We start from the raw sequence: 57,671 nt of genomic DNA, 5'->3' as shown, positions 1-57,671 counted from the left end.
TTGGCTGGGAGCAGATTCCCGAACAACTCACCGGCCGGATCATGCAGATTCATCATCCTGATGTTTACCAGCCTGCCAGCAAACGGGATACTGAATAATCCGCCGATCTTTCACCATTCTTGCCTGCTAAGCGTTAATTTTGCTGCTCTTTAAGTAATCGTAGTATTTATATGAGTCAAGCACATTTATCGGAGCAGGAACTGATTCGCCGTGAGAAACTGGCCAAATTACAGGAAGCAGGTATTGATCCCTTCCCGGCAGCTTTGTATCCTGTTAGTCACTATTCAACAGATATTAAAGAAAACTATTCAGAAGAAACCAAAGATTCGTTTGCAGGAATCTGTGTGGCAGGTAGGGTCATGAGTATTAACGACAAGGGAAAAGTGTTCTTTATTAAAATACAGGATAGCAAAGGCATTATTCAATTATATGTGAAGCGCGATGATATTTGTCCGGAAGAAGACAAATCGTTCTGGGATCATGTAATTAAACATGGTCTCGACCTGGGTGATATTATCGGTGTAACCGGTTTTGCTTTTATTACCAAGACTGGTGAAACATCTGTTCATGCGCAAACATTTACCATGCTGGCCAAATCGCTCAAGCCACTACCGGTAGTAAAACGCGATGAGGAAGGAAATGTATTTGATGCGGTTACCGATCCTGAATTCAGGTACCGCCAGCGTTATGCTGACCTGATCATTAACCCCGATGTAAAAGATACATTTGTAAAGCGCACCAAACTGATTAATACCATCCGTACTTTTCTGAATGAGCAGGGAGCACTGGAAGTAGATACGCCTGTATTACAGGCAATTCCAGGAGGTGCAGCAGCCAGACCATTCATTACACACCATAATGCCTTAGACGTTCCCTTCTATCTCCGTATTGCGAATGAACTATACCTGAAGCGTTTGATTGTTGGCGGGTTCGACTGGGTATATGAGTTCAGCCGCAATTTCAGGAATGAAGGGATGGACAGAACGCACAATCCCGAGTTTACCGTACTTGAATGGTATACAGCGTATAAGGACTATTTCTGGATGATGGAAATCACCGAACAACTGTTTGAAAAAATTGCCATCGCATTACACGGTACCACAGATGTGCCTTTAGGTGATAAGGTGATCAGTTTCAAAGCACCTTTCAAAAGAATCAGCATTCATGATGCCATTAAAGAAAATACAGGTATTGATGTAAGTGATATGGATGAAGCAGGATTGCGTAATGTTTGCAAACAATTAAAAATTGATGTGCCTGGTAATATTGGCAAGGGAAAGCTGATTGATGAAATTTTTGGTGCTACCAGCGAACATACTTTTATTCAACCCACATTTATCATCGATTACCCGGTGGAAATGAGCCCGCTTACCAAAAAACACAGAACCAAGCCGGGTTTGGTGGAAAGATTTGAGTTGATGGTAAATGGTAAAGAAATTGCCAATGCTTATTCTGAACTGAATGATCCCGTTGATCAGCGTGAACGATTTGAGGAGCAGTTAAAACTGATGGAACGTGGTGATGATGAAGCCATGTTTATTGATCATGATTTCCTTCGTGCGCTGGAATATGGTATGCCACCAACATCTGGTATTGGTATTGGTATTGATCGTTTATGTATGATGATGACCAATCAGCCCTCTATCCAGGATGTATTATTGTTTCCGCAAATGCGCCCGGAGAAACAGATGGAATAACATATTATTTGTAACGGGGAAGATGCTGTTTTACTTCAGCTGCAAAAGCACTGGCTTCCTGGTTATCCTTAAAACGTATGGCTAATTTATTACGGACCTCATATTGGGGTCCCTTTTTTTGTGTAGTATAAACCGTGGTAAAAAAAAATTGTTGACTACTTTTCAGTTGAACCAGTATCTCGGAAGGGTTGTTTGGATTACTGCTGAAACCATCATCACTCAATTCAGACAAGCGACTCCAAAGACTGGTATATTGGCCTATTCTGCTTTTTCCGGATTCTGTTTCCTCAATCCAGAACCAGATATAGCCATTTTTCTCGTCGATCTTATAGTAGGTTTTTATATTGATGTCGTTATCGCTACCAGGTGAACTGATATCAACAGAGCTAATAAGTTTACCATCAATAGTATATCTGTAATCGCCGCAACGGCCATGAAATTGGGCATGTGCAGAAATGACCGTAAAGGTCATTAAAACCAGTATAAAAGCAATAGTTCGCATCAGGGGGTACACGATATTACTACTATTTTCAAAAAAAGGATAGCCTCAATGCTTAAAAATTGATTAACTATCCTAGTAAAGTAAACCAATCATTATACAAAGAGGTCATTATACAGTTGACCACCGGGTACAACTGCATATTTATCCAAATCTGTAATACCCTCTTTTGCAAGTACTTCTTCGTCAATAAAAGTATTACCGGTACAATTTAATCCCGTTTTCTGAAGGATATAAAAAACAGAGTCGGCAATAATATCAGGAGTACGACTCATTTTAGCAAGCGCCTCACCACCAAGCAGGTTACGTACTGCGGCAGTATCAATCGTTGTTCTGGGCCATAAAGCATTGGATGCAATACCCGCACCTTTAAATTCTGCTGCCCAACCCAACGCCAGCATACTCATATTGTATTTGGTAAGGGTGTATGCAATATGTCCGCCCAGCCATTTGGGTTGAAGGCTAATGGGTGGAGATAGTGTAATGATATGTGGGTTATTTCCTTTTTTCAGCCAGGGAATACAATGTTTCACAACAAGAAAAGTTCCTCTTACATTGATGCTGTGCATCAGGTCGAAACGTTTGGCTTCTGTTTGTTCTGTGGGTGTAAGCTGAATGGCAGAAGCATTATTGATTACCACATCGATACCACCGAATTTAGCGACGGCCTGTTCAACCATCGACACTATCTGTTCTTCATGTCTTATATCAACCTGAACAGCCAGCGCTTTACCACCCGCAGCCTCAATTTCTTCAGCCGCTGTATAAATAGTGCCACCTAACCTGGGGTCTTCGGTAATGCTCTTGGCAGCTACAACAATATTGGCACCTTCTTTGGCAAGGCGCAAAGCAATGGCTTTACCAATACCCCGACTGGCACCGGTAATAAGAATGGTTCTGTTCTGGAAAGACATGTTGAAATATATTGATGTCCCTAAATTTAGGGAAACATCGTTACCAGCCTAAGAAATCTTTGATTAATGTTTCTGTTGCAACACAGGCTTTCTGCAGATCATCGTTTACAACAGTATGATGAAAATGATGGCTGAAAGAAATTTCATAGCTGGCTTTATTAACCCTGGTAGCAAGACTTTCGGCTGTTTCGGTACCCCGGCTTTCTAAACGACGCTTTAACTCTTCCACTGATGGGGGTTGTATAAAAATGGACAAACAATTGCCTGCAAACTGTTGTTGTACATGAATAGCGCCCTTAACATCTATATCCAGTACAGGAACACGTCCTTCATTCCAGATACGTTCCAGTTCACTTTTAAGGGTACCATAATATTTTCCTTCATATACCATCTCCCATTCTACAAAAGCTTCTTCTTGTATTTTTTGCTGGAAGTTTTCCGGGCTGATAAAATAATAATCTACCCCATCTTTTTCCTGCCCTCTGGGAGAGCGGGTGGCAGCGGAAATGGAAAAACAAAGCAAAGGATATTGATGAAGCAGGTAATGTGTAATAGAAGTTTTACCTGACCCAGAAGGTGCTGTAATGATAATGAGTTTACCCTTGTTTGCTTGCATGCGCAAAGAAACAGAATTTTCAGAAGCCTGAAAAGGGGTTTGATTTTTTCTTGCTGCTTTATGAATTCTTTGTGAAAGAGAAATCAATTCACCAGTGAGCCGTACAGAACGGAAAGATTTTGCAGAGAAAGCGGTTTAGGTATTCCAACTGATTTTTTCTGCCAGGGGGATATTTCTTTTTCCTTCTGCGGGCGCTTCATCTGAATAACCCAGGTATAATAAGCCCATTACAAGATCATCTGCCGCAAGCCCGAGCATATTTTTCATGCTTTCGTGATGTGTCATACCACCTGTACTCCATAAAGTAACAATACCCAGAGCCTGTGCGCCAAGTAAAATATGCTCAACAGCAGCGGAAACGGCTGCAATTTCTTCTATCAAAGGAATTTTTTGTGTGGGCTGTCGTTTCATATACACCAAAACAAGGTGCGAAATTTTTTCGCCATTCTCAATGATGCTTTTGTATTTCGCGGTGGTAAATTTATCTGCATCGGTATGAGCCTGGTAAAGATCGGCATGTTGCTGACAAAAAGCTTTCAGGCTTTCCCCTGTGTATACTATAAAACGCCAGGGTTCGGTTCTTCCGTGTGTAGGTGCCCAGTCTGCGAGTTCTAATAATTGCTGAACAGAAGCTTGTTCAATCTTTTTTCCATTCATTAAAGAAGGCTTGATACTTCTTCTGTTCATTATTATTTGCTGTAAGCTATTCCATTCATTCATGCCACAAAAGTAAATGGATCTCGTTTTACCAGTGGCACAGTAACGAATAAACTTTTTCGAATAAGGATAAAATGTTTTATATTGATCAGTATTTCGATACAGGTGATTACCTGTATCTTATTCCTATGGCTAATCGTTTGCTATGACCAGTAAGGAATTTCAATTGGTTTTTGACAATCTTCCCGGCATGTATTTGCTATTGGCCCCGGACGATCCCGTATACACCATTCTTGCCACCAATAAATCATACAGGGAAACTACCAGGACTTTGGATATTGAACTTACCGGAAATCCTATTTTCACCATTTTTCCCGATACAGCGAATCAGTTTAATAAGGATGGTAAAAAGAAGTTGATTCGGTTATTCGGAGACGCCATCCGCACCAAAAAGGCAAATCAGATCAATCACTTTCGATACGACATCCCCGCAAATGATGGCTCAGGAACTTTCGTAGAAAGTTATTGGAAGATTGTTAATACACCTGTTTTTGATGAGGAGGGAAATGTAGTACAACTCATTAATTCCATTGATCATATTACTGAACAGGTTTTGTCGGAAATACAAGCTGAACAAGCATTGGCTCAATCAGAAGAAAGGTATAAAAAACTGTTTTATACCAATCCAATGCCCATGTGGATTTATGATGAGAAAACTTATCAGTTTACAGAAGTAAATGATGCCGCTATTTTTAAATACGGGTACAGCCGGGAAGAATTTCTTTCTATGACGATTCTGCAAATCAGGCCAGAAGATGATATTGAAAGGGTTAAAACAGCCGTAAAACAGCGACATGGCGATTATTTTACACATCATGCGAGATGGCGTCATTTAAAGAAAAACGGTGAATTATTATATGTAGAAATAACTGCCCATCATATTATACATAATGATAAGCCCTCTGTCTTAGTTCTTGTTAACGATATCACCGAAAAAGTAAATGCGGAAGAACAAAGCAATTTTGAGCGTAACAACAGGGAGGCGCTTATCAATAATACCCATGATCTGATCTGGAGTGTTGACAAAAACCTGCGACTTATTACTGCCAACCAACCTTTTATTCATTCTCTTGAAATGCAAACCGGAAAAAAGTTTCAAAGTGGTGATCATGTGCTGATTGAAGATCATTTTCCTGCATCATTTATTTTATCCTGGAAAAAATTATATGAACAGGCATTAGAAGGCCGGTATTTTATACATGAAATTTATACACCTGAATTAAAAGGTAAGGCAGGTGAGTGGTCGGAAGTGAGTTTTAACCCCATCATTAATAAACAGGAAATTGTTGGTGTTGCCTGTTATGGAAGAGATATTTCTGAGAATAAACGTTACCAGCAAACACTTGAGCGGGTTAACACAGAACTTACTGCGAAAATAAAAGAAATTTCTGACTATAAATTTGCTTTAGACCAGTCGAGTATTGTTGCGGTTACCAATCAAAAAGGTATCATCCAGTACGTGAATGACAACTTTTGTACTATTTCAGGATATAGCAGAGAAGAGTTAATAGGACAAGACCATCGTATCATTAATTCCGGCCATCATCCCAAATCTTTTTTGAAAGATTTATGGGTAACAATTGCCAAAGGAAAAGTATGGAGAGGAGAAATTAAAAATAAAAACAAAGCAGGTAATTATTACTGGGTTGATACAACCATTATTCCCTTTTTAAACGAAAAAGGGAAGCCCTATCAATTTGTTGCTATTCGCAACGATATTACTCAGAAAAAAGCAGAAGAGGAGAAATTACATTTGATGAATATGGTCATCATTAATACCAATGATGCCATACTCATTACCGAAGCAGAACCCATCGAAGGGTCAGGTCCTAAAATACTCTATGTAAATGAAGCTTTTACCCGGATGACGGGTTATACTGCAGAAGAAGTAATCGGACAAACCCCTCGTATGCTGCAAGGGCCGGGTACCGATCAACAGGAACTACAGCGTTTGAAGAAAGCACTCAAAAACTGGGAACCCTGTGATATAGAAGTATTGAATTACAAGAAAAACGGGGAACCTTTCTGGAATAATTTTACGGTAGCACCTGTTGCCAACGAAGCAGGCTGGTATACCCACTGGGTAGCTGTTGAAAGAGATGTAACAGAAAGAAGAAAAACCGATGTGCTGATTCGTGACAGTGAAGAGAAAAGAAGACTGATCATGAATGCGGCATTGGATGCCATTATTTGTATTGATACAGAAGGCATGATTACTTTCTGGAACCCACAGGCAGAGAAAATTTTTGGATGGGAACAGGAAGAGGTAATGGGCAAACGATTATCAAGTATTATTATACCCGAAGCTTACAGAACCATGCACGATCACGGCATGGAACAATACAAAATAACAGGGAAGGGCCCTGCATTAAATGCTTTACTGGAGCTAAGTGCCGTTAACCGCAATGGTATAACCTTCCCGGTCGAATTAACTGTATTACCGATTCATCAGGATAATGACTCATTTTTCTGTGCGTTTATTCGTGATATAACGGAAAGAAAAAAAGCAGAAACCGCAACACGCAGGTCCAATGAAAGGTATGAACTGGTGGCAAAAGCAACCAGTGATGCGATCTGGGACTGGGATATGCGTTCAGGTACTGTTACTCGTTCGGGCGATGGGTTACAGAAATTATTCGGCTACGATACAGCCATGGCCAGTGCTGATAATGATTTCTGGCGTAAACATGTTCATCCCGATGATATCAGTCGTGTAACAGAAGAAAGAGAAAAAATGTTACAGACAACGACAGATCAATATTGGGAGGATGAATACAGGTTTGAAAGAAAAGATGGCAGTTATGCACATGTATACGACCGTGGTTATGTAATCAGGAACAAAGAAGGTAAAGCCATTCGAATGATTGGTTCAACGCAGGATATATCTGCATTAAAACGATCAGAACAACAACTCTATGAACTCAATTCCGTACTGGAAAAACGCGCTTCGGAACTGGCCAGGTCAAATGCAGAGCTCGAACGCTTTGCGTATGTAGCCTCTCACGATCTTCAGGAACCCTTGAGAATGGTTAGTAGTTTTTTACAACTGCTTGATAAACAGTACACAGCAAAACTCGATGATAAAGCCAGAGAATATATTAACTATGCCGTAGGTGGCGCAGAAAGAATGAAGAGGTTGATACTGGACCTGCTTTCTTATTCAAGGGTAGCTACAGTAACCGAACAATTCCAGTCTGTTGATATGAATGCAGTAGCAAAGCATGTTACCCAGATTTTTGAATCGAGATTTGAAAAAGAAAGAATAACTTTAACTGTTGATCGTTTACCGGTAGTACAGGGTAATACCTCGCAGCTACAACAACTGTTACAGAATCTTATAGGTAATGCGATCAAATATAAAAGTGAGCATCCCCCACTCATTGAAATTGGCTGTCAGGAAGAAGAACGCCGGTTTGTCTTTTTTGTAAAAGACAATGGTATTGGTATCAACCCAAAGTATTTTGAAAAAATATTTGTTGTGTTTCAGCGATTACATCCCGTGAATAATTATTCGGGAACAGGAATCGGGTTGGCTATCTGTAAAAAAATTATTGAACGGCACCACGGTGAAATCTGGGTTGAATCAGAAGAAGGAAAAGGAAGTACTTTTTTCTTTAGCATACCTAAATAAGTAATCACCAAAAATGATGATATGTCTGTTATTCAAGACCTCGAAATATTGCTTGTAGAAGACAATGAAGGCGATATCAGGCTTACCATAGAAGCATTTAAAGAAGCCAAAATTACGAATCAGGTAAAAGTGGTAAGAGATGGTGAGGAGGCGCTTGATTACCTGAGAAAACAAGGAAACTATGCTGATGTAACATCACCTGATATTGTTCTGTTAGATATCAATCTGCCAAAAATAGATGGCAAAGAAGTACTGAGTACGATGAAAAACGATCCTTTATTAAAAAGTATTCCGGTTATCATGCTAACTACTTCATCGGCAGATTCAGACGTGCAGGAATCGTATGACAATTATGCCAACTGCTATGTCATTAAACCGGTTGATCTCAATAAATTTATGGAGGTGATACGCAGTATTGAAGACTACTGGGTATCGATCGTAAAACTTCCCAAAAAAATCTGAGTCTTAGTATCAAATACGTCTGATATCGGCGCCAATATTTCTCAATCGTTCATCGATCTGCTGATAACCACGATCGATCTGTTCAATATTCTGAATAACACTTTTTCCTTCCGCACTCAAAGCGGCAATTAACAGCGCCTGTCCGGCACGAATATCCGGACTGCTCATCGTAATACCACGAAGATTGTTTTTCCTCCCCAAACCAATTACAGTTGCTCTGTGCGGATCGCAAAGAATGATCTGCGCACCCATATCAATCAGTTTGTCTACAAAGAACAAACGACTCTCAAACATTTTCTGGTGTACCAATACACTTCCCCTGGCTTGTGTAGCAACAACTAATACGATACTGAGTAAGTCGGGTGTAAAACCTGGCCATGGATGATCTGATATGGAAAGTATGCCTCCATCCATAAAAGTCTGTATCTCATACACATCCTGTGCAGGTATATAAATATCATCTCCCTGTATGGAAAATTGTATACCCAACTGACTGAATTTTTCGGGAATGATACCTAAATGTTGTACACCGGCATTTTTAATGGTAAGCTCACTTTGTGTCATGGCAGCAAGCCCTATAAAACTACCAATCTCAATCATGTCGGGTAACATACGGTGCTCTGTTCCACTAAGCCTGCTAACACCTTCAATGGTTAAGAGGTTGCTGCCAATACCACTTATATTGGCTCCCATACGATTGAGCATGCTGCAAAGCTGTTGAAGATAAGGTTCACATGCAGCATTGTAAATCTGTGTTACGCCTTCTGCAAGCACAGCCGCCATCACAATATTGGCTGTTCCTGTTACCGAGGGCTCATCCAGTAACATATAAGCACCTTTGAGTTGCTGTGCCGATAGTTTGAAACAACTCTGCACATCATCGTATTCAAATTTGGCGCCTAATTTTTCAAAACCTATGATATGCGTATCAAGTCTTCTTCTTCCAATTTTATCGCCACCGGGTTTGGGTATGTAGGCTTTTTTGAACCGTGCCAGCATGGGCCCGGCGAGCATTACACTACCACGTAAACGGCCTCCTTTTTTTCTGAAACTGTCAGACGACAGGTAGTCGATATCAATATTATCGGCTTTGAAGCGATACGTATCTGCATTCAGTTTTTCGGTTTTCACACCCATGTCCTGCAGTAATTCAATCAGCAGGTTTACATCGAGAATGTCAGGAATATTGGAGATGGTCATTTCAGCGTCGGTGAGTACAACGGCTGATAATATCTGTAATGCTTCGTTTTTGGCTCCCTGGGGAATAATTTCTCCTTTCAGGCGATTGCCGCCACGTACTTCAAATGAACCCATAATACTTGCTTAAGTGGTTGTGTACACGAATGTAATAAATGGTCGCCTGTAAATAAGGGCATGAAATGAAAAAGCCCCGGCAAATTTGTCGGGGCTTTTCAAAAAAGTATAAAAAAACTTAATAGCGTTTCTTGAATTGACCACCACCGCTGTTGTTGCGGTTATTGTTGTTGTTGTTACGTCCGCCACCATTGTTACTGCGGTTGTTATTATTGCGTCCGCCACCACCGCTGTTATTACGGTTATTACTTCCGCTGTTGCGGTTACGTCCGCCAAAATTCTGCTGCCAACGACCACCACGACCGCCACTGCTATACTCGTCGCGTTCAAAATTCTGGTTGCGGTGCTTGATATATGGCGTATTGCTGAATTCGAGTTCACCACCGGTAATATTGTTCAACTCACTCCTGATAGCATCGTCGTGCACCAGTTCTTTGTGCCAGTTGCTGTAAGCCAGCTTCATATAGTAGGCGATAGCATGCGCAAAGCCAGCTTTTTTCTCCGGATCTTCTTCTTTCAGGGCTTTATCGATCACCACTTCCAGGTTTTTACCCAGATGGGCATATTTTGGATGCCTTTTAGGATAAGGAAGCGGATCGGGTTTCAGCTTATAGGTTTCTTTTTGTGGGATGGGGTATGGACTGTCGACATCCAGTTTAAAATCGCTGATAAAGAACAGGTGGTCCCATAATTTATGACGAAAATCTTCCACATTTTTCAGGTGGGGGTTCAGAAAACCCATCAGTTCGATCACAGATTGTGCCTGTTGCTGTCTTTTATCACGATCCTCAATGGTCAGTAAATAATCTACCATTTTATGTACATGACGACCATATTCACGCATGCCCAGGTAACTTCTCGAAGTATTATATTCCATGTAACGTTAATAAATGCAGTGACAAATGTAATCATTTCGGGGCGTTGAAGGGCATATTTTAAGCGGGTAAGCGTTAAAGAAATCATTTTTTCAGCACTCCGCCCGGCTGTTTATCTTCGCAACATGGAACAGATTGTGCAACAGATAGAGCAGTATAAACAGGAAATGCAGGCATTTGAGGCCAACACCCCCGATCTGGTGGAAGCTTTCCGTATTAAATACCTCGGTACCAAAGGATTGGTGAAAACAGTGATGGGTGAAATGAAAAATGTACCGGTAGATCAGAAAAAAGCTTTTGGACAAATACTCAATGAATTCAAAGAGTTTGCAGAAGCACGCTATACTTCTTTAAAAGAAGCGGCGGGTGATCAGTCCGATGCTGCAGTTACTGCAAAAGACATTACCCTGCCGGGCGATCTGTTTCCTGTAGGTACCAGACATCCTTTGAACCTGGTACGTAACCAGATCATTTCCATTTTCCGCAGACTGGGTTTTGCTGTGGCGGAAGGACCAGAGATAGAAGACGACTGGCACAATTTCGGTGCCATGAACCTGCCCGAAGATCATCCGGCCCGCGATATGCAGGATACTTTTTACATCAGTCAGAACCCAGACTGGTTATTGCGTACCCATACCAGCAGTGTACAGGCACGCGTAATGGAAACACAGAAACCACCCATACGTGTGATTTGTCCGGGAAGGGTATACAGAAATGAAACCATCAGTGCGCGAGCACATTGTTTCTTTCACCAGGTGGAAGGTTTGTATATAGATGAGAATGTAAGTTTTGCTGATCTTAAGCAAACACTTTACTTTTTTGTACAGGAAATGTTTGGTCAGCATGTAAAAGTGCGTTTCAGACCCAGTTATTTTCCTTTTACCGAACCCAGTGCAGAAATGGATATCAGTTGCCAGATCTGTGGTGGTACCGGATGTAATATCTGTAAACATACCGGTTGGGTAGAAATATTGGGAAGTGGAATGGTACATCCGAAAGTGCTCGAAAATTTTGGTATCGATTCAACCAGGTATACAGGTTTTGCATTTGGTATGGGTGTTGAGCGTATCACTCAATTAAAATACCAGGTAAACGATCTCCGTCTCTACTCACAAAACGATGTGCGGTTTTTGAAACAGTTTACAGGGGTGGTGGGGTAAGGAGAGAGGAGTCCATGGTCGATAGTCCATGGTCTATGGTAAATCAATTATAGGAATAAACTAGTGTAAATAAATACTATACCCTATGGACCATGGACTATGGTCTATGGACTAGAACTTCCCCCATGCTCCACGCAACCAAAGGCATAGTACTGCGAACAGTAAAGTATGGTGATACAAGCATCATTACCACTGTTTATACAGAACTGTTTGGCATACAGAGTTACCTGGTGAAAGGGGTAAGACAAAGCACGAAAACATCTTCCGGTAAAGCCTCTTATTTTCAGCCCTCAGCCTTACTCGATATGGAAGTGTACCATAATGAGCTGAAACAATTACAGTTTGTAAAAGAATACCGCTGGAGTTATTTGTATGAAGCGGTATTATCTGATGTGGTGAAACATGCTGTGTCTATGTACATGATTGAAATGCTGCAACATAGTTTGAAACAACCCGAAGCCAATCCCGAATTATTCTACCTGATTGAAGACAGTTTAAAACAATTGGATAAGGGCAATGAAACTTTAACAGCCAACCTGCCACTTTATTTTGTTTTACACCTGGCCACTGAACTGGGCTTTAAACCACAGGGCAATTATAGCACGGCAACACCTGTCTTCGATTTGCAGGAAGGTATTTTTGTGGCCCACACACCGGCACATCCTTATTATCTGGAAGAATTACAGGCAGAAGTAACCTCTCAGTTAACCGAGCTGCAGTTTTATAACCAGTTGGAAAATATTAAACTGAACAGAAACATCAGAAGAAGTTTATTGGAATCTTATCAAACTTATATGGCATTGCATATCGCCGATTTTGGTGAACTAAAAACACTTGCCATTCTCCAGGAAATTCTGAGTTAACCCTGCGCTAATTTCTCTGTTCAATTTTTTAAATACTTAAAGTATACTTTCATTTGATTTTCCTCTGTGCAACTCAGAGCTGTACTCCGTGTAACTCTGTGGTTTATATCATAAGATTTTTAACCACAGAGTTACACAGAGAGTAACACGGAGTTGCACGGAGATGGTTAGAATTTATGAAGAGACTACATAATTCTTTTGACGGTTTTCTTAGTTTCGAGCAGTAGCACACCTGGCTTTTTTCCTTTTTCAAAACTCCCCAATACATCATCCATACCCAGTGCTTTGGCACCGTTAAGGGTGGCAGCCTGTAAGAGTGTTGTCTGTGGCAAATGCGGGAAATGTAATTGCAGGGTTTTAATTTCTTCCAGTACACTTAACTGGTGGTTGCTCGCTAAACTGTCGGTTCCAATACAGATATTCAGTTTGTTTTGTAGTAAAAGATCAACAGGTGGTAAAGTGTTTTCAATATACAAATTGGCATTGGGGCAAAGGCAGAATGAAACAGGTACATCGCTTTTTAGTACAAGGTCAATATCTGTCTGGTGGGTGAAATTATTATGTACGAGTATGACATGTCTGGCTTTCTCCATCTGCGGAAAAAAAGCGGGCAGACTATGTGTACCCTGTGCATTGAAACCGGGGTTACTGATATCCATAGCCTTGTATAAACGAATAAAATCACCGGTCCCGTTTTCAAACAGTTCATTCTCTGCTTTGGACTCCTGGTTATGAATGGTAAGAATTTGTTCAGTAAAATGCGGTTGCATCAAAGTCCATAATTCATCCGATACGGAATAAGGTGCATGGGGCGATAAGCTTGTATGTTCAGGAAAACAACTTTTAAATATCTGGTAAAATCTTAAAGATGCTTCCATTCTTGCAGCAGCCCCCAATGGGTTCCAGCCGCTTACTTCAATGAAATTATGATAGCGTAACCGTTTGGCATTTTTTTGTATAAGCGTGTGTGTGTTATTACAAATATCACCTACGGCTACAATACCGGCTAACAGCATTTCATTTTCTGCATTTTCAATAGCAACCAGTATATCATCAACATGCGTTTGTCTTTGTGTTACTATACGCAATACAAAATCAACCAGACCGGTATGTTCTGGTATCAGTCCTTTCATGTGACTGAGTTCGAGATGGCAATGTGTATTGATGAAGCCGGGGCAAAGTAAACCATTCAGTTGTTGCACGTCTTCACCAGCTTCAGAGGTATGTACAATTGCTTCAACAGTTCCATCTTTTTCTGTGACTAACACAAAATCATCACCCAGTATTTCTGTGCCGGTGAATAACTGATGGGCGCTGAATTTTTGGTAAGACAAAGTAGTGGTTGATTATTTGCGAAGTTATTGGATAAAGCAATGAAGATGCAGGAATATTTTCATACATTTTACAACAGACTTAATCGTTCCTTCTGATCTTTTCCTATCTTGAATACAGAATTATTTAGCATTAAAAATGCAACATGAGAAAAATTATTATAATTGTTTTACTCGGGATCAGTTTTACAACGCATGCCCAAACATCTGATGAAAAAGCGATTAAAGAAACCATTAATTCTTTTTTCCTGTCATTAGAAAAGCAGGATACCGCGTTGTTAAAAACTGTTGTATTTATTGATGGGCAATTGTGGCGGGTGTCGAATGTTACAAATTCGAGAAAGCATGATATGCGGGATTTCAGGGCTGATATCAATAAATTAATCTCAAAAGATAAAATAAAAGAAATTCCTCACCGGTATGAAATCAAAATACACAATGGCATTGCTATGGCATGGGTACCCTATGAGTTTCTGGTGAATGAAAAATTTTCTCATTGTGGAGTCGATGTTTTTACATTGATTCATGCATCGGGGGTATGGAAAATTGTAAACGCATCCTATACTATTGATAAAACAGGTTGTGAGGAATTAAAAAAGGGCAAATAAAAATCTGTTGCGAGTTTATACGAACGATAATAAAAATGATACAGGTATGAAATTATCAGCAAAACAAGCAAGTGAACTGATGGAGCTTTTAAAAGCCCGGTTTGAAAAAAACACTAAACGCCATAAAGGCATTGAGTGGAGCAAAGTTGAAGCAAGGTTAAAAGCCAATGCCCACAAGCTGTGGTCGCTCAGTGAAATGGAAAGAACAGGTGGAGAGCCTGATGTAACCGGGCAGGATAAAAAAACAGGCGCTTTTATTTTCTGCGACTGCTCTGCTGAAAGTCCGGCTGGCCGCAGAAGTTTATGTTACGACCGTGAAGCGCTCGATAGCCGTAAAGAATTTAAGCCTGCAGATACTGCCGTTGATATGGCTGCTGCCATGGGTGTAGAAATATTGGATGAAGAAGCATACAGAAACTTACAGACCCTGGGAAATTTTGATGCCAAAACTTCCAGTTGGTTAAAAACGCCGGAAGCCATCCGCAAATATGGTGGTGCTATTTTTGGGGACTTGCGTTACCAGCATGTGTTTGTGTACCATAATGGGGCGGGATCTTATTATGCGGCGAGGGGGTTCAGAGCTTCTTTACAGGTATAACAAGTTAAATCATTGCAAAGCCAAAATAGTTCTGAGTAATTTATTTTAAATGTTATATAATTGACATGTGAAAAAATTATGTTGCTTCATACTTTTGGCTATTGTCTCGGTAGTATCTTCCTCTATTCTCTATGCACAAAGGTCAACACTTGTTGGAATAAGTTTTACTGCTGAAACATCAGGTAATCATTTCAGACCAGGGTTGGGTGTAACGATAGAGCATAAGTTTACCAGAAAAAGCGGAATTGAAAGCGGATTATATTATAGAAACTATTCTCAGAATAATACATACATGTTAGTGAATAATAGCGGTACAGGATTAGTTCCTTATACTTTAATGATAGTAGAGAGATTTATTTCCGTTCCTGTATTGTATAAATTTTATTCACGTCTCGTAAATGTAAGTGCAGGTATGAGCTTTGATTTTTATGTCGGGTTTAGGCATAAAAACAAGAGCCAACAAATTACTGTTACTGATTATAATATTGATCCTAATATGGCCTTAGGAGTACAGTTAAAAATAAGCAAACCTATTCGTCTCGATGATAGACTGATCCTTGAACCTGAGCTGCGTTTGAATCCTGTCATTACTTATAACAGAGCATATGGAGGTTTAGGGATCACCGCAAAATATCAATTAAAAAATAATTTTTAAAAATGGATGCTTTACTGAAAATCTGGGAAACCAACCGCAATAATTACCTGCGTTTTATAGAACCTTTTACACTGGAACAACTGAATAAGGTACCCGAAGGGTTTAACAATAATATCATCTGGAATGTAGGCCATATTATTGTGGTACAACAATCACTGGTGTATCGTTTGTCGGGCCTTGCTATGCAGGTAAGTGATGAAATGTTCACCCTGTATAAACCCGGCAGCAAACCCGAGAGAGCGGTTACACAAACAGAAGCAGACGAACTGAAACAATTACTGATCACACTATGTGAACAGACAAAAAAAGATATTGAAAAAGGGATATTCACCAGTTTTACGGGGAGAATGACCGCTACCGGATTTGACCTTACCAGTTTTGCAGATGCCTTGGAGTTTAATAATTATCATGAAGGACTGCATTTAGGGATGATGATGAGCATCCGCAAGCTGTTATGATCTTTTACCTGGTTGTTTTATCGATTTTTAATGCCAATAAAACGTGAAAAAGCATTTCCTGCTTTTTCAGTGCAGATTTATAGGTAGTTTTGCTAACAAATATGTTGACCCCGGGTAAAAATCGTAAGTATAATCATATCGGCCAAACCTGCAAAACTATTGCAGGTTCATTGGCTTTGATGACATGGCTTCTGATGTTTTTCGCGGGTGCCATCAAGGCCAATGCCGGCACAGCGCAGTTGCTGAAAACCGGAAAAACAATTGTTGCCTCCCCAACCAACCCGGCTGATCTGCCTGCCGATCCCGCTGAACCACTTCCCTTACCCGAAGACCCGGAAGCATATGTAGCAGAAACAGAAGATTATGCGGATGATGATAAAAAAGCCGGTTCAGCCCTCTATTTTATTCAGTTGATGGCTTTACAGCAAGCAACTGAAATACAATCGGTACAATCCTTTCATTATAACCAGGCTATTAAGCAGCGTATAGCCATTCCTCTTTTTGTACTCCATCATTCCTGGAAAAGTTACCTGATCTGATTTTTTTGATTTGAAACGTACATGATGCAACAGCAGCACTGTACAACTGTGTCGCGTGATTCCTCACGTGACCTACCCTCTTATATACGCTTTAGTCAATCAAAAAAAATCATGAAACAGTTTTTTATTTTCATCATGGCTGCAACCATTTTATCACTCGCCGGTTGCAAAGAACACAAAGAAGAAAAACAGGAAGAAATACATTTTGTTGTTACGAGTCCCATTGAAAGAGATACCGTTATCCACCAAGAATATGTATGTCAGATACATTCCATTCAGCATATAGAATTAAGGGCACTCGAAAAAGGATACTTACAACATATCTATGTAAATGAAGGGCAGTTTGTGAAAAAAGGACAAATCATGTTCCAGATTATGCCATTGATTTACCAGGCCGAAACACAAAAGTCAGAAGCTGAAGTAAATTTTGCCAAAATAGAATACCAGAACACGAAGCAACTGGCAGATAGTAATATCGTTTCCAAAAATGAACTGGCTTTAGCCAAAGCCAAACTCGATAAGGCACAGGCAGAATTATCACTGGCCAAAGCTCACCTTGCATTTACAGAGATACGTGCGCCATTCGATGGTATTATTGATCGTTTTAACGTACGACTTGGTAGCCTGGTAGATGAAGGCGAGTTGTTAACCACACTGGCAGACAACAGTAAAATGTGGGTTTACTTTAATGTGCCGGAAGCTGAATACCTCGATTATGTTTCGCGTGAGAAAAAAAGTGGTAACGCAACAGTAGAACTACAAATGGCCAACCACCAGATTTTCGATCAGAAAGGTGTGGTAGAAACCATTGAAGCCGACTTTAACAACGAAACCGGAAATATTGCATTCAGGGCCACATTCCCCAATCCGAAACGTGTATTGCGGCATGGTGAAACCGGAAACATTCTGATGCCGGTGATACTCAAAAAAGCCATCCTGATTCCACAAAAATCAACGTTCGATGTACTCGATAAAAAATTTGTGTACGTAGTAGATGCCAACAATGTATTAAAGGCAAAGCAGATTACCATTGCTCAGGAAATGCCGCATGTGTATGTAGTGGCTTCAGGGCTAAGCCCACAGGATAAAATCCTCGCAGAAGGTTTAGGGAAGGTGAAAAATAATGAACGCATCAAATATTCATTTATACCCTTCGAAAAAGAATTACATGAGTTAAACAATTTACACGCCGAATAAAGCAGGAACCCTAAAATATACAATGATGTTTAATAAATTTATTAAAAGACCGGTTCTTGCTATTGCATTATCTGTGGTGATTGTTTTTATGGGTTTGCTGGCGATTAATACATCACCAGTTGCCCAGTTCCCTGAAATAGCTCCTCCCCGTGTAAACATTTTTATTGAGTTTCCGGGTTCCAATGCCGATGTACTGGTAAAATCAACACTCACCATTTTGGAACGAGCCATTAACGGTGTACAGGGAATGCAGTACATGTTATCTGATGCCACCAGTGCAAGTGAAGCAAGTATCGAAGTAATATTTGAACCAGGAACAGATCCTACACTGGCAGCCGTAAGGGTAAAGTCGAGAGTCGATCAGGTTATGACCAATCTCCCGCCACTGGTACAAAGAGAAGGTGTTATTATTTCGCCCCTCCAACCCAGTATGCTGATGTACTTAAACCTGTACAGCAAGGAGAACAATGTGGATGAAAAATTCCTGTTCAATTATGCCAACACTTATATCTTACCTGAACTTCAGCGAATAAAAGGGATGGGTTTTGCACAGGCCATCGGGAGCCGTGCTTTTGCCATACGTGTATGGTTAGACCCCGAGCGTATGAGAGCCTATAATATTTCGGCAGAAGAGGTGTTGAAATCAATTGATGAACAAAGCGTATTGGCAAGACCGGGAAGAGTGGGTCTCAGTTCTGGTAAGAAAGCACAATCACAGGAATATGTATTTACCTATAAAGGCTGGTACAACAAACCGGAACAATACCAGGATATTATCATCAAAGGCAATTCAAATGGTGAGATCCTCAAATTAAAAGACATAGCAGAAGTTGAGGTAGGAAGCGAGTTTGTTGATATCTATTCAAACAAAGACGGCCACCCTTCAGCCTCGCTGGTACTCAAACAAAATCCCGGTAGCAATGCCAACACAGTTATTGCAGATGTAAAAGCAAAACTGGAAGAACTGAAAAAAGATTTCCCCCCGGGTATCGATTACGAAATCAACTACGACGTTTCAAAATTTGTAGATGCCTCTATCGAAAAAGTGATGCATACCTTATTGGAAGCATTTGTACTGGTAGCCATTGTGGTGTTTGTTTTTCTGGGTGACTGGCGCTCAACCTTTATCCCTATTCTTGCTGTACCAGTGTCATTGATCGGTGCATTTGCATTGATGAAGTTCTTTGGACTGAGTATCAACCTGATTACTTTATTCGCATTGGTACTGGCCATTGGTGTAGTGGTAGATGATGCCATTGTAGTAGTAGAAGCAGTACACGTGAAGATGGAAGAAGAAAACCTATCGCCTTTTGCCGCAGTAAAAAAAGTGATCAGGGAAATCAGTGGTGCCATTATTGCCATTACATTGGTTATGACATCCGTGTTTGTTCCTGTTGCATTTATGACAGGCCCCGTAGGTGTGCTCTACCGGCAGTTTTCACTTACCATGGCAAGTGCTATTGTTATTTCTGGTTTTGTTGCACTTACCCTTACACCGGTGTTATGTGCCATGTTATTAAAGAATACACATGGAAAACCGAAAAGAAAAACACCCATTAACCTGTTTATTGCCTGGTTCAACAAAACTTTCGAACGGGTTACGGGCAGGTACACTCGGTTTTTGTCGTTGATTGTAAACAGAAAACTCATTACCTATGGGCTATTAATAGCTTTTGGTTTTGGTATCATGAGCGTTAATAAAATTCTTCCTGCTGGATTTATTCCAAGTGAAGACCAGGGACAGATATATGCCATCATTCAAACACCTCCGGGTACTACGCTGGAGCGCACAAACGAAATATCGAGGAAATTACAATTGATTGCTCGTAAGATTGAAGGGGTGTCATCTGTTACTTCTCTTGCAGGTTATGAGATACTTACCGAAGGACGAGGATCGAATGCCGGTACCTGTTTAATTAATTTAAAAGACTGGTCCGAAAGAAAGCAGTCGGTAAAAGAAGTGATTGAAGAACTGGAAAAAGAATCAAAAGACCTTCCAGCCAACATTGAATATTTCGAGCCACCTGCTGTTCCGGGGTATGGTACATCCGATGGTTTCTCATTGCGTTTACTTGATAAAGGAAGCGATGTAGATTATCAGGAATTTGACAAGGTAAACGCAGAATTTTTAGCAGCACTCCGAAAAAGAAAAGAATTGTCAGGGTTGTTTGCTTTTTATTCTGCCAAATATCCCCAGTATGAAATTTCTGTAGACAATGAACTGGCCATGCAAAAAGGAGTTTCATTAGGTAATGCCATGGAAAACCTGAATATCATGATTGGCAGTACTTATGAGCAGGGCTTTATCCGCTTCAATAACTATTATAAAGTGTATACACAGGCCGGACCCGAATTCAGGAAACAACCATCTGATATCCTGAACATGTTTGTGAAAAATGATCATGGTGAAATGGTACCGTATTCTGCTTTCATGAAGATTAAAAAAACGCAGGGGCCGAATGAGATTGCGCGGTATAATCTCTATATCTCTTCATTAATCAATGGTACACCTGCTAAAGGATATTCTTCAGGCGATGCCATTAAGGCCATCAAAGAAGTGGCGGCAGAGTCCTTGCCACGTGGTTATGATATTGCATGGGAAGGTCTTTCATACGATGAAGCTAAAAGAGGTAACGAAGCTATTTACCTGTTTGTGATCGTTATCTTTTTTGTGTATTTGATTCTTGCAGCACAATACGAAAGTTTCCTGCTGCCCTTTGCAGTATTGTTATCCCTTCCTCCGGGAATATTCGGATCGTTCCTTTTGTTAAAAGTGATGGGACTTGCAAACGATATCTATGCGCAGGTAGGATTGATTATGCTGGTAGGATTATTGGGAAAGAATGCCGTACTGATTGTAGAGTTCGCTGTACAGAAACACAATAAGGGCGCAACAGTTTTGGCGGCTGCCATTGAAGGTGCCAAAGCCCGTTTCAGACCCATCCTCATGACATCATTTGCTTTTATCGCAGGGTTGATTCCACTGGTGATTGCCACAGGACCGGGTGCTGTTGGAAACCATACCATTGGAGCATCGGCACTGGGTGGTATGTTATTCGGAACAGTGTTTGGCGTCATCATAGTACCGGGACTGTACTTCATTTTCGGGAAACTACAGGAAGGCAGATACCTCATCAGGGATGAAGATAAGAATCCATTGAGTGAAGACTTTGTTGAAAGCGATTCTTCACTGACCAAAAAGATCAGGAAAATTATTTCAAGAATCAGAAATAAAAAAGATAATGAAACTACAAGCTAAATATATTTTACTTGCTGCTGCATTCCTGTGGATAGGAGCCTGTAAAGTGCCTGCCATTAGTAGCAAACAGGAAAATACAGCAGTGCCCTTGCGTTATAACAGTTCGCAGGATACATCCAATATGGTAAAACTACCCTGGCGCGAATATTTTTCAGACCCGAATCTCATTGCGCTTATTGATACTGCATTACAAAACAACCAAGAGCTGAATATTATGCTCCAGGAAATTGAAATGAGTAAGAATGAAATCATGCAGCGAAAAGGGGAATACAAACCTTTTGTAAACCTGAGAGCCGGAGTGGCGGCTGACAGAGCCGGGAAATATACCTGGGATGGTTTTTCAGAAGAAGACCTGAAAGCCAATCCGGAAAAGGGTCCGAAATATATCGGCGACTTTATGGTGGGTACCTATTTTTCCTGGGAACTCGATGTTTGGAAAAAACTGCGCAATGCCACAAAATCGGCTGCCATTAAATATTCCTCCGCAGTGGAAGGCAGGAACTTTATGGTCACCAATATCATATCAGAAATAGCAGGCTCTTATTATGAGCTTATGGCATTGGATAACCAACTGGAAATTATAGAGCAGAATATTTCACTACAGAGCAATGTGCTGAAAATCATCAAACAACAAAAAGAAGCGGCTAAAGTTACACAGTTGGCTGTGAACAGGTTTGAGGCACAGTTACTCAACACGCAGAACCTCCGGTATGAAATACAACAGCAAATCACTGAAACGGAAAACAGGATTCGCTTTCTTACGGGTAAGTATACACCGGCCATTCCAAGAAACGGTGCAGCGTTCGCTACTGTTCCGATGGAGGAACTGCAAACAGGTATTCCATCACAACTGCTCATCAACCGACCCGATATCAGACAGGCAGAATTAAATATTGCTGCTGCGAAGCTGGATGTACAGGTAGCGAAAGCAAATTTCTATCCATCATTCAGTATACAGGCAGGATTGGGTTTTCAGGCATTTAATCCTTTGTACCTGGTAAGACCGGCATCCATTTTATACAACCTGGCTGGCGATATGGTAGCGCCACTGGTGAATAAGAATGCCATTACTGCAGCCTATTATAATGCCAATGCTCAGCAAATTCAAACGGTGTATCAGTATGAGCAAACCATTCTGAATGCTTATACCGAAGTATTGAATCAGATAGCAAAAGCAGCAAATTTTAAAGCCAGCTATGAGATGAAATCGAAAGAGGTAGATATTTTATTACAGTCAGTAGCCATATCCAACAACCTGTTTAATTCTGCACGGGCCGATTATATGGAAGTGTTATTAACGCAAAGGGAAGCACTGGAATCAAAAATGCAGTTGATTGAAATAAGAATGAAACAATTGAGCGCTAAAGTAAATATTTACAGGGCACTTGGTGGCGGCTGGAATTAAGAAGTTGAAAAACCAACAGAACGGGAATAAGAAGTACAGTACGGATTTTGATTGACAAAGAGGGCGGTCGGACGAGAGTCCGGCCGTTTTGTTTTATGTATGAAGTAAGCAAAATACTTACCTCCCTTTTCTTAGCTCCGGACTTAAGTCCGGAGCTAAGAAAGAAAAAGAAAATGTTTAATTTACATGAAATCATTACACATGCTGAAGAAGTTATTACTTGCTGTTTACCTCTTGTTGCAACTGGGAACTGAATTGCATGCACAACAGGTCATCAAACTCTACGAGGGCAAAGCCCCAGGTTCTGAAAACTGGAACTGGTCTGAAGCTACCATTGAAAAAACGGCTTGGAATACGCCAGTGGTATATAATGTAGCAGACCCCACATTAACCGTTATCAAACCTGAGGCTGGAAAAGCCAATGGAACGGCTGTGGTAATTTGTCCGGGAGGTGGTTTTTTTGCGCTGTCAATAGAAAATGAAGGGATGGGTGTGGCCCGATGGCTGGCAGGAAAAGGGGTAACCTGTTTTGTGTTGAAGTACAGACTGGCAAAAGCATCTGGTGATGATCCGATCAAAGATTTCAATGCCTCTTTTGGTGATAAAGAATTGCAGGCCAAACAAATGGCATCGGTGCCCATGGCCATTGCAGATGGAAAACAGGCAGTAGCTTATATAAGAAAGAATGCGGTACAGTTGGGTGTGAATCCGAATAAAATAGGCATCATGGGTTTTTCAGCGGGTGGTACAGTGGCAGGATCGGCCGGTTTTGGGTATACCGCAGAGAACAAGCCTGATTTTGTGGCACCGATCTATGCTTTTCTTCCTCCTGAAATGCAGGGAACCGTGGCTGCAGATGCGCCTCCTTTGTTTGTGGCGGTGGCATCAGATGACCAGATTGGTTTACAAACACATAGTGTAGCATTATATACCAAATGGAATACAGCCAAACGATCGGCCGAATTGCATGTGTATAATAAAGGCGGACATGGTTTTGGTATCCGCAAGCAGCAGCAACCCTCCGATGCCTGGGCCGACCAGTTTGCGGCATGGCTCGAATTTCAGGGTTTTCTTAAAAAATAGGTGTGTTTTTAGCTGCAAGTGGCAAGCTTTAAGCTACAAGTTATAGGGTCATGGTGATGCGCTCTTGTGATTGCATTGAGCCGCAGATTCGCAGATGATAGGTGATTCATCTGCGAATCTGCGGCTTTTTTATCCATCAATATAAAAAATAGGCTAAATTTTTTATTGAAAATCAAATAGTTACAAAGGTTCGATTAAAAATAGACCCTAAAATCTTTGGAAAATCGTATCAATGGGGCCTACCTTTGCCACCCGAAATTCTCGGAACATTTATACGCCGGTGGGATAGCGCCGGGTTCATTTAAAAAGAAATATTATGAGTAAACTTCATTTCACCACCAAGCATGCAAATGCGGCTACCGTACAGCACAACTGGTATGTGGTTGACGGTACTAATCAAACCGTAGGTCGTATTGCTTCAAAGATTGCTTCTGTTCTTCGTGGTAAGAACAAGGCTTATTACACACCGCACGTAGATTGTGGTGACTACGTAATTGTTATCAATGCTGAGAAAGTTGTTTTCACAGGTAACAAATTCGAAGACAAACAGTACATCAACTTCTCTGGTTACCCAGGTGGTAAAAAAGAAGAAGCTGCACAGGATCTCATCAAACGTCGTCCTGAAGTGATTATGGAAAGAGCGGTAAAAGGTATGTTGCCTAAAAACCGTCTCGGTCGTAAAATGATCAAGAAATTGTTTGTTTATGCAGGTACGGCGCATCCGCATTCTGCTCAGCAACCTAAAGAACTGAAGTTCTAATCCACAACAAATTAGCTAATTACAAATTCCTGATAAATGGAAAAACAAAAAAACGCAGTTGGTCGCCGTAAAGAAGCTGTTACCCGTGTATTCATTAGCAAGGGTGATGGTAAGATCACTGTAAACGATAAAGATTATAAAGAATATTTTCCGCTGGTATACCTGCAGAACCAGGTAGAAGCGCCTTTGAAAACTGCTGATGTACTGGGTAAGTATGATGTGGTGATCAATGCACAGGGTGGTGGCTTAAAAGGCCAGGCCGAAGCTGCAAAGCTGGGTATTGCCCGTGCGCTGCTGGAAGTAAATGCAGATTTCCGTCCGTCATTAAAAGCTGCCGGTCAACTGAAACGCGATCCACGTGGTGTTGAACGTAAGAAATTCGGTCACAAGAAAGCACGTAGAAGCTACCAGTTTAGTAAGCGTTAATAGTGAAGCTGCGAGCTGCCAGCTTCGGGCCACGAGCATGATTGTATTTTGCTCAAAGCTCATCGCTCATGACTCAAAGCTTTGGAAAACCAAATTCAAAAATTACAACAATCATACAAGATGGAAAATAACACTTCATTACAGCAGCAACTTCTGGAGGCCGGCGTACACTTTGGTCACCTGAAAAAGAAGTGGAACCCTAAGATGTTACCCTACATCTTTGCTGAGAAGAAAGGTATTCACATCATTGATCTGAATAAAACTGTTGATCACCTGCAGGAAGCTTCTGCGGCTGTTAAGCAGATCGCAAAAAGCGGTAAGAAGATCATGTTTGTGGCTACTAAAAAACAGGCTAAAGAAATCGTAAGCGAATGCGCTAAGCGTGTGAACATGCCTTATGCAACTGAGCGTTGGTTGGGTGGTATGTTAACCAACTTCAACACCGTTCGTAAAAGCGTAAAGAAAATGCAGAGCATCGAAAAAATGCTGGCTGATGGCAGCGCTGAAAGCCTGACTAAAAAAGAACGTCTCACCCTGAGCCGCGATAAAGACAAAATGGAAAAAGTACTCGGTGGTATTGCACAACTGGGTCGTTTACCAGCCGCTTTATTCCTGGTAGATATCGGGCATGAGCATATCGCACTGGCAGAAGCCAAGCGTTTAGGCATCACAACTTTTGGTATGGTAGATACCAACTGCGATCCTAATAAAGTAGACTTCGCTATTCCTTCGAATGACGATGCTACCAAATCAATCGCAATCATTACCAACTATATCGTTGCAGCTATTGCAGAAGGTCTGGCAGAGCGTCAGGCATCTAAAGATGAAGAAGAAACAGACGACAGCAACAACGAAAACGAAGCAAAAGCACGTCGCTTAGAAGCTGAAGCACAAGCCGAAGCTGGTCGTGGTGGCCGTCGTGGTGGTAGCGGAGCGCCTGCAGAAGCTGGAGCACCTAAGCGCCGCGTTCCAGGTAACCGTCGTCCTGCAGGTGGTGGTGGAAGCAGATAATGAAGTAATCTTATTGGGTCATTACGTCATTATCTGATCAGATAGTGACATAATGACCCAATTTATATATACACTTCAGTGTTTTGCCATACAGGCATTGTATTTGACAATACCTGTTCATCATTTAATAAAACAGGATAACTGAAAGATGCAATTAGTTTTGCAGCCCTATCAGTCATCCAAGTCATTCAACATTATAAATTTCACATACCATGAGTACTGTAACAATTACAGCCGCTGATATCAACAAATTGCGCCAGGCAACAGGTGCCGGCATGATGGATTGTCGTAAAGCTTTAACGGAGACTAATGGCGATTTTGAAGCCGCTATCGACTGGTTGCGTAAACAGGGACAGAAAGTAGCTGCCAAACGTAGTGACCGTGAAGCAAAAGAAGGTGTGATCATCGCAAAAACATCTGCTGATAACAAAACAGGTTTTGTGGTTTGTATCAGTTGCGAAACAGATTTCGTATCTAAAAATGCAGAGTTCGTTGCTTTTGCACAGTCTATTGCTGATGCTGCTGTAGCCAACAATGTAACATCTGTAGATGAACTGAATGAAGTAGTGATCAACGGCGCGAAAGTAGCTGATATGATCAACGATAAACTCGCTTCTATCGGCGAGAAAATTGGTATTGCCAAATTTGAAAGAATTGAAGCACCATTTGTAGCATCATATATTCACGGAGCATACCGCATGGGAGTGTTGGTAGGTTTAAACAAAGATGCAGCCGAAGCTGGTAAAGACGTTGCCATGCAGATTGCAGCCATGAACCCACTGGCAGTAGATGCCAACAGCATTCCTGCTGAAACCATTGAAAGAGAAAGAGCCATTGTGGTAGATACCATGAAAGCCGATCCTAAAATGGCCGGTAAACCAGATGATATGATTGCCAAGATTGCAGAAGGTAAATTAAATGCATTCTTTAAAGAGAATACCTTACTGGCCCAGGCATTTGTAAAAGATGGTGGTATTACTGTAGAAGCTTACCTGAAATCTGCTGGTGATGTAACCGTAACAGCTTTCAAGCGTGTGGCTTTAGGATAATTGATTTGAGTAGATTTTATATAGGGGAGATGAGTGATCATCTCCCTTTTTTGTGCGTAGGAATTTTCGAATAGTTCCCGAACTTTCAAAAAGCAATCTGTCTAATTGTTTCTGAAATAATAATCTGATAAAGCCTTTACAATGGCCCTTGGATTGGCTTCATCTGTATTGGTCATAATAATGATAGACAAGTCGTCATTAACAAAACGGGTATAGTGAGAACGAAAACCTGTATTGGCACCCCCATGTTCAATTACTTTGCGGCCGCTGAGTTCATCAATCATCCAACCAAATCCATAATAATTTTTTGAATTGGGGTCGCTGCTTGTTTTAATAAAAGGCTTCCACAATAATTCCCAGTTTTCTTTTTTCAGGATACTGTTTTTTTCTCTCAATACTTTATCCCATAATATCATATCAGTGCTGGTAGAAAGAAAACCACCGCTCGGCCGCACAGCATACATGGCATCAGCATTGATGAGTACCCCGTTTTTGTGCATATAGCCATTGGCGCGATTAGGAATGATAGGATAAAAATCAGTCATGCCGCTGTTTTTCATACCGGCAGGTATAAATAATTTTTCCCGGATATAATCCTGCCATGCCGTACCGCTTACCTGTGTAATGATTTCTGCAAGCATAAAATAGCCAAGATTACAGTACTGGTATTTTTCACCTGTTTTGAAATCGAGCGGTAAGGAGTAGGCAGATTTAATGATCACAAGATCTGGCTGAATCACTGCATTTTTATAGGCGGGCCCTTCTCTTTTCAAGCCTGATGTATGCGACATCAGGTGTTTAACCTGAATGGGTCTCCATGTTTCTGGCGCATCGGGAAAAAATTTATGGACAGGATCTTCAATGCTCAATTTTCCTTCCTCCTCTAATTTCAGAATGGCGACGGTAAAAAACTGTTTGCTAACAGAACCAAGACGTATAACTGATTTTGCACTTACAGGCACATTGAGTTCTACATTGGCTAAACCATACCCTTTATTCACCAACGGGGTACCATTTTTAATGACTGCCATGGAAAGACCAACAATTTTTTGCTCCTTCATTATTTTCTGTACAATGATATCGGTGCTATCTACCTGTCCGTAAGCAAGTACATTGATCAAAAGAAACAGGATAATCATTTTATTTTTCATGAAACAGTATTTTAAATTTTAAGTGTGTTTTGCAGGTGTGCCGGGGCTTTAAAAATTTCAAAAAACAATATCCGAACCTATTCGGTTGGCGTTCTCTCTGGACTTTTTAATCAAGCCTTTTCCTACAAGTCCTCATTAGGTACATTATACTCCCCAAAGGAAATGATTTCCAAAGTAGTGGTTGCTGATGGTGTAAAATAAATGGGTAGCTATTACCCAATAATCTAATATACAACCTCTTTATCGATTCCCCTAAACCACATAAACATGTGACCCCTCAAATTGTAACAGCTTATTCTATCTTGCGTTAAGCAAAAAAAAATTGCATGAAATACCTGGTCCTTCTACTTGCCCTCCATCTAAGTACATTCATCTCATCCCAAACCATACAGGTTCAGATTGATTCTTCCATCAAAAAACCACTCACGGGCAAACTCTATCTCTTTACCCAAAGCGATACTTCCAAAAGGGTACCCAATAACCCCGACCCCACACAATCCATGTTTGCCTGGAACATCAGCAACCTGCAAAAGGAAATTACACTTTCCCTTGATAAGGCCGATAGCCGCTTATTACCCGATGGTCTCCAAAAACTGAAACCCGGTTATTATAAAATGGCCGGTGTAATAGATATCGATTTTGAAGAGAGGGGTACATTTAACCCTGGTAATGTATATGCCCGCAAAGAAGTGCTGTTGCATGTAAACGAACAGGGAGAAGGGAATGCCAGCATTGTTTTTGAATCGCTGGTAAGTGCCAGAAAATTCCGCGAATCAGCTATACTCAAAGAAGTGGTGCTCAAGAGTTCATTGCTCAGCGCTTTCAGAAAAAAAGACATTTTTATGAAAGCGGGTATTCGTTTACCGGCATCCTATTATACGGATACCAATCGTCAGTATCCGCTTGTACTGGTAATACCCGGTTGGGGAGGTACCCATTACGACCTCGCCAATAACGCAACGGTTCAACGTTATGGCATGACACAGGGCAAAGAAAAAATTTACCTGTACCTCAACCCCGAAACACAATCACCATATGGTTTGCACGCATTTGTAGACTCAAGGGTAAATGGTCCCTGGGGAAAGGCATTGGTAGAAGAACTGATACCCCACGTAATACAACAGTTTAGAATAGTAAAAGAAACGAGCCAGCATTTTGTGATGGGACAAAGCACAGGTGGTTATGGATCTTTGTGGTTACAGTTGAATTATCCCGACGCTTTTGGCGGCTGCTGGGCCGTATCGCCCGACCCGGTTGATTTTTCTTCTTTTATTGGAATTGATCTCTATGCAAAAAACGCCAATGTTTTTTTCGACCAGCAGGGAAAACCCATCGGTACATTTTTCGTGGATGGAAAACCTCTGATGACCACACAGCAGATGTCTGACCTGGAAAATTTTCTGGGAGATGGTGAACAACTACAGGCTTTTGAAGCAGAGTTTGGAATGCCAGATAAGAATGGTAGACCGTGCATACTGCATAACAGGGTAACAGGTAAAGTAGACGCATCCGTACTGAAAACATGGGAGCCTTACGATCTCGGCCTCTTCATGCAAAAGAAAGGTCGACAACTGGAGCCCAAACTTAGGAGCAAAGTGCATGTATATGCAGGCGCTAACGATAATTTTATGTTACATGAAGCGGTAAAGGCATTCGGCAAAAAAGCAGCAGGCACAACGGCTATAGCCGAACTCATTCCAGGTGCCGATCACTGGAGTATCTGGTCACCGGCATTTACAACCCGAGTACAAAAAGAAATTGACGAAAAGATAAAATAAATACAACCTTACAGATATCTAAAGACTAAGCCCCAACTCACAGTGTGGGAATTCTTTTGCCCATGCTGCAGCCACCGATTCATCTTCAGTCTTAATATTGGCAATGATGGTTTGTAATGCAGGAAAGGCTTTGAGCAAACGATAAATTCCGTGTGCAGTAACATTGGTATGTTTAATATACAGGTATTCTAATTGATGCAAATGAAGGATACAATCCAGGTTACCATCGTGCAATGCCATACTTCCCAAATCGAGGTAATAAACCTGTTCAAGTTTTTTGAGTAATTGTAAACCATTTTCTGTTACATAGGAGCCACGTAATACCAACCTGTCAATGGTTTTTACATATTTGGTGATGAAAAACAAAGTTTCATCAGCAGTATCTCCATCCGGAACCCCAAACTGGCTTATATGCGTCGGTATATTTTTATTGTTTTTGGTATTGAAATAAGTTTGTAACAAATATTTCTCCTGACTCTTTGATAACATGCGATACTGGTTTGAGTAAAGCTACTAATTGACAATTGAATAAAATTTATTGCCACTGAAAGCAGAGAGATACATGTATACTTTTCTGTGCTTCTCTGTGCTTTCAGTGGCAATAAATCACACAATAACCAACTAAGCCTTATGTACTTTCTGGTTATAGATATAAGAAGTAATACCAGCACCAAATACAAGTATCATCATACTCATACCCGGATCAACACCACCTACTTTAATCACAGAGTACATGGCGCCAATTAAATCGAAAGCCAATCCTGCATAAGCCCATTCCTTTATTTTTTTGAAAGAAGGAATAAGAATAGCAATGGAACCCAACAGTTTGGCCACACCAATAAATGGAATGAAATATTCAGGATAACCGAGGTAGCCGGTAAGAAATTGTTTTGATTCTGCATTCAGCATAATATTGGGAATGGCAGAAAAAATCATAAAACCGGAGAAGAGAATGGTCGTTATCCAGTAGATCAGTTTGGTTGTTTTCATGTTGTTTTTTTTTAGTCCGAAAGTCCAGTGGATGGAGTTGGACTAATAAATTTAGTCAAAATCTTTCGGACTTTCTGTCTCCCGGTCTTCCGGACTTTCTCCTTATTTAGCCCAGCAATTAATCATCCAGTTAATACCATACTTGTCGGTAAAGCCGCCATAGTAGGCACCGAAGAACATATCCTGTAAAGGCATTTCTATTTTACCTCCGGCTGACAATTCATTGAATAATCTTTCAGCTTCTGCCCGGGTTTCCGGTTCTATGCTGATGTGTATATTATTACCCTGGGTGATGGTGAAGCCCATTTCTTTGGGAGCATCTGTACCCATTAAAATATGTCCACCCGTTATCGGTAATTCAACATGCAATACCATTCTTTTGATTTCATCGGCCACCGACGGATGATTGCTGTCGGGTGGTAAATCGCCAAAACGTTTGATACCACCGGGTACAAATGCAGTTTTAAAAACAGACTGATAAAAGCGGAAAGCTTCTTCTGTTTTGCCATCGAAATTGAGATAGGTACAAACCCTTGCTATAGTGCCTGTTTTCATTTCGGCACGCAACTGAAACTTCGCCTGGATATACTGATCCAGGTTCTCCATAGCCATGGCAAAACCCTCTCTGAAGCCCATTTCCACAATCTTCTCCAGATCGCTCAACGACTGATAAGCAATCACAATACTTACTGTTGTTACTTCATCTTTTTCTGTAAAACGGTTTGTCCAGTGTGCACGTGGAAAATCGGTGTTGATTTTTCCATCTTCATCGCAAAAAGCGTCAAGCCCAGAGAAAGTAACATGTGGTTCAATATGCTCATAATCGGCACGACACCAATGACATTCACTTTGCGGACCCAGCATACGGTAATGCCAGTAACCACCTTCGCGAAAGTCCATCGATTTGGTAATGGTCTGGTAAGGTTTGGGTGCCCACCACTGGTCGAGCAGTTCGGGTTGGGTCCAGGCATCCCATACAAAATTCAGGTTGGCAGCAAATTCGCGCTGAACATGAATGGTATTCGTTTCTTTGTTAACGGTGAAGTCGAATAACAATGTGCGATTCATTTCTTTTGCGTTTTAAGGGTATTTAATACTTTATCTAACTGGTTAAATCTGTTTTCCCAGAGCTGGCGGAACTGTTCGAGCCATTTATCGATCTCTTTCATTTTTTTGGCGTTGAGGGTATAATGAATCTCTCTTCCTGTTTGTTTCTGTTCTACCAACTGGCATTCGGTAAGAATGCGCAGGTGCTTAGAAACAGCCTGTCGGCTCGAATCAAAATGTTCGGCAATGGCATTGGGTGTCATGGCCTTAAAAGCAATGAGTGCAATAATGGCTCTACGGGTAGGGTCGGCAATGGCCTGAAAAACGTCACGTCTCATGGTTGTCAATATAATTGTGAAACTATTCGGTTGCAAATATATGCAACTGTTTGGTTTCGCAAAATTTATTTTTGACTTAGTTCAGTGAATTAGAAAATGAGGTAAGAAGAAACCAGACTAATTGATATTACGATTTAAGGCGGTATTTTTTCTGATAGCAACGTATTCAAAATAAACAACCGCTATTACCACCAGTGTTTCCGACAGAAAATAAATAATTCCGGGCAGGAGGATTTCTTCAAAATAATATATAACCAATATCCATGAATAGCAGATATATAGCAGGTTACAAATCATGATCACCCACAAAAACCATTTCCATTTATTTGGTACTATCCATGCGCAGGTTAACGAATAGAGGGCAAATACTAAAGGATAAATGATGAGTTGTGTGAACATCTCAGTAGGTACACCAAATACTTCACCGAAGTAATAAATAACCCACAAAAGCAATGCAGATAATAAGGCTCCGATTCCATCGAACAGAAAAACCTGTTTCACCTTAAGTATATGTATATTAAATAACATGCCTGTTTTATTAACCGGTTAGCACCCTGTAAGCTGGCGGTATGTTTACACCCTTTAATTGGTTGGTAAGACCAAAAAATATAAACAGGGTAATCAGCATCCCCAATATCAGTATTAGATGTGCCTGCTGCCTGGCAGAGAATCCCGGCCATTGCCGTTTCATTTTTTTACTATGAATGGCCGCTATATGTCCAAAGAAAGCGAGAACAGCCAGACCATAATAAGGGATAAAAAAAATATTGACAGGATAGCTATTCAAACCTGCAACACCGAAATAGAAATTAGTATCGAGTTGTAGCAATAAGCGGCCAGCTAATACAGCAGTCACATGAATCACAAGAAAGAAGGCCAGGTATAAACCTGTGTATAGGTGTAGTGTATCATAAAAGCCCATCGCTGTTTTCTTACCTGAATTGTATAGCCTGATTCCGGAACCTATTTGTATGAATACTGCTATTAATAAAATCGTTTCTACTACTGGATTTCGATAGATTTTCCTGAATTGCTGCATTACCTGAATATGTTTTTCGACCCCCTGTAAAGCCATCAGGTGATTAAACAAGTGTATGGCTACAAAACAACTGATATATAATCCGGTGAGGTAGTGAATTTTTATCAGGCGCATTACAGCAGATGGGTTTATGGAAACCAAAATTAAAAAAGATCATGCAGTGTCTGTTGGCGGCTGGTGAATAAAGAGGTAAAATCAATATAAAGCGCGTTTGGGTATACCAATTACCATCTGCGTGATTGTGTACAAGGATCATTTTTCATTGCCCCCTAGTCAAACAATTATTTGTGATTATGCTGCATAATCCTGTATCAGTCCTTCTATATCAGCCATTTTCGATCTGCTATCTGTCATACCATTTGGCATTTGGCTAAAAATTCAGGTTATTTGCAAACAAATCAGTCTCATGCTTCCCAAGTTCAAACGTATCCTCCTCAAATTATCGGGTGAGGCCCTTTTAGGTGATCAGAAAAATGGCGACCCCTTTAACCCTCAAATCATTGAACAATATGCGCACGACATTAAACTAGTCACCAATTTAGGTGTACAGGTAGCCATTGTTATTGGTGGAGGTAATATTTACAGGGGCATGAATGAAGCGGAAAGTGGTATTGAAAGAGCTCATGGTGATTATATGGGTATGCTGGCAACCGTAATCAATGCCATGGCCATGCAGGCCATGCTGGAGAAAATAGGTGTATACACCCGTTTGCAAAGTGCCATCAACATGGAGCAGGTAGCTGAACCATATATACGCAGGAAAGCCCTGCGTCACCTCGAAAAAGGAAGGGTAGTCATTTTTGGTGCAGGTACCGGTAACCCCTATTTCACCACCGATACGGCTGGTTCATTGAGGGCCATTGAAATGAAAGCCGATGTAATTTTAAAAGGCACCCGTGTGGATGGTGTTTACACGGCCGATCCCGAAAAAGACCCTACAGCTACCAAATACGATAAAATCAGCTTCCAGGAATGTATTACCAACAACCTGAAAGTAATGGATATGACAGCCTTTACCCTTTGTATGGAAAACAAACTCCCCATTATTGTTTTCGATATGAATAAACCGGGAAACCTGCTGAAAGTGGTGGAAGGGATGAATGTAGGGACTTTTGTGAGCTAATGGCCCATTGGTGTAAAATAAAACCAACCAATGCGGGTCATTGTTAACTTCATTACAATGAAAAAAATCCTGTTTCTTTTATGCTGTGTGAATGCCAGTCTGGCGTATGCACAGGGGCCACTTCGCTTAACAGATGCCATACAGATTGCCTTAAAAAACAGTCTCGACATACAACTGGCTAAAAATAACCTGGAGATCAGCACCATCAACAACCATCCGGGTATTGCAGGTGCTTTACCTACCGTAACCGCTACGGCAAATGATAACGAACAGATTATTTCCATTAACCAGAAATTTTCTGACGCTTCAAGAAATACAACCCGTAATAATGTAGGTTCCAATAACCTTTCTGTGGGCGTAACAGGTACCATACTGCTTTCGAACGGCTATCGAGTGGTTACCACTAAAAAAAGACTGAATGAACTGGTACAACAAAACGAACAGTTACTCAACGTTCAGGTACAGAATACCATGGCTGCCGTAGCCACCCGGTATTATGACATTGTAAGGAACCAGGGTTTTATTAAAACCATCGAACAGTCGATAGAAGTATTCCAGAAAAGACTGGATATTTTACTGGCCAGAAAAGAAGCCGGACTTTCGAATAATGCGGATATTTTCCAGGCAAGACTCGATCTGAATGCGCAGGTGCAACAGAAATTACAGCAGGAGCTGGTAATTCAACAGGGTAAGACAGATTTATTGAATCTCCTTTTCTTAAACCCTGATTCTTCTATTACGATCGTTGATACCATTGTGGTAGAAAAAAATATACTGCTGGCAACCGTTCAGGCGGCATTAAAAACGAATCCACAAATGCTGAGTGCAGAACAACAGATCAAGATCAATGAACTGATTGAAAAAGAAACAGCAGCTTTGGGTAAACCTACACTGCGGGCCAATACAGGATATAATTTTAATAACACAAAAAGCGGCGCTGGTTTTGCGCTATTAAACCAGAGTTATGGCCCTTTTCTGAGTGTGAACCTGAGTGTTCCTATTTATAATGGTTCTATTTTTAAAAGACAGCTACAGGTAGCAGAAGTAAATTCAAGAAATGCAGTATTGCAGAAAGAGACCTTGTTACAGTCATTGGAAACTGGCGCCGTAAGAACTTACCAGGCATATAAAAATGCTCTGCAGCAACTGGAAACAGAAGTAGAGAATTATAAACTCTCCATGCAATTGGTTGACCTGGTACTGAAACGTTTTGAACTGAACCAGGCCACAATTATTGATGTAAGACAGGCCCAGCAAAGTTTTGAAGCCACCAGTTTCAGGATGGTAAACCTGAACTACACAGCCAAACTGGCCGAAATAGAGCTCAAACGCCTTGCTAATAGCATTACACCCTGATTTTTCTGTCTACTGTTGATCACAGCCATCCCGGATGTATTATTTTGCTGATAAATAGTTTGAGCTGATGCATTTCCCATCCATTCAATCCAAGCTTCCTCAAGTTGGAACCACCATTTTTACTGTAATGAGTCAGCTAGCTGCGCAATACGGAGCAGTAAATCTTGGACAGGGTTTCCCCGATTTCCCAATGCATGAAACGTTGACCGGACTGGTTGACAAAGCCATGCGTGATGGTTATAACCAGTACACACATATGAATGGGTATCCGCTACTGCGTGAACGGCTGGCCGCCAAAGTAGCAGCACTATACGCAACAACGATTAATGCTGATACAGATATTACTATTACACCGGGGGGCACATATGCCATCTATACAGCACTTACCACCGTTTTGAAAGCTGGCGATGAAGTCATTGTATTTGAACCGGCGTATGATAGTTATATACCCAATATAGAAATCAATGGAGCAAAAGCAGTTCGTATAGCACTAACTTATCCATCGTATGCTATTCCATGGGATGAAGTGCGGGCAAAGATCAATCCACAAACAAGGATGATCATGATCAACTCTCCGCATAACCCAACGGGCGCTGTACTTTCGGCTGCAGATATGCAGGAATTATCCGCCATTGTAGAAGGTACCAATATTTTAATTCTGAGTGATGAAGTATATGAACACCTGATTTTTGATGGTTTGCAACATGAAAGTGTACTCCGATATCCTGAATTATTGAAACGCAGTTTTATTTGTTTCTCGTTTGGTAAAACCTATCATTGTACCGGTTGGAAACTGGGTTATTGTATCAGCTCACCTGAACTGATGCATGAATTCAGGAAAGTACACCAGTTCAATTGTTTTAGCTGCGATACACCCAAACAGGTCGCTTTAGCTGAATACCTGAATGATACAGAAGCCTACACCACGTTAGGCTCCATGATACAGGCCAAAAGAGATTATTTCAGGGAAAAAATGAAACACACACCTTTTACATGTATTCCATCGCACGGAAGCTATTTTGAATGTTACAGTTATGCCAGCATCAGTAACGAACCTGATACTGAATTTGCCAAAAGAATCACCATTGATTACGGTGTAGCTACTATTCCTGTATCTGCTTTTTACCAGGACAGGAAAGATGATAAAGTGGTACGTTTCTGTTTTGCCAAAAAAGAAAAGACACTCGATATGGCCATTGAAAAACTGATGCGTTTATAATTAATATTCGTTGCGAAATGGTTTACTTTTTTCTTGCAACTCCGCTTCCATGAATGGAAATAATAGCGGTAGCTGGATTGCCGAAATAGTCAACAGTTCCTGAACCTTCAATATTTACTTTCAGCTGTTGTGAACAATTGAGTTCTATATGTCCTGAACCATGAATACTCACTTCAGCCTCTTGTGCAGTAATACCCGCACCGTACATAGATCCCGAACCATTAATATGATAAGCCATTTTAGGAAAAGATGAATGTTGAATCCGTACCCTGCCCGATCCATTGATGGTTGAAGCCAATTCAACACCCTGTGAGAAATTCGTAATGATAATATCTCCGGAACCATTCAGGTACACAGACCTGATATCGGCCACTTCAATCCTGATTTTAATATTATCGTTTTTAATATTGTACCTGCTTTTATACCCTAACGACAATTCTCCATTGTTTACACTTGACTCATAAATACTCAGCAGATTGGCATAACCAGTAATGATTAATTGCTGTGTATTTGACTGAACAATTTCTACCTCTGCCGAACCATTAATTCTTACTTTAGTAAATACACTTGTTTGTCTGTTTTCTGTTTGAACTGGACCCTCGCCTACCATACTTTTAGTACAGGATTGTAATATAGTGGTGATGACCAACAAAATAAAGAGCCCTTTTACATACTTCATTCTCATTGTTTTTGCGAATACAAAATTCTGAGAAAGAATACGCCGCAGTGAATAAGTATGACAGAACAGCTTTTTTAATGGATAAAGTGTAAATGAGATGGATGAAAATAATTTTCAGGAGATAAATAAAAAAAGCATCACATAAACATGTGATGCTTTTATAAGAAAATAATATCGTCAGATTATCCGATAGCTGAATTGATATCGGCTATGAGATCATCTATATCTTCAATACCCACACTTAAACGGATGAGGCTATCGCTTAGTCCGTTTTTAATGCGCTCCTCACGTGGAATAGATGCATGTGTCATGGAAGCAGGGTGGTTGATGAGGGATTCTACACCTCCAAGGCTTTCTGCTAAAGCAAATACTTTGGTTGATGACAATACCCTTCTTGCATTTTCTACACTGTCATCTTTCAATGTAAAACTCATCATGCCACCAAAGCCACGCATTTGTTTGCTGGCTACTGCATAACCCGGGTGATCAGTAAAACCACACCAGTACACCTGGCTAATTTTAGGATGGTTACGTAAAAAGTTGGCCATTTTTTCTCCATTCTCACAATGACGCTGCATACGGACATGCAGTGTTTTAATACCTCTCAAAACAAGAAAACAATCCATGGGACCGGGAACGGCGCCACAGCTTTTTTGAATAAAGTACAATTTTTCCCTCAGTGCCGCATCATTCATGACCAGGCAACCTTGTATCACATCGCTGTGGCCGCCCAGGTATTTTGTTGCTGAATGCATCACAATATCTGCGCCCAGGTCAAGGGGGTTCTGCAGATAAGGAGAGGCAAAAGTATTATCTACACAAAGCAAGGCACCCGCATTTTTTGCAATAGCAGATACAGCTTTGATATCTGTAATATTCATCAATGGGTTGGTTGGCGTTTCAATCCAGATGAGTTTTGTCGCGTCAGTAATGACAGTAGAAATATTCTCAGGGTGGGTTGTGTCAACATACCTGAACCTGATACCAAATTTTTCAAACACTTTTGTGAAGAGACGGTAAGTACCTCCATACATATCGTTGGCTGCAATTACTTCATCACCGGGTTCAAGTAGTTTAATAACGGCATCTGTTGCCGCCACGCCACTGCTGAATGCCAGACCAAATTTTCCATTCTCAATCTGAGCATAAGCATCTTCAAGTGCCTTGCGGGTAGGGTTTTGACTGCGGGCATATTCATAACCCTTATTTACACCTGGCGCTTCCTGAACATAGGTAGATGTCTGGTAAATAGGTGTCATTATTGCACCTGTAGACGGATCAGGCTCTGTGCCTGCATGGATATATTTTGTGGCAAGTTTCATCGTACTGATTTTAATGTCTCTGTGTCAACTCCCCTTTCTCCCTGTTAAAAGTCTCGTACAGGATAGTTCAGCATATGTAATTATTTGTTTACAGGAGAAAGAAAAGTGTGATTAGTTCTTTTTTGTTTTAATTGGTGCATCTTCAATAATGCTGATGGGCATGCCTGCTTTAAGATCATCCCAGAGGATAATCATCTGTGCGCCGTTTTTTGTTTCTTCAAAAAAAATGGTAAAAGCTTCTGTACTCTCTGCGTTCCTGTTGACTTCAATATCTGTTCTCAACAGATCTTTTTTAGCATCATAACTAAAATTACCCCAGCAAAAATTATCTTTATTCAGTATCAGCGTCCATTTTTTTTCTGTTGGAATACAGTACAAGGTATATCTTCCTTTCGGGATGCTTTTCCCATCAATCTTAACATTTTTAAAAAATTCTATTTCAGAAGCTTCATTGGCACCCAGTCGCCATAATTCATTGTATTTGATGATACCCCCAAAAATATCGCGTCCGCTTTTTAATGGGCGACCATAAATAACACGTGCAACAGGCACATCCTTGGCTTTCCCACTCATTTTGAGGATAGGATAATTAGCGGGCCAATAGCTCATATCCATAGGTGATTTATCCAGGTCAGTTGGTTTTTGTTGTGCCGACAGACAAACCGAAAAAAGTAAAGAAACGCTCAACAATAAACACTTCATGTGCGAATATTTTTTTACAAAGATAAAGACGCTTGGTTTTCATCGCTCATTCAACCAATCAAGCACCAGTTTTTTAACATCGGGGAAAAACTCGTCATAAGACAGTTTAAACTGGTCGTAATGTATCTCAAATAAACGAAAAGCATCATTCTCAGCGGAAAGATAGGCAGCTCTTCTGGCTACACCTTCAAAACTTCTTTCAATTCCCCAAGGATAACGATAATTATAGAGCCAGTTCTGTGTTTTCATATAAGGAAATAAACGCGCAAATTTTTCCGGAAAGTGATTGCTGTAGGGTTCGAGTAGCCCGTATGTTCTCGAAGTGAATGCCATCCAGGCATCTGGATGATGTATGGAGACATCCGTGGCAAGGAAATGGTCGTATACTACATCAATAAAAGCGCCGGCATATGGGCCAACAGCTGGCTGTAACAAGGTTTTTGCATTTTTTGTGGCGGCATGCTGATCGGTGAATATATCAATTATACGATGTAAGCGGATACCTTTCTGGATACCTTCTGGAAAATCGTATTGTTTTCTTCCTTTCACAAAATCGCTGATCATATTACCTACCAGTATTTCAGGGTCATTAAAAGAAAGGTAGGCGTGTGCTAAATAGTTCATGCTTTTTTATTCTTGTAAAACCGGTACGAATAGATGGATGGAACGATTATGATGATCAGTGTAAGTGCCATTGTAATGATAAAAGATGTCATAAAAGGAAATACAAGAGAAGCAACGGCCATTGCAATACCAGCGGGTACCCAAATTTTTACTGCCAGTTGATGTGTTGCAGCCCAGTTCTCTTCATCTTCCAGTGTCCATGGTAAGCGCAGACCGATAAAGTAATTGGGTTTGATGTTCCGCATACAATATCCCAGTGCTGCCATCAGTAAGCCAACGGAAGACAATACCAGTTTTATGATGTTGAAATTTTTAAAGGTATTCGACATGGATAATACCAAAACCGTATTTATTACTGCCAGAAATACTGCTACAATTATTGCGATCATTTTATAAGTATCTACAGAAACACTGGCTGTTTTTTTAGGGTCTATTTTATGAATGTTGCTTACGAGTAAGTAAACACCCAGCCCAATTGTAAACAGAATGCTGATATGTATCCATATCGAAGATTTATGGTCGAACTTATCCGCCTGGCCTTCTGCATTAAAATGAACGGGAATGCTTTCTGGTAATCCGGGATAAAGAATGGCGGCCAGTATAGCCGGGGCAGCCAATATTATAATAGCCAGCAAGGGCGATGTAAAAAAACGTCTCATGTAAACGATTTTCTTAAAGATACAAATCCATTTTCACCTGTACCATAGTTCTTACCACTGCTAAAAATTAACCACACCATAACGGCTTTTATGTTTTTCTTATGAATTCTTTTGTAATGCAGTGCTGTATTGGATTTTGTTCGATTATTAACAGTACTTAACATGGAAATTAACGCCGCTTATACAGTTGCAGCCCTTCAGCATTTCAATTAATCACAATTAGCGCCTGACCGATATTCTTGTGCTTAGTTTTGGTTTGTCAACAGGAAATAAATAACGCAATATACCATCATTTAAAAACGACAATCATGAAAAAATTTATCCTGGCCACACTCATCACTGTTACCATCGGTAGCAGTGTATTAGCTGCAGATGTCAGCAAAGTAAGTTTCCGTGTGCTGAACGCTTTCGAAGCACAGTTCGCGGGAGCAACAGATGTTAACTGGACTGTTACCTCGGATTATACCAAGGTGAAGTTTGTACTGGAAGGCGAAAAAGTAGAAGCTTTTTACAATAGCAACGGAGATGTAATTGGCACTTCAAGAAAAACAGAATTTAGGCGTCTACCTTTAACCGCTATCCAAAAGATCAAGAAAAACTATGCTAAATACCAGGTAACAGAGACCATAGAATTTGAATTAAATGGTGAAAGAAGATATTATGTGTCTGTCGAAAATGAATCAGACAGAAAAATCCTGGAGGTTTCTTTATACGGCCAGGTAAGTGTATTCGATAAGGACAAATAAGTTGGTGTTCGGTTGATCTGAAAAGCCCCCGGTACTTACTACCGGGGCTTTTTGTTGGTATACTGATACATGGAGATAAACTCTCCTTCTTTTTGTAAATACTGTATAGTCTTGTTCAGCCGTTCGAGTAATTGTTCATTGCACCACCTGCGTGTAAATAAAGGCAGTTGATAGTGATGGATGTCTGTAAACTCCCATGGATGAAAATAGAGACAGAGGTAACCATCTTTTTTAAGCGTTTGCAAGGCTAAAGTTTTAAAAAGCTGTAAAGGCATATTTTTAAAACTCAGCCAGAAAAGTGGTATTCGGAAATTCGGTGAAACGGAAGCCGGTATCCTGCATACTCCGGCCTCAGTGTACATTGTTCTGGGAAGGTGAAGATTATTATATCTTCCGGGTAACCAGGTTGGGTTAACCGATGAATCATACAGATATCCTGCTTTTCTTACTTCAACCATGTCTACTTTTTTCATCCTCGGCATCCTCAATCCGTATACCGGCTGGCCGCAGATGGTTTCGAGTCTTTGTTTCGACAACAGGAGGTCTTCATTTACAAAACTCGAATGATAATAGGTATGAGAAGCTATTTCATGTTGTTTTGAAAGCTCGCGAATGGTTTCGGGGAAATGATCCGCAAAATTTGCCGTGGTAAATAAGGTTGATTGAATGGAAGGATAACTGAGGATAGGTGCAATGCTGTCTAATCCTTTTTTTCCGATGCGTAGCTGCTCCTCTTTGGTAATCTGAAAACCATATTCCAATGGCATATCAAATTCTTCCACATCAAAGCTCAATAGTATAAACCGTTCTGCTGTCATAGATTCGATTCCCTGACAATATAGTGAGGGCGATTTTTACTTTGCATAAACAATTTACCAAGATAAAGACCAATAATGCCTAAAATCATGAGTTGAAGTCCGCCAAAAAAAGCAATGGTGGCAATCAGTGAACTCCAGCCTGAAATGGGTTTATCAAAGAAATAACTATATATAATATAGGGTACATAAAGTATCGACAACATAGAAAAGGCAAATCCGAGATAAGCCGCGATATACAATGGTTTTGTACTGAAGGATGTGATACCCTGCAAAGCAAACCGAAGCATTTTTTTAATAGTGTACTTGGTAGTACCGCTTTTCCTGTCTCCGGGTATGTATTCAATGGCTATCTGTCTGAAACCAACCCATTTAGATAACCCTCTCAGGAAAAGATCATTCTCGTTGAAGTTTTTGAATATATGCAAAACATTTCTGTCGAGCAGCCTGAAATCTGCAGCACCTGGTTCAAGATCAATATCTGATAGTTTATTCAGGAGGCTATAGAAAAAACCAGATGTTTTTCTTTTGAATAAAGGAAGACGGTTGTTGTCTTTTCGTATGGTAAAAACAACCTCATGTCCTTCTGTCCATTTATCGAGCAGTACGGGAATGAGCTCTGGGGGATGCTGCAAGTCCCCATCCATCATGATAACACAGTCGGCTGTTTCATCTGTACTGTCGATACCCGCTTTTAATGCATTTTGATGCCCAAAATTTCTCGATAAACCAATGAACTTAACATTTGAATATTCTTGCGATTTGGCTTTTAATACTGTTAGTGTGTTATCAGTACTCCCATCATCTACAAAAGTTATACTATAATCGTAAGTAGTATTATCTATTGTGGCTTTAATGGCTTCAATAATAACCGGTATATTTTTTTCCTCATTACAAACCGGAATAACGATACAAATTTTCTTTTTCATATTCGATTTTCTGTTTGATGTGAAGAATATTCTTTAAATAACAGCTCTTTAATCATCACTAGCCAGATAATGAAACAGGGAAGTGCTTTCATGGAAAATTTTACAAAAAAACCAGCTCTTACTTTTTTCGGAAATAAGTCGGTTGGTGATAATATGGTAAAGAGGAACAGGAACAATAATAAGAGCGTCTGTATTTTGTTTAATGGGGTATGAACAGCAAACCAGATGGCAATACCAGTTACTGCAATAATATATGTTGGCGATTCAGCCGATGAACTGAATATAACAACAGCAACCAGTAGCATGCAATAATAAGTAAGCGTAAAATGCTTATTCGTAAACAGGTGGTGTCTTATCAATGGAAGAAATAGTAAAACCGCTGCCGGAATGGTAATAATATAGTTGGGTAGGTTTTGGATATTGAAAATTCTTCTGGCCATGCCCCCAACAGAAATATCCTGCATACCAGAGGCAATGGAAATATCGATATTGGTTCCGTTTTTTTCTATGAGCGAGTGAAACCAGTCTTTGTATGATTGAATAATAAATTCAGGAGAAGAAATCAGCATCGGTAATGCAAAAAGCACAATTAGCCAGCCAGCGAATGAAAACACAAACAGTTTTTTCTTATCTGTAAACAGAAAAAGAACAAGGCCAATAATGCTATACAGCTTAATAAGAAAACCGGCAGCAAGTAAAAATGTTGCAAAGACAATCTTTTTATCTTTTACTGATGTGAAGGCGAGTAACATAGATCCAGTTAGCATGGGATTGAACTGTACGCTATGTGTTGAAGTCATTAATTCAACAAAAGCAATCAGTAAAACAGCATAAAATTGAGTAGACGGTAAATTCAGTTTTCTGATGGCATAAAATAAAACCCATGCATTGGTCATACACCATAATATGCAACCGATAGAAATAGGCAGCCAGGCAAAAGGTGCAATCAATAAACTGAATAATGGACCATAATGATTGCTGTCTGCATATTCGGCAGGGTAAGTAAGGTATAAGTTTACCTGTTGCAGGCTGTGTTCATAAACACCTCTGTAGATGAGAAAATTATTGATTTCGTTAGGACCTCTGCTGATTTCTAAGATGACAGCAAGCAGGCTTGTACCAAACCATACAAGTACGGGCAGAGCAAAAGTGAATCTCCCGATTGTCTTTTCGGAGTAGAGAATTTTCATGCAGGGAGTACAAGAATATCAATTTTCTGTAAAAAAAGAGGTTAGAATCTTATTAAAGGATGGTGCTGCAAACGTTTGAAAATCTTACATATATACGCGAAAGCCGCAGCCTTAAAAGAATATGATACTTATTATGAATGGGTTAAAATGCCCTAAAAAAATTTACCTTTGCTGCCTTTAATCGAACAATTATGAACAAAGGCCCCGTTTCTCAATTTATTCAACACCATTATCGTCATTTTAATGCTGCGGCTTTAATAGATGCCGCCAAAGGTTATGAAACCCATTTGCTGGAAGGCGGAAAAATGCTGGTTAGTCTGGCAGGAGCTATGAGTACGGCTGAACTGGGAATCAGTCTGGCTGAGATGATTCGTCAGGATAAAGTGGCTATTATCAGTTGTACCGGAGCCAATCTGGAAGAAGATGTAATGAACCTGGTTGCACATAGTCATTATAAAAGAGTACCTAATTATCGTGATTTAACACCACAGGATGAATGGGATCTGTTAGAGAATCATTATAACCGTGTTACCGATACCTGCATACCGGAAGAAGAAGCGTTCCGTCGTTTACAGAAACACCTGGTAAAGCAATGGAAAGATGCAGAAGCAAAAGGTGAAAGATATTTTCCACATGAGTTTTTATACAAAACTGTTTTAAGTGGTGAACTGGAGCAATACTATGAAATTGATCCAAAGAATAGCTGGATCGTAGCTGCGGCGGAAAAAAACCTGCCCATTGTTGTACCAGGATGGGAAGACAGCACCACCGGCAATATTTTCGCGAGCTATGTAATCAAGAATGAACTGAAGGCAAGTACCGTAAAGAATGGTATTGAATATATGGTGTGGCTGGCAGACTGGTATCGCCAGAACAGTGCTGGTAAGGGTGTTGGTTTCTTCCAGATTGGTGGTGGTATTGCAGGCGATTTCCCCATTTGTGTAGTACCGATGATGTACCAGGATCTGGAATGGCATGATGTTCCTTTCTGGAGTTATTTCTGCCAGATCAGTGATTCTACTACTTCATATGGTTCCTATTCGGGTGCTGTTCCGAATGAAAAAATTACCTGGGGTAAATTAGATATTCATACACCAAAATATATTGTAGAGAGCGATGCCACCATTGTAGTGCCATTGATTTTTGCCTACTTGTTAGGTTGGTAAAAACGCTGTGATAACAGAGATTTACGCAGAGAGAAGGTATAAAAAAAGCCCCAACATTTTTTGTCGGGGCTTTTTTATGATGTCATTTTATCTAGGAGGCATGTTTAAGGGAATATCACGTTTTAACATGGTATCCTTATTGGCAATTACCCAGGCTGTGTGGTAAATAAGTTTTGCTCTTTTTTCCATCACATCAAAGTTAATCTTGTCAACAGTATCGGTAGGGCGATGGTAATCGCGGTGTGTACCGTTGAAATAGAAGATAACAGGAACGCCTTTGTTAGCAAAATTATAATGGTCGCTTCTGTAATAGAAACGGTTTGGATCTTTAGGATCATTGAACCTTCTGTCCAGTTCCATTTTGCTGTACTTATTGTTTACTTCATTGGTAATAGGTGTAAGATCACTGCTCAGTTTGTCATCACCAATTACATATACATAGTTCATAGAATCGCCTTTGTAAGTAGGGTCAATTCTTCCCACCATATCGATGTTGAGATCAACAGTAGTTTTTTCCAGCGGGAAGATGGGATGCTCTGAGTAATAGCGAGAGCCCAGTAATCCTTTTTCCTCACCAGATACATTCATGAATACCATGGTTCTGCGTGGACCATCTCCTTTTTTCTTAGCGGCAACAAATGCTTCAGCGATTTCCAGCACACTTACGGTGCCAGAACCATCATCATCAGCACCATAATAAATTTCGCCATTGATGACACCTTCATGATCGTAGTGGCTGGTAATGAATACATATTCATCAGCTTTATCTGTACCAGGTAAAACAGCGATTACATTGCTGCTTTCGAGTTCGTTTACTTTTTTGTCGGCATTGATTTTCAACTCCGAACGGTAAACCCCTTTATTCAGTTCACTCATTTGCTGAATAGTGAGTTTTGTAGTACGACCCAATAAAGCAGATGCAATTTCTTCCGAAATAGTAATTGATGAAGCCGGCTCAGTAGTTGGTTTCGTTAACGACATACCACCTCTGGTTTGGCTGGGTGTGGTTCTGGGGAAATTTTTAGATACGATTAAGATACCTGCAGCATTTTTACTTCTGGCTGCAGCCATTTTACCAAATGTAGATCCTGCACCAGTTCTTGCGATAACAGTGCTTCCCGGTGTACCTTCTAGTACCAATACAATTTTTCCTTTTACATCGAGGTTGGCATAATCGTTACGGGTAGAATCACTGATACCATAACCAGCAAATACTACTTCAGTGTACGAATTATTGCCTCCAGCTATTGCTGATACAGATGCTGAATAATCTTTATCGGCTGCAAACGGACGACCATTTACAGAGATTTTGCTGCTGACCAGTTCAAGCTGGTATAAAGGGTAATTGGCCTGGTAGCTGTTTCCATTACCGGGCTTTAATCCCATTCTTTTATACTCGGCTTCCAGGTAAGCAGCTGCTTTACGCTGTCCTTCCATGGCTGTTTCGCGACCCTCCATTTCTGGTCCGGCAACAATGGTGAGGTGTTTTTTCAGATCGCCCATAGTGATCGTTTTGGCATAAGTAGCCGGATCACCTTTTTGTGCGATACCCATTGTCGCAGACAACAGGAATGCAGATAGTACAATAATTCGCATAGTTATTAGTGGTGTTTAAAGATTATGAACAAGCAATTTTTCCAACACGTGTTGCATGACGACCGCCTTCAAAAGCAGTACTCATAAAAACTTCAATCATCTGTTGTGCCAGCGCCAATGCTACGAAACGGGCCGGGATACAAATGATATTTGCATCGTTGTGTAAGCGAATGAGAGAAGCAACATCATTCTGCCAGGCGAGTCCTGCACGCACCTTCTGGTGTTTGTTGGCCGTAATGGCTACACCATTGGCGCTACCACAGAACAAAATACCAAAAGCGGCTTCTCCATTTTCCACGCTGCTGGCAGTGGGATGGGCAAAATCAGGATAGTCTACAGAATCTAAAGAGGGCGCGCCAAAATCTTTCACCGTAAAACCTTTGCTGATGAGCCAGTTTTTTACGGCTTCTTTGTACTCAAAACCGGCATGGTCTGAGCCAATGGCAATAGGTTTCGACGCATCAAAAACATAATTCATGTGTGTGAATTGAGGGATGAAATTAAAGGATTAGGCCAAGAGCTGTATAAAAAATATATAAACGGGCTGGGTGGTTTCTTAAATTAAGTCTTTATGTAATGGCTGTGAGCTTTGGGCTATGACCAGTGAGCCTTTTCAAATTATGCTTAAGGAATTATTATTATTCACTCATAGCTCATAGCCCATAGCTCACAGCTAGCATATCAGGGATTGAAAAATGTAAAAAGGTCTAACGCATTTAGCTCCATTCTTCCTGGTCTCTTCTTTCCTGTTCTTTCGATACCCTGGCTGAGATAATGATACTCAGTTCATATAAGAAGAACAGCGGCAGGAATACAATCAACTGACTCATCCAGTCGGGACTTGGTGTAATGATAGCTGCTGCAATCAGTATAATCACCACTGCATATTTTCTGGTTCTGCGTAAATAGGAAGGAGTAATCAGTCCTATTTTGGTAAGCAGGTAGGCAAGTACGGGTAATTCAAAAGCAATACCACAACCAAGAATAAGGTTGGTAAGGTTATCGAGATAATCTGTAAGTGTAGGGCGCGTTACCAGTACACCTTTTGTGCCGAGTTGAAAACCGGCCAGAAAATTAAAAGTAAAAGGGCCCAGCAAAAAATAGCCAAAAGCCGCACCACAAAAGAAAAAGAAAGAAACCCAGAAAATGATGAAACGGGTATTTTTTAATTCTCTTTCCTTGAGCGCAGGTTTAATGAAGCGCCAGAATTCCCAGAAAATATAAGGGAAGGCGATGATGATACCACCTACTAGCGACATGGTAATACTACTCAGAAACTGACCGGCGAATGTAGTGGTTTGCATATCCACTTTAACGGGGGGCATACAAAGCACATCACCAAGATGGGCCCAGTGACTGAAATCGCAAAGCGCACGGTAACTGATAAAATCTGCATGAATAGGGCCGGTAATGATATAGTCAAAAACCCAGTCGCGGTAAATGAAAATGATGATACCGAAAATCAGGATGGCCAGAATAGAACGAATGATATGTTTTCTCAGTTCCTCAAGATGGTCTATAAAACTCATCTCTGCCTGTTCTGTTCCATTGTTTCTGTTAAATAAGCCCATGCCCGTCAAATGCTTTAGGAGTGGGCAAAGTTAGGGGGAAGAGCAACACGAAATATGGTCTTTTCAGATTGTCGCATGCAATTCTTTTTTTATTTGATCTGCAAGGTCCTCCGTATCCCGGTAAATAAAGCTTTTATCGGCTGCTCCGGCAAGTGTGGTGGAGTGAGGGGCTGTTTGCGGACGCAGATACCAAACCTGCTTACCTTTCCCTAAGGCATAACCCGCTTCAATTCCCACACCTATTGCTTTTTCAGAACATTCAGCAATGAGTAACGTGCAACGGTCAATTTCACCAAATGCCTGTTGCATCATTTCTTTCTCCTGATCGGGCGAAAACTCGAAATGGTCAACAAAGACAAATAATTCAATGCCATGGTTGTTCAAAACCTCTTTAAGGGTTTTTACAACGGAGTCAAGTGAAGTACGGAGAGCAAGACTGATGGCCAGATAGGCGCTTTGTTGCATCAGCGTAATATTTTCATCTTCACCGTATCGATCCTTGTTTCGCTTACGCTAAGGATGTCGAAACGATAATCATCAATGATAATGGTTTCCTTTTGGGTTGGAATGGATTCATGTTTCTGGATGATATAACCACTCAGTGTTTCAGAATCATTCTCTGGAAACTCAAGGTTGTATTTTTCTTTGAGATAGTCAAGCTCCAATCGACCACTCAAAATAAATTCATCTTCAGCCAATTGTTTTTCTACGAACTCTTCCACATCATATTCATCATGAATTTCACCAAAGATTTCTTCCAGTAAATCTTCCATCGTTACAATACCTGCTGTACCGCCAAATTCATCCACTACCCAGGCAATGCTTTTTCTTTCCTTGGTAAATTTATTGATTAGGTCCGCTGCACTCATACTTTCGGGTACGGCCAGTATGGGGTGGAGTATTTGCTGAATGGATGATGGCTTTTTGAACAGATCAGTCTGGTGTACATACCCCAGGATATTGTCGATATTTTCATCAAAGATCAGAAGTTTGCTGAGTTTTGTTTGTACAAAACGCTGGCGCAACCTTTCAATGGAAATGTCTTTATCTACTCCTTCAATTTCTGTTCTGGGTACCAGGCATTGTCTTATCTTAATCGTAGGGAGGCTCAATGCATTTTCAAACAATTCTGTATTCAGCTCCTGACTGTCTTCATCCTGTTCTTTGGTTTGCTGAAAGAAATGTTCAAGATCGACTTTGGTAAAAGCTTCTGTCTTGTCGTTCACTCGTACATTGAAAATATATTTCAATATCCACTGCGAAAGATTGACAAACAAGTTGGTGAGTGGTTCGAAAATGGTATGAAAGAATTTTGCTACTGGCGCAAAAAAACTGAGTAAGCTATCGTTTCTTGCCCTGAATATGGCTTTGGGTATGAACTCACCAAAAATCAATACAACAACAGCGGAGATGATGGTGTCGATGATGAGTTTGAGGTATTCGTTTTTAACATTCAGGGGGTTCCATGCAACGCCTTTCAGAAACTCGTCGAAAAGTAATCCGTAAACAACCAAAACGGTATTCAGACCAATAAGGCAGGTGCCAATAAATTTTGCCGGGTTTTCTACAAAATCAGATAAAATCAATCCGCTTTGTTTGCCTTGTTTTTTCTTTAACTCAATACTGAGCCGGTTGGCGCTCACAAAAGCAATTTCATAACCGGCAAAAAAGCCGATCAGTATGAGTGAGGCAACGATCCATACAATGGTATAGAGCTCTGTCATGGGAGAAAATTGTTCCTGCTAAGATAGGTCAAAAATGACCATAGATATGGCACATAGTCGATGGTCATTTTTATAAAAGGAAGTGCCCCGTAGAAACGGGGCACGAACCGATCGTTAACAACATGAGAAAATCGGCTGTGTGAGATATATAATGCACATGAAGAAACAAGCCATCGTTAAAAGTAGAAGAGCGGCCGGCAAGTGGCCGCTCTTCAGGGGTATATATAGGGCGTGATTGTTTATTTGAAATCAACCGTACAGTTCTGGCATTTCATATCGATCTTAATTCCTTTACCATCGCCACTTGTTCCGGTGAATTTTACAGGGGTGCTTGAACCGCTGCGGTTAAGGAATAATCCGGGTACAGTGGCGGTAGTAACTTTTCCTGTAACTGTCATGTGGCTGCTTTGTGCAGGGGCTGGAGTACCAGAAACACTACCTGACGTAACAGTAGTAGTACCGGTTCCCTGTGCAGGCTTAGTAGCAATATTCAGTGGTACGCTATGAAGGGTACCTGCGGTGGTGTTTTTTGAAAGCGCTTTGATATCTTCTTCGGTTACTTCAGCAGGCTTTTTTTCAAAATCGGCATATACGGTGCTATAACTCCCAAGGAAATCAACAGAATAATTTTTTATGTCGCGCAGGGGTATGCGGATATCAGCATAACGATTATCTACCTTAATGAATTTTACGGTACTCCCTACATTTCTTACTTTAATATCTGCATTACTACCGTCGAGTTCAAGAGAACCGGTTAAACGGGTGATGCGGAGGTTGCCATAGTTTTTACGGCCTGTAATTTCAGCAGCATCTTCTACTTCAAATTCATCGTTGGTGCTGATCATTTTTATTTTTTTGGCTGATGCCATTTCTATGGTGGCATATTTACTTTCAATATCAAGGTCATCGATACTGTTGGCAGTAAAACGTCCATTGGCAAACTCAATTTCAGCTTCTTTAATATCACGCACATTGGCATTGGAATATTTAGAACGCAGGCGTAGCTTATTCAGGTTTTCTGCTTCAAGATTGCCATTGGTAATATCTAATAATACATCACCTATACCGGCTGGTAACTGTACATCTGAAAATTTGGTTTCAATATCCAATTTACTTCCGGCAGGAACATAAATGGTGAGCATTCTTTTTTGCGCTTTCGCATTGTTGGTAGAGAGTGTGGTAACTTTTGTTGGGAAACCATTTACAACTACGGGTTCAAGAGAATAGCGAGTGGTGCCGAAAGAGCTATAACCAGAACCCATCCTTGAATTGTTGGATTTTATTTTAACGGATGTACCGAGTGTTTTCAGGCTGATGCCCATTCTTTCAAACCATTCTGCATCGGTAAGTGTGCTTTCTTTTTCGAAATAAGCAGTAGTTACAACTTTCACTTTTGGCTGATCCCATGTTTTTACCTGTATGGCGAGCGAACTGTTTTCGATATAAATTTCACCACCTTTTGGCATACTGATTTCCTGACTTATTTCTTTTGATTTCAGGTCTTCCTGTTTGATGTTCCTGGTTTCAAAAGCATAGCCATTCTGTGTTGATACAACTTCAACGGGAGAAGTTGAAATTACATTTGCTAACTGCAGGTTTCCTTGTCCGGAGCCATTGGTTGATGATTGTGCCAAACCAGCGGTAGCCAATAACAAACTCATTATAGAACCGGTAATTTTAATAGTGGTGAATCGCATATGTAGGGTATTTAGATGTTGATGAAATAAGTTTTAACGCTGTCAACCGGGCGACGTATCTGCTTAACACGGTTGTTGATTTTATTCATTTCGATTTGTAATTGTTTGAGTGTGGTAAGTTTTATCTGGTAGAGATTGACGAGTTGGTTCAGCAGATCATCCGTTAAACCACGTTTTACAATTTCTGCTTTTATAGCTTTCTCATCTTTCTCCAGCTGCCTGATCTGTATTTTGAAATCTGAAAAGTATTCAGCCGATTCAGCATACATTGGAATGGTACCAACTTTATTACGTTGGAGGTTGATGACCTGTTTAAAACTGTTTTCTACATTTTGTAAGGCGATCAGGTCGGCACGTTCAGGAATTGTTTTTTGTACTGGTATAGTTTTCTTTTCCCGCGTAACAGATGCCAATACTTTATTTGTTTCGGGATTGATTTCCGGAACTGGTATAACCGTTTCAGCAGGTTGTTCTGTCTCCCGTTGTTTAGGTTCCACCGTAGCCATTGACCCTTGTAAAATATTCTGCGCCTTGTCTTCTTTCAGAAGGCTCCAGGTTCCTATGCCTGCCAGTACCAGCACACAGGCTGCTACCGCCCAGCGGGTAATGGTTACCACGATGGCTGTTTTTTTCACCGGCTGCTGTACCTGAATACGTTCCCAAACCATGGGTGAGGGCTCGTCGCTATCCAGAGCTTCGCGGTTTTGTTGCAGGTATTTTTTTAACTCATCCATGTACCTGTATTTGTTTAATGATTCTTTCTTTTAATAATTGTCTGGCCCGATGGTATTGACTCTTACTCGTTGATTCTGATATACCGAGATGATTTGCAATGTCTTTATGACTGTAATCTTCCAGCACATATAAATTAAAAACCTGCCGACACCCATCGGGTAAGCTTTTGATTTCCTGATGCACCATTTTAATATCTACTGTTTGCCACCATTCGGGTTCTTCATTACTCAGGGTTTCATCCCATTGTTCATCCCATGTTGTCCAGTAAGTATTTTTTTTGCAGAAACGAATACATTCATTGACTACAATCCGTTTCAGCCATCCACCAAACTGGGCGGGTTCTTTGAGTTGTTTCAGGTTGCGGAACGCAATCATAAATGATTCCTGTAACAGGTCTTCTGCATCGCTCTGGTTGCCCGTCATACGGGTGCAGATATTGAACATCGCCTTACTATATTGCCGGTACAGCCAGGCCTGTGATGGTTGATCTCCCAGGCAGGCTTTTCTCACAACAGCCGTTTGTATGGTAGTTTCCTGTTCCAATGAATAGTTCCGGTATTAAGAGTCTTGAAGGTGAAAAAGGTTGGAAAGAAGGTATGATTTTTTTCTTTCGACAAATATCCGTCAATAAAAAAGCGGCAACCTCAACAGGTGTACCGCTTGTAACTAAATGTTATTCAGCTGTTTAGGCCAAATCCATCGTAGGTTTGTTTTGAAGTATGCCTTCAATGCTGTCCATTATGGTATCGGTAAGCAGTGGCAAAACCTGTAATGCTTTCAGGTTTTCTTCCAGTTGCTGTTTTTTGGTTGCACCCAGAATAGCGGTTGTTACATTCGGGTTTTTGATGGTCCAGGCAATGGCCAGTTCTGCCAGACTTACATTCATTTCCTCAGCCAGTACCACCAGTTTTTTGGCCTTTTCAATTTTTGCATCCTGCACCCAACGATCTTTTAACCAGTCGAAACCTTCAATAGCCAGCCTAGAATCTGCCGGGATGCCATTATTGTATTTTCCCGTTAAGAAACCTGCAGCCAGTGGACTCCAGATGGTAGTACCCAATCCTGCATTTTTAAATACAGGTAAATAATCCTGCTCCATTTTAAAACGCTCAAACATATTGTATTGCGGTTGCTCTACTGTTGGGCCAATCAAACCATATTGATGTGCCACCCTGTGTGCTTCCATAATTTCGGCGCCACTCCACTGGCTCGTACCCCAGTATAAAATTTTTCCCTGTTGTATGAGGTTATGCATGGTCCAAACCACTTCTTCTATGGGTACATTGGTATCGGGACGATGACAGAAATACAGATCAAGATAATCGAGTTGTAAACGTTGCAACGCTTCATGACAGGCTTCCATCAGGTGTTTGCGGCTGAGTCCGGTCTGGTTCGGTTTATTTTCTTTGCCCCTCCATCCGAAATAGGCTTTAGAAGAAACGGTATAAGAAGTACGGTCCCAGTTTTTCTTTTTCAGGATACGCCCCATCATTTTTTCACTCTCACCCAATGCATAAGCTTCTGCATTGTCGAAAAAATTAATGCCACTGTCGTATGCCAGCCCCATCAGCTCATCAGCAATGCTGTCATCAATCTGTTTGTGAAATGTAACCCAGCTTCCATAACTCAAAACACTTAACTGTAAACCGGTACGGCCCATTCTTCTGTATTCCATATGCTATATTTTATTGTTTGTGAGGAGAACTTTTTCAATTGAAAACTGAAACAGACATGCAATTTATTGAAAAAGAATCTTGCAGCTTTTATTGATTTACTTAACTTGTAAGTATGTCAAACGATCTGCTTACTTCCCTGAATGCTATGCGCAGTTATTTTGCCTCGGGCGCTACCCGAAGTTATGCTTTTCGAAAGCAACAATTACTGGCATTGAAAAAAGCAGTGACAGATCATGAGCAGGAAATTTACCACGCACTTTATGCCGATTTGAAAAAGAGCCCCGAAGAATCATGGATAACCGAAAACGGTTTTTTATTACATGAAATCAATCATAGCCTCAAATGGCTGGCTGCATGGATGGAACCTGAAAGGAAAAGTACCAACCTGTTAAATCTGCCCAGCAGTAGTTATACAGTGAGAGAACCATTGGGTGTAGTATTGATTATTGGCCCCTGGAATTATCCCTTGCAGTTACTTTTGATGCCACTGGTGGGTGCCATTGCTGCAGGTAATTGTGTGGTGCTGAAGCCCAGTGAGTTTGCGCCGGCAACTGCAGCTGTGATACAGAAAATAGCGGGAGCCATTTTCCCCAAAGAATATGTTTTGAATGTACCTGGTGATGGTGCCAATGTTATTCCAGGCATGATGAATCATTTTTCTTTTGACCATGTTTTTTATACGGGAAGCACATCGGTTGGCAGGATTATTTACAAAATGGCGGCAGAACGACTTGTGCCGGTTACACTGGAGTTGGGAGGGAAAAGTCCCTGTGTGGTTACGGCAGAAGCCAATATAAAAGTGGCCGCCAATCGTATTGTCATCACCAAGTTTTCAAATGCCGGACAAATGTGTGTGGCACCTGATTATATACTGGTTCATACATCAGTTAAAGAAAAACTGGTAGAGGAACTGAAGAAAAAAATTCTTCAGTTTTTTACAGAACAACCGGTCAATAGTGATGAGTATGGAAAAATAATCAATGAAAAACAGTTTAACCGTTTATTGTCGTACCTCAACAGCGGAACCATTATTCATGGCGGTGATCATGATATAAACCGCTTATATATCTCGCCAACATTACTAGATCATGTTGCTGTTGGCAGTACAATCATGCAGGAAGAAATTTTTGGTCCTATATTACCAGTCATTGGTTACGAGACAGCAGAAGAAGCATTGGCTATTATCAATCGTAATCCTAATCCATTGGCTTTTTATGTTTTTTCATCGGATGATAAAGAAGCAAAACAATGGGTAGAAATGGTTCCATCGGGAGCAGCCTGTATTAACAACGCAAGCTGGCATGTAACCAATCATCATTTACCTTTTGGTGGCAGAGGTTTTAGTGGAACAGGCCGTTATCATGGTAAATATTCATTTGATACATTCAGTCATGAGAAAGCTGTTCTCAAAACACCTACCTGGTTCGATCCGGCCATGAAATATCCGCCTTTCAAAGGGAAGCTGAAACTGTTTAAAAAATTTATATAGCAACAGCAATATAACATGCGTAAAAACCTGCTCATACGAAAACTAATCATTGCATTTCTTGTTATACTGATGGTAGCTTTATTACTTAAAAGAAAAGATATGACCTGGCGACAATCACTTCTAAAAACATTCTATCCCATCATTATGCTGCCAGGTAAATTGTTTGGCGGATCATCAAAAGGATTAATCAATCAAAAACAAATGCAACCAACCAGTTCTTTATATCAATTACAGGTTACCCTTAATAATGGCGCCACTCTTTCGCTGGAAACACTGAAGGGAAAGAAACTGTTGCTGGTAAATACAGCAAGCGATTGTGGTTATACGGGTCAATATGCAGAATTGGAGGCTTTATATAAGCAATACAAAGACAATGGCCTGGTGATCATTGGTTTTCCAGCCAACGATTTTAAGCAGCAGGAACAGCGAGATGATGCTGCCATTGCAGAATTCTGTAAAATAAATTATGGTGTTACATTTTTGCTGGCCCAAAAGAGTAGTGTTATTAAGGGTGCAGATCAGCATCCGGTATTTAAGTGGCTGAGTAATGCTTCACAGAATGGTTGGAACGAGCAGGAACCTACCTGGAATTTCTGTAAATATATCGTGAATGAAAACGGTGTGCTTGAAGCTTTTTTTCCGCAAGGGGTTTCGCCGTTGGATCAATCATTAATCAAATATATTAAACCATAATCTGCGAATCTGCGGCTATCGTTTTGCCGCAGATTCGCAGATTATTTAAAGAGGGCAGTTTTCATGGTAGTTCACCAATTCAATCGCCTGCCGTTCCATCACAAAATCTTTATAGTTAACAGCCACTTCATCCAATACCCCTTCCACTTCTTCCATGGTTTTTAAAGTAACCAGCCTGTTGCGATAGTCTTTTATACCAGGTAAACCTTTGAGGTAATTGGCATAGTGCCTGCGCATTTCATTGATACCAACAATAGGTCCTTTCCATTCAATAGATTTACGAAGATGCTGACGACAAACATTCACCCTTTCTTCTACAGTTGGTGCCGATAACAGCTCGCCGGTTTGTACAAAATGTTTGATCTCCCTGAAAATCCATGGATAACCAATGGCAGCACGGCCAATCATAATACCGTCTACACCATATTTATTTTTATAGGCCACCGCTTTTTGCGGACTGTCAATATCACCATTCCCAAAAATGGGAATA

59 protein-coding genes (2 of these 59 cut by a window edge) are annotated in these 57,671 nt (G+C 40.7%); 27 read left to right on the top strand and 32 right to left on the bottom strand.

The features are described 5' to 3' along the window. Positions 1-98, top strand: the 3' end of a protein-coding gene (locus tag ACH3Z1_RS03835; protein WP_490820529.1) for a GNAT family N-acetyltransferase. It extends 379 nt beyond the left edge of the window; the window shows 98 of its 477 coding nt (coding positions 380-477); its start codon lies beyond the left edge, outside the window; its stop codon occupies positions 96-98. Between the two features lie 72 nt (positions 99-170). Continuing rightward, complete coding sequence (gene lysS / locus ACH3Z1_RS03830; protein WP_490820528.1) at positions 171-1,697, top strand: lysine--tRNA ligase; 1,527 nt, start codon at positions 171-173, stop codon at positions 1,695-1,697. A gap of 4 nt (positions 1,698-1,701) precedes the next feature. On the opposite strand, the gene ACH3Z1_RS03825 is transcribed toward lysS, so the two are convergent. The 4 genes from ACH3Z1_RS03825 to ACH3Z1_RS03810 form a co-directional block, all read right to left on the bottom strand. Then, entirely contained in the window at positions 1,702-2,199 is a 498-nt protein-coding gene (locus tag ACH3Z1_RS03825) for a hypothetical protein (RefSeq protein ID WP_490820527.1), read from the bottom strand. 92 nt (positions 2,200-2,291) lie between these two features. Next, the gene (locus tag ACH3Z1_RS03820) at positions 2,292-3,110 is read right to left on the bottom strand and encodes an SDR family oxidoreductase (RefSeq protein WP_490820526.1); all 819 of its coding nucleotides are present in this window, start codon (positions 3,108-3,110) and stop codon (positions 2,292-2,294) included. A 40-nt stretch (positions 3,111-3,150) separates the two neighbouring features. After that, positions 3,151-3,726: a guanylate kinase gene (gmk, locus tag ACH3Z1_RS03815; protein ID WP_490820525.1), complete on the bottom strand. Its 576-nt coding sequence runs from the start codon at positions 3,724-3,726 to the stop codon at positions 3,151-3,153. Between the two features lie 135 nt (positions 3,727-3,861). Further along, positions 3,862-4,413 (bottom strand): nitroreductase family protein, encoded by a 552-nt coding sequence (locus ACH3Z1_RS03810; RefSeq protein ID WP_490820524.1) that lies wholly within the window; start codon positions 4,411-4,413, stop codon positions 3,862-3,864. A 175-nt stretch (positions 4,414-4,588) separates the two neighbouring features. Between ACH3Z1_RS03810 and ACH3Z1_RS03805 the strand changes: the two genes are divergently transcribed. Both ACH3Z1_RS03805 and ACH3Z1_RS03800 read left to right on the top strand, forming a co-directional pair. Then, entirely contained in the window at positions 4,589-8,074 is a 3,486-nt protein-coding gene (locus tag ACH3Z1_RS03805; RefSeq protein ID WP_490820522.1) for a PAS domain S-box protein, read from the top strand. A gap of 21 nt (positions 8,075-8,095) precedes the next feature. Continuing rightward, positions 8,096-8,536, top strand: a complete 441-nt coding sequence (locus ACH3Z1_RS03800; protein ID WP_490820521.1) for a response regulator — start codon at positions 8,096-8,098, stop codon at positions 8,534-8,536. 9 nt (positions 8,537-8,545) lie between these two features. Here the strand turns inward: ACH3Z1_RS03800 and murA are convergent, their stop codons facing one another. Continuing rightward, positions 8,546-9,850, bottom strand: a complete 1,305-nt coding sequence (murA, locus tag ACH3Z1_RS03795; protein WP_490820520.1) for a UDP-N-acetylglucosamine 1-carboxyvinyltransferase — start codon at positions 9,848-9,850, stop codon at positions 8,546-8,548. Positions 9,851-9,968: 118 nt separating this feature from the next. Next, on the bottom strand, positions 9,969-10,727 hold the full coding sequence (locus ACH3Z1_RS03790) for a DUF4290 domain-containing protein (protein WP_490820519.1): 759 nt from the start codon (positions 10,725-10,727) through the stop codon (positions 9,969-9,971). Positions 10,728-10,850: 123 nt separating this feature from the next. Between ACH3Z1_RS03790 and pheS the strand changes: the two genes are divergently transcribed. Further along, complete coding sequence (gene pheS, locus ACH3Z1_RS03785; RefSeq protein ID WP_490820518.1) at positions 10,851-11,885, top strand: phenylalanine--tRNA ligase subunit alpha; 1,035 nt, start codon at positions 10,851-10,853, stop codon at positions 11,883-11,885. A gap of 125 nt (positions 11,886-12,010) precedes the next feature. Further along, positions 12,011-12,748, top strand: a complete 738-nt coding sequence (gene recO / locus ACH3Z1_RS03780) for a DNA repair protein RecO (RefSeq protein ID WP_490820517.1) — start codon at positions 12,011-12,013, stop codon at positions 12,746-12,748. Positions 12,749-12,933: 185 nt separating this feature from the next. Here the strand turns inward: recO and ACH3Z1_RS03775 are convergent, their stop codons facing one another. Further along, a complete protein-coding gene (locus ACH3Z1_RS03775) occupies positions 12,934-14,082 on the bottom strand; it encodes an amidohydrolase family protein (protein WP_490820516.1) in 1,149 nt (382 codons plus the stop codon). 143 nt (positions 14,083-14,225) lie between these two features. Between ACH3Z1_RS03775 and ACH3Z1_RS03770 the strand changes: the two genes are divergently transcribed. The 13 genes from ACH3Z1_RS03770 (at position 14,226) to tsf (ending at position 27,127) form a co-directional block, all read left to right on the top strand. Next, a complete protein-coding gene (locus ACH3Z1_RS03770; protein ID WP_490820515.1) occupies positions 14,226-14,687 on the top strand; it encodes a nuclear transport factor 2 family protein in 462 nt (153 codons plus the stop codon). A gap of 46 nt (positions 14,688-14,733) precedes the next feature. Beyond that, the gene (locus tag ACH3Z1_RS03765) at positions 14,734-15,285 is read left to right on the top strand and encodes a DUF4256 domain-containing protein (RefSeq protein ID WP_490820514.1); all 552 of its coding nucleotides are present in this window, start codon (positions 14,734-14,736) and stop codon (positions 15,283-15,285) included. Between the two features lie 67 nt (positions 15,286-15,352). Next, complete coding sequence (locus ACH3Z1_RS03760; protein ID WP_490820513.1) at positions 15,353-15,940, top strand: hypothetical protein; 588 nt, start codon at positions 15,353-15,355, stop codon at positions 15,938-15,940. Positions 15,941-15,942: 2 nt separating this feature from the next. Beyond that, the gene (locus tag ACH3Z1_RS03755) at positions 15,943-16,398 is read left to right on the top strand and encodes a DinB family protein (protein WP_490820512.1); all 456 of its coding nucleotides are present in this window, start codon (positions 15,943-15,945) and stop codon (positions 16,396-16,398) included. Positions 16,399-16,577: 179 nt separating this feature from the next. Next, on the top strand, positions 16,578-16,937 hold the full coding sequence (locus ACH3Z1_RS03750; protein WP_490820511.1) for a hypothetical protein: 360 nt from the start codon (positions 16,578-16,580) through the stop codon (positions 16,935-16,937). 111 nt (positions 16,938-17,048) lie between these two features. After that, positions 17,049-18,134 carry an efflux RND transporter periplasmic adaptor subunit gene (locus tag ACH3Z1_RS03745; protein ID WP_490820510.1) on the top strand — a complete coding sequence of 362 codons (1,086 nt, stop codon included), beginning with the start codon at positions 17,049-17,051 and terminating at the stop codon, positions 18,132-18,134. 25 nt (positions 18,135-18,159) lie between these two features. Further along, entirely contained in the window at positions 18,160-21,393 is a 3,234-nt protein-coding gene (locus tag ACH3Z1_RS03740; RefSeq protein WP_490820509.1) for an efflux RND transporter permease subunit, read from the top strand. Further along, positions 21,377-22,798 (top strand): TolC family protein, encoded by a 1,422-nt coding sequence (locus ACH3Z1_RS03735; RefSeq protein ID WP_490820508.1) that lies wholly within the window; start codon positions 21,377-21,379, stop codon positions 22,796-22,798. The genes ACH3Z1_RS03740 and ACH3Z1_RS03735 overlap by 17 nt, the downstream gene beginning before the upstream one ends. A 201-nt stretch (positions 22,799-22,999) precedes the next feature. After that, complete coding sequence (locus tag ACH3Z1_RS03730; protein ID WP_490820507.1) at positions 23,000-23,881, top strand: alpha/beta hydrolase; 882 nt, start codon at positions 23,000-23,002, stop codon at positions 23,879-23,881. Positions 23,882-24,197: 316 nt separating this feature from the next. Then, complete coding sequence (gene rplM, locus ACH3Z1_RS03725) at positions 24,198-24,641, top strand: 50S ribosomal protein L13 (RefSeq protein WP_322196123.1); 444 nt, start codon at positions 24,198-24,200, stop codon at positions 24,639-24,641. Between the two features lie 36 nt (positions 24,642-24,677). Then, the gene (gene rpsI / locus ACH3Z1_RS03720) at positions 24,678-25,067 is read left to right on the top strand and encodes a 30S ribosomal protein S9 (RefSeq protein WP_490820506.1); all 390 of its coding nucleotides are present in this window, start codon (positions 24,678-24,680) and stop codon (positions 25,065-25,067) included. Between the two features lie 120 nt (positions 25,068-25,187). Then, positions 25,188-26,078 (top strand): 30S ribosomal protein S2, encoded by an 891-nt coding sequence (gene rpsB / locus ACH3Z1_RS03715; RefSeq protein WP_490820505.1) that lies wholly within the window; start codon positions 25,188-25,190, stop codon positions 26,076-26,078. Positions 26,079-26,290: 212 nt separating this feature from the next. Next, positions 26,291-27,127, top strand: coding sequence for a translation elongation factor Ts (gene tsf, locus ACH3Z1_RS03710; RefSeq protein WP_490820504.1), 837 nt, complete (start codon positions 26,291-26,293; stop codon positions 27,125-27,127). A 101-nt stretch (positions 27,128-27,228) separates the two neighbouring features. Here the strand turns inward: tsf and ACH3Z1_RS03705 are convergent, their stop codons facing one another. Beyond that, positions 27,229-28,278 carry a serine hydrolase domain-containing protein gene (locus tag ACH3Z1_RS03705; RefSeq protein WP_490820503.1) on the bottom strand — a complete coding sequence of 350 codons (1,050 nt, stop codon included), beginning with the start codon at positions 28,276-28,278 and terminating at the stop codon, positions 27,229-27,231. A gap of 326 nt (positions 28,279-28,604) precedes the next feature. Between ACH3Z1_RS03705 and ACH3Z1_RS03700 the strand changes: the two genes are divergently transcribed. Beyond that, positions 28,605-30,056 carry an alpha/beta hydrolase-fold protein gene (locus ACH3Z1_RS03700; protein ID WP_490820502.1) on the top strand — a complete coding sequence of 484 codons (1,452 nt, stop codon included), beginning with the start codon at positions 28,605-28,607 and terminating at the stop codon, positions 30,054-30,056. A gap of 18 nt (positions 30,057-30,074) precedes the next feature. Here the strand turns inward: ACH3Z1_RS03700 and ACH3Z1_RS03695 are convergent, their stop codons facing one another. The 6 genes from ACH3Z1_RS03695 to ACH3Z1_RS03670 form a co-directional block, all read right to left on the bottom strand. Beyond that, the gene (locus ACH3Z1_RS03695; protein ID WP_490820501.1) at positions 30,075-30,545 is read right to left on the bottom strand and encodes a hypothetical protein; all 471 of its coding nucleotides are present in this window, start codon (positions 30,543-30,545) and stop codon (positions 30,075-30,077) included. A 132-nt stretch (positions 30,546-30,677) separates the two neighbouring features. After that, positions 30,678-31,046, bottom strand: coding sequence for a DoxX family protein (locus tag ACH3Z1_RS03690; RefSeq protein ID WP_490820500.1), 369 nt, complete (start codon positions 31,044-31,046; stop codon positions 30,678-30,680). A 102-nt stretch (positions 31,047-31,148) separates the two neighbouring features. Further along, positions 31,149-32,114, bottom strand: a complete 966-nt coding sequence (locus tag ACH3Z1_RS03685; RefSeq protein WP_490820499.1) for an SRPBCC domain-containing protein — start codon at positions 32,112-32,114, stop codon at positions 31,149-31,151. Next, positions 32,111-32,431, bottom strand: coding sequence for an ArsR/SmtB family transcription factor (locus ACH3Z1_RS03680; protein ID WP_490820498.1), 321 nt, complete (start codon positions 32,429-32,431; stop codon positions 32,111-32,113). The genes ACH3Z1_RS03685 and ACH3Z1_RS03680 overlap by 4 nt, the downstream gene beginning before the upstream one ends. Positions 32,432-32,548: 117 nt before the next feature. Beyond that, the gene (locus tag ACH3Z1_RS03675; protein ID WP_490820497.1) at positions 32,549-32,959 is read right to left on the bottom strand and encodes a hypothetical protein; all 411 of its coding nucleotides are present in this window, start codon (positions 32,957-32,959) and stop codon (positions 32,549-32,551) included. Positions 32,960-32,969: 10 nt separating this feature from the next. Then, positions 32,970-33,584, bottom strand: a complete 615-nt coding sequence (locus ACH3Z1_RS03670; RefSeq protein WP_490820496.1) for a hypothetical protein — start codon at positions 33,582-33,584, stop codon at positions 32,970-32,972. 292 nt (positions 33,585-33,876) lie between these two features. Between ACH3Z1_RS03670 and pyrH the strand changes: the two genes are divergently transcribed. From pyrH to ACH3Z1_RS03655, 3 genes are all read left to right on the top strand, one after another. Beyond that, entirely contained in the window at positions 33,877-34,593 is a 717-nt protein-coding gene (gene pyrH / locus ACH3Z1_RS03665; protein ID WP_178887343.1) for a UMP kinase, read from the top strand. A 57-nt stretch (positions 34,594-34,650) separates the two neighbouring features. Beyond that, positions 34,651-35,949 carry a TolC family protein gene (locus ACH3Z1_RS03660; RefSeq protein ID WP_490820495.1) on the top strand — a complete coding sequence of 433 codons (1,299 nt, stop codon included), beginning with the start codon at positions 34,651-34,653 and terminating at the stop codon, positions 35,947-35,949. A 67-nt stretch (positions 35,950-36,016) separates the two neighbouring features. Continuing rightward, on the top strand, positions 36,017-37,168 hold the full coding sequence (locus ACH3Z1_RS03655) for a methionine aminotransferase (protein WP_490820494.1): 1,152 nt from the start codon (positions 36,017-36,019) through the stop codon (positions 37,166-37,168). 22 nt (positions 37,169-37,190) lie between these two features. Here ACH3Z1_RS03655 and ACH3Z1_RS03650 read toward each other — a convergent pair whose 3' ends face one another. The 5 genes from ACH3Z1_RS03650 to ACH3Z1_RS03630 form a co-directional block, all read right to left on the bottom strand. Then, positions 37,191-37,847, bottom strand: coding sequence for a GIN domain-containing protein (locus tag ACH3Z1_RS03650; RefSeq protein WP_490820493.1), 657 nt, complete (start codon positions 37,845-37,847; stop codon positions 37,191-37,193). Between the two features lie 182 nt (positions 37,848-38,029). Then, complete coding sequence (locus ACH3Z1_RS03645; RefSeq protein ID WP_490820492.1) at positions 38,030-39,169, bottom strand: cystathionine gamma-synthase; 1,140 nt, start codon at positions 39,167-39,169, stop codon at positions 38,030-38,032. 111 nt (positions 39,170-39,280) lie between these two features. Next, complete coding sequence (locus tag ACH3Z1_RS03640; protein WP_490820491.1) at positions 39,281-39,871, bottom strand: DUF2911 domain-containing protein; 591 nt, start codon at positions 39,869-39,871, stop codon at positions 39,281-39,283. 39 nt (positions 39,872-39,910) lie between these two features. Next, complete coding sequence (locus ACH3Z1_RS03635; protein WP_490820490.1) at positions 39,911-40,495, bottom strand: acyl carrier protein phosphodiesterase; 585 nt, start codon at positions 40,493-40,495, stop codon at positions 39,911-39,913. Beyond that, positions 40,492-41,154: an SdpI family protein gene (locus ACH3Z1_RS03630; RefSeq protein WP_490820489.1), complete on the bottom strand. Its 663-nt coding sequence runs from the start codon at positions 41,152-41,154 to the stop codon at positions 40,492-40,494. The genes ACH3Z1_RS03635 and ACH3Z1_RS03630 overlap by 4 nt, the downstream gene beginning before the upstream one ends. Before the next feature lie 308 nt (positions 41,155-41,462). Between ACH3Z1_RS03630 and ACH3Z1_RS03625 the strand changes: the two genes are divergently transcribed. After that, positions 41,463-41,900 (top strand): hypothetical protein, encoded by a 438-nt coding sequence (locus tag ACH3Z1_RS03625; protein WP_490820488.1) that lies wholly within the window; start codon positions 41,463-41,465, stop codon positions 41,898-41,900. Positions 41,901-41,938: 38 nt separating this feature from the next. On the opposite strand, the gene ACH3Z1_RS03620 is transcribed toward ACH3Z1_RS03625, so the two are convergent. From ACH3Z1_RS03620 to ACH3Z1_RS03610, 3 genes are read right to left on the bottom strand one after another with little or no spacing between them, the layout of a single operon-like run. After that, positions 41,939-42,718, bottom strand: a complete 780-nt coding sequence (locus tag ACH3Z1_RS03620; protein ID WP_490820487.1) for a polysaccharide deacetylase family protein — start codon at positions 42,716-42,718, stop codon at positions 41,939-41,941. Beyond that, positions 42,715-43,644: a glycosyltransferase family 2 protein gene (locus tag ACH3Z1_RS03615; RefSeq protein WP_490820486.1), complete on the bottom strand. Its 930-nt coding sequence runs from the start codon at positions 43,642-43,644 to the stop codon at positions 42,715-42,717. Before ACH3Z1_RS03615 ends, ACH3Z1_RS03620 begins: the two co-directional genes overlap by 4 nt. Next, complete coding sequence (locus tag ACH3Z1_RS03610; RefSeq protein ID WP_490820485.1) at positions 43,641-44,834, bottom strand: glycosyltransferase family 87 protein; 1,194 nt, start codon at positions 44,832-44,834, stop codon at positions 43,641-43,643. Before ACH3Z1_RS03610 ends, ACH3Z1_RS03615 begins: the two co-directional genes overlap by 4 nt. Positions 44,835-45,025: 191 nt before the next feature. Here ACH3Z1_RS03610 and ACH3Z1_RS03605 point away from each other — a divergent pair, with 191 nt between their 5' ends. After that, positions 45,026-46,000, top strand: a complete 975-nt coding sequence (locus ACH3Z1_RS03605; protein WP_490820484.1) for a deoxyhypusine synthase family protein — start codon at positions 45,026-45,028, stop codon at positions 45,998-46,000. Positions 46,001-46,087: 87 nt separating this feature from the next. On the opposite strand, the gene ACH3Z1_RS03600 is transcribed toward ACH3Z1_RS03605, so the two are convergent. The 9 genes from ACH3Z1_RS03600 to ACH3Z1_RS03560 all read right to left on the bottom strand — a co-directional run bounded on the left by ACH3Z1_RS03600 (position 46,088) and on the right by ACH3Z1_RS03560 (position 54,998). Next, positions 46,088-47,596 (bottom strand): M28 family peptidase, encoded by a 1,509-nt coding sequence (locus tag ACH3Z1_RS03600; RefSeq protein ID WP_490820483.1) that lies wholly within the window; start codon positions 47,594-47,596, stop codon positions 46,088-46,090. Between the two features lie 22 nt (positions 47,597-47,618). After that, the gene (gene rpiB, locus ACH3Z1_RS03595; protein ID WP_490820482.1) at positions 47,619-48,074 is read right to left on the bottom strand and encodes a ribose 5-phosphate isomerase B; all 456 of its coding nucleotides are present in this window, start codon (positions 48,072-48,074) and stop codon (positions 47,619-47,621) included. A 238-nt stretch (positions 48,075-48,312) separates the two neighbouring features. Continuing rightward, a complete protein-coding gene (gene tatC / locus ACH3Z1_RS03590; RefSeq protein ID WP_490820481.1) occupies positions 48,313-49,167 on the bottom strand; it encodes a twin-arginine translocase subunit TatC in 855 nt (284 codons plus the stop codon). A 63-nt stretch (positions 49,168-49,230) separates the two neighbouring features. After that, the gene (locus ACH3Z1_RS03585) at positions 49,231-49,632 is read right to left on the bottom strand and encodes a nucleoside 2-deoxyribosyltransferase (RefSeq protein WP_490820480.1); all 402 of its coding nucleotides are present in this window, start codon (positions 49,630-49,632) and stop codon (positions 49,231-49,233) included. Then, positions 49,632-50,891: a hemolysin family protein gene (locus ACH3Z1_RS03580; RefSeq protein WP_490820479.1), complete on the bottom strand. Its 1,260-nt coding sequence runs from the start codon at positions 50,889-50,891 to the stop codon at positions 49,632-49,634. Before ACH3Z1_RS03580 ends, ACH3Z1_RS03585 begins: the two co-directional genes overlap by 1 nt. Positions 50,892-51,130: 239 nt before the next feature. After that, positions 51,131-52,588, bottom strand: coding sequence for a DUF4097 family beta strand repeat-containing protein (locus ACH3Z1_RS03575; protein ID WP_490820478.1), 1,458 nt, complete (start codon positions 52,586-52,588; stop codon positions 51,131-51,133). An 11-nt stretch (positions 52,589-52,599) separates the two neighbouring features. Next, positions 52,600-53,322: a hypothetical protein gene (locus ACH3Z1_RS03570; RefSeq protein WP_490820477.1), complete on the bottom strand. Its 723-nt coding sequence runs from the start codon at positions 53,320-53,322 to the stop codon at positions 52,600-52,602. Then, positions 53,315-53,833 (bottom strand): RNA polymerase sigma factor, encoded by a 519-nt coding sequence (locus ACH3Z1_RS03565; RefSeq protein WP_490820476.1) that lies wholly within the window; start codon positions 53,831-53,833, stop codon positions 53,315-53,317. The genes ACH3Z1_RS03570 and ACH3Z1_RS03565 overlap by 8 nt, the downstream gene beginning before the upstream one ends. 175 nt (positions 53,834-54,008) lie before the next feature. Continuing rightward, positions 54,009-54,998, bottom strand: a complete 990-nt coding sequence (locus ACH3Z1_RS03560; RefSeq protein WP_490820475.1) for a potassium channel beta subunit family protein — start codon at positions 54,996-54,998, stop codon at positions 54,009-54,011. Positions 54,999-55,111: 113 nt separating this feature from the next. Here ACH3Z1_RS03560 and ACH3Z1_RS03555 point away from each other — a divergent pair, with 113 nt between their 5' ends. Further along, positions 55,112-56,488 carry an aldehyde dehydrogenase gene (locus tag ACH3Z1_RS03555; RefSeq protein ID WP_490820474.1) on the top strand — a complete coding sequence of 459 codons (1,377 nt, stop codon included), beginning with the start codon at positions 55,112-55,114 and terminating at the stop codon, positions 56,486-56,488. 15 nt (positions 56,489-56,503) lie between these two features. Then, positions 56,504-57,181 carry a glutathione peroxidase gene (locus tag ACH3Z1_RS03550; RefSeq protein WP_490820473.1) on the top strand — a complete coding sequence of 226 codons (678 nt, stop codon included), beginning with the start codon at positions 56,504-56,506 and terminating at the stop codon, positions 57,179-57,181. Positions 57,182-57,226: 45 nt separating this feature from the next. Here the strand turns inward: ACH3Z1_RS03550 and dusB are convergent, their stop codons facing one another. Next, positions 57,227-57,671: the final stretch of a tRNA dihydrouridine synthase DusB gene (gene dusB / locus ACH3Z1_RS03545; protein ID WP_490821234.1), read on the bottom strand. The gene runs 593 nt beyond the window's last position; 445 of the gene's 1,038 nt are visible here — the last part of the coding sequence; its start codon lies beyond the right edge, outside the window; its stop codon occupies positions 57,227-57,229.

The organism is Sediminibacterium sp. FW305-C-49 (assembly GCF_058231085.1).
Note: the sequence above shows the minus strand (reverse complement) of the source record. Positions and strands in the feature narration are given on the sequence as shown.

Coding starts and splice junctions, on each gene's coding strand:
- ACH3Z1_RS03680 (WP_490820498.1), bottom strand. CDS start 32,431: ATGAGACGTGACGTTTTTCAGGCCATTGCCGACCCTACCCGTAGAGCC.
- ACH3Z1_RS03745 (WP_490820510.1), top strand. CDS start 17,049: ATGAAACAGTTTTTTATTTTCATCATGGCTGCAACCATTTTATCACTC.
- ACH3Z1_RS03615 (WP_490820486.1), bottom strand. CDS start 43,644: ATGAAAAAGAAAATTTGTATCGTTATTCCGGTTTGTAATGAGGAAAAA.
- ACH3Z1_RS03690 (WP_490820500.1), bottom strand. CDS start 31,046: ATGAAAACAACCAAACTGATCTACTGGATAACGACCATTCTCTTCTCC.
- ACH3Z1_RS03825 (WP_490820527.1), bottom strand. CDS start 2,199: ATGCGAACTATTGCTTTTATACTGGTTTTAATGACCTTTACGGTCATT.
- rplM (WP_322196123.1), top strand. CDS start 24,198: ATGAGTAAACTTCATTTCACCACCAAGCATGCAAATGCGGCTACCGTA.
- recO (WP_490820517.1), top strand. CDS start 12,011: ATGCTCCACGCAACCAAAGGCATAGTACTGCGAACAGTAAAGTATGGT.
- ACH3Z1_RS03730 (WP_490820507.1), top strand. CDS start 23,000: ATGCTGAAGAAGTTATTACTTGCTGTTTACCTCTTGTTGCAACTGGGA.
- ACH3Z1_RS03585 (WP_490820480.1), bottom strand. CDS start 49,632: ATGCAACAAAGCGCCTATCTGGCCATCAGTCTTGCTCTCCGTACTTCA.
- tatC (WP_490820481.1), bottom strand. CDS start 49,167: ATGGGCTTATTTAACAGAAACAATGGAACAGAACAGGCAGAGATGAGT.
- ACH3Z1_RS03570 (WP_490820477.1), bottom strand. CDS start 53,322: ATGGATGAGTTAAAAAAATACCTGCAACAAAACCGCGAAGCTCTGGAT.
- ACH3Z1_RS03620 (WP_490820487.1), bottom strand. CDS start 42,718: ATGACAGCAGAACGGTTTATACTATTGAGCTTTGATGTGGAAGAATTT.
- ACH3Z1_RS03555 (WP_490820474.1), top strand. CDS start 55,112: ATGTCAAACGATCTGCTTACTTCCCTGAATGCTATGCGCAGTTATTTT.
- ACH3Z1_RS03755 (WP_490820512.1), top strand. CDS start 15,943: ATGGATGCTTTACTGAAAATCTGGGAAACCAACCGCAATAATTACCTG.
- ACH3Z1_RS03675 (WP_490820497.1), bottom strand. CDS start 32,959: ATGTTATTTAATATACATATACTTAAGGTGAAACAGGTTTTTCTGTTC.
- ACH3Z1_RS03600 (WP_490820483.1), bottom strand. CDS start 47,596: ATGCGAATTATTGTACTATCTGCATTCCTGTTGTCTGCGACAATGGGT.
- ACH3Z1_RS03575 (WP_490820478.1), bottom strand. CDS start 52,588: ATGCGATTCACCACTATTAAAATTACCGGTTCTATAATGAGTTTGTTA.
- ACH3Z1_RS03800 (WP_490820521.1), top strand. CDS start 8,096: ATGTCTGTTATTCAAGACCTCGAAATATTGCTTGTAGAAGACAATGAA.
- ACH3Z1_RS03650 (WP_490820493.1), bottom strand. CDS start 37,847: ATGAAGTATGTAAAAGGGCTCTTTATTTTGTTGGTCATCACCACTATA.
- ACH3Z1_RS03770 (WP_490820515.1), top strand. CDS start 14,226: ATGAGAAAAATTATTATAATTGTTTTACTCGGGATCAGTTTTACAACG.
- ACH3Z1_RS03685 (WP_490820499.1), bottom strand. CDS start 32,114: ATGAATCGCACATTGTTATTCGACTTCACCGTTAACAAAGAAACGAAT.
- ACH3Z1_RS03750 (WP_490820511.1), top strand. CDS start 16,578: ATGACATGGCTTCTGATGTTTTTCGCGGGTGCCATCAAGGCCAATGCC.
- rpiB (WP_490820482.1), bottom strand. CDS start 48,074: ATGAATTATGTTTTTGATGCGTCGAAACCTATTGCCATTGGCTCAGAC.
- ACH3Z1_RS03610 (WP_490820485.1), bottom strand. CDS start 44,834: ATGAAAATTCTCTACTCCGAAAAGACAATCGGGAGATTCACTTTTGCT.
- pyrH (WP_178887343.1), top strand. CDS start 33,877: ATGCTTCCCAAGTTCAAACGTATCCTCCTCAAATTATCGGGTGAGGCC.
- ACH3Z1_RS03645 (WP_490820492.1), bottom strand. CDS start 39,169: ATGAAACTTGCCACAAAATATATCCATGCAGGCACAGAGCCTGATCCG.
- ACH3Z1_RS03790 (WP_490820519.1), bottom strand. CDS start 10,727: ATGGAATATAATACTTCGAGAAGTTACCTGGGCATGCGTGAATATGGT.
- ACH3Z1_RS03550 (WP_490820473.1), top strand. CDS start 56,504: ATGCGTAAAAACCTGCTCATACGAAAACTAATCATTGCATTTCTTGTT.
- ACH3Z1_RS03625 (WP_490820488.1), top strand. CDS start 41,463: ATGAAAAAATTTATCCTGGCCACACTCATCACTGTTACCATCGGTAGC.
- ACH3Z1_RS03660 (WP_490820495.1), top strand. CDS start 34,651: ATGAAAAAAATCCTGTTTCTTTTATGCTGTGTGAATGCCAGTCTGGCG.
- ACH3Z1_RS03810 (WP_490820524.1), bottom strand. CDS start 4,413: ATGAACAGAAGAAGTATCAAGCCTTCTTTAATGAATGGAAAAAAGATT.
- ACH3Z1_RS03605 (WP_490820484.1), top strand. CDS start 45,026: ATGAACAAAGGCCCCGTTTCTCAATTTATTCAACACCATTATCGTCAT.
- ACH3Z1_RS03695 (WP_490820501.1), bottom strand. CDS start 30,545: ATGTTATCAAAGAGTCAGGAGAAATATTTGTTACAAACTTATTTCAAT.
- ACH3Z1_RS03805 (WP_490820522.1), top strand. CDS start 4,589: ATGACCAGTAAGGAATTTCAATTGGTTTTTGACAATCTTCCCGGCATG.
- tsf (WP_490820504.1), top strand. CDS start 26,291: ATGAGTACTGTAACAATTACAGCCGCTGATATCAACAAATTGCGCCAG.
- murA (WP_490820520.1), bottom strand. CDS start 9,850: ATGGGTTCATTTGAAGTACGTGGCGGCAATCGCCTGAAAGGAGAAATT.
- ACH3Z1_RS03560 (WP_490820475.1), bottom strand. CDS start 54,998: ATGGAATACAGAAGAATGGGCCGTACCGGTTTACAGTTAAGTGTTTTG.
- ACH3Z1_RS03630 (WP_490820489.1), bottom strand. CDS start 41,154: ATGAGACGTTTTTTTACATCGCCCTTGCTGGCTATTATAATATTGGCT.
- ACH3Z1_RS03635 (WP_490820490.1), bottom strand. CDS start 40,495: ATGAACTATTTAGCACACGCCTACCTTTCTTTTAATGACCCTGAAATA.
- ACH3Z1_RS03640 (WP_490820491.1), bottom strand. CDS start 39,871: ATGAAGTGTTTATTGTTGAGCGTTTCTTTACTTTTTTCGGTTTGTCTG.
- ACH3Z1_RS03670 (WP_490820496.1), bottom strand. CDS start 33,584: ATGCGCCTGATAAAAATTCACTACCTCACCGGATTATATATCAGTTGT.
- ACH3Z1_RS03700 (WP_490820502.1), top strand. CDS start 28,605: ATGAAATACCTGGTCCTTCTACTTGCCCTCCATCTAAGTACATTCATC.
- pheS (WP_490820518.1), top strand. CDS start 10,851: ATGGAACAGATTGTGCAACAGATAGAGCAGTATAAACAGGAAATGCAG.
- ACH3Z1_RS03740 (WP_490820509.1), top strand. CDS start 18,160: ATGTTTAATAAATTTATTAAAAGACCGGTTCTTGCTATTGCATTATCT.
- ACH3Z1_RS03735 (WP_490820508.1), top strand. CDS start 21,377: ATGAAACTACAAGCTAAATATATTTTACTTGCTGCTGCATTCCTGTGG.
- lysS (WP_490820528.1), top strand. CDS start 171: ATGAGTCAAGCACATTTATCGGAGCAGGAACTGATTCGCCGTGAGAAA.
- rpsI (WP_490820506.1), top strand. CDS start 24,678: ATGGAAAAACAAAAAAACGCAGTTGGTCGCCGTAAAGAAGCTGTTACC.
- ACH3Z1_RS03705 (WP_490820503.1), bottom strand. CDS start 28,278: ATGAAAAATAAAATGATTATCCTGTTTCTTTTGATCAATGTACTTGCT.
- ACH3Z1_RS03655 (WP_490820494.1), top strand. CDS start 36,017: ATGCATTTCCCATCCATTCAATCCAAGCTTCCTCAAGTTGGAACCACC.
- gmk (WP_490820525.1), bottom strand. CDS start 3,726: ATGCAAGCAAACAAGGGTAAACTCATTATCATTACAGCACCTTCTGGG.
- ACH3Z1_RS03820 (WP_490820526.1), bottom strand. CDS start 3,110: ATGTCTTTCCAGAACAGAACCATTCTTATTACCGGTGCCAGTCGGGGT.
- rpsB (WP_490820505.1), top strand. CDS start 25,188: ATGGAAAATAACACTTCATTACAGCAGCAACTTCTGGAGGCCGGCGTA.
- ACH3Z1_RS03580 (WP_490820479.1), bottom strand. CDS start 50,891: ATGACAGAGCTCTATACCATTGTATGGATCGTTGCCTCACTCATACTG.
- ACH3Z1_RS03765 (WP_490820514.1), top strand. CDS start 14,734: ATGAAATTATCAGCAAAACAAGCAAGTGAACTGATGGAGCTTTTAAAA.